Genomic DNA, 55,935 nt, shown 5'->3' with positions numbered 1-55,935 from the left:
CCGGACGGCACCGTTCAGGTCAGCGGATGGTTCGACCTGACCGCCGTCGACACCTCCGCGGTGAGACACGACCCCTTCCCGAGCCACACAGCACAGAACATGCTGCGCCGGGCCTGGACCTCGTACCTCGAAACGCACGGCGGTGATGACCGTTCGCGCTCGCAGCGGGCGCTGATGATCCAGGAGTACCTGCGCAACATCGCGGCGGACCGCATCGCCGCCCATCGCCATGGCACATTCGAGTCCATCCAACTGCGGGTGATCACCCTGCCCATCGCCGCGCCGGCCGCAGCGGGCGGCCGCCGTCCCGGCGTGGCCGCACCGAGGCCCGCCGACACCCGTTACCTGCCCTGGTGGAAGGTGGCCCGCCATGCAGCAGGCTGAGCAGACATCGGTCGCAGCGGTCACACCCCCGCACCCCGGCCACGGTACCGAGGGAGCGGTCCCGCCCGCGCCGCGGCAGGTGCCGTCCCGTGTCGCCACACTTCTGACCCTCCTGCTGGAGCAGCCGGTCTCCCTGTACGCCGCTGCGGTTCTGCGCATCGGGTACGGGTTCCTCTACTTCGCCTTCCTGCTGCGCGAGTTTCCCCACCGCGACGAGATCTGGGGTCCCGACTCTCCTTGGACACCGGCACAGGCCAGGCAACTCTTCGACCAGACCGGGTGGGCCAGCATCCTCACCCTGTCCGACAGCCGGGCCTACTTCGAGGCCTGCTACGCGACAGCCCTCGTCATCTCCGCACTGTTCATGCTGGGCTGGCGGACCAGAGCGGTGTCCGTACTGTTCGCGGTCGTGGTGGCGTCGTTCCACGCCAGGGCGATCTACATGACGGACGGAGGGGACAGCCTCATCCTCCTCATGGCCCTCTACCTCGTGTTCACCGCGTGCGGTCGACGCTGGTCCCTCGACGCGCGCAGGAGCAGGCTCCGAGCATCCACCCCCCAGGCTGCCCGGCTTGCCCCGCACCAGGCCTCGGGTGAACTCCGACGCCACGTCCGCGACGCACGTCAGACAGTGATCGCTGTGCTGCACAACTGCGGCATGCTCGTCATCGCCGCCCAGGTCTGCTTCCTGTACGGGTCAGCGGGCCTGTACAAGGTGCAGGGTGCCTCCTGGGGCAACGGCGCCGCCCTTCATTACGTGCTGAATCTAGACCTGTTCCGGCCCTGGCCCGCGCTCTCCCTCATGGTCGACGAACACGGCCTGATGCTCACCCTCGCCGGCTATCTGACGGTGCTGCTGCAGGTGGGCTTCCCGTTCGTCCTGTTCGGCAGGCTCAAGTACCCGGTCCTGACCATGCTGTTGGGTATGCACCTGGGTATCGCGCTCCTGCTGGGCCTGCCGCTCTTCTCCGGCGCCATGATCGTCGCGGACGCCGTGTTTCTTCCGGACCGCTTCTACCGGTACCCCGGCCGCCTGTGGCGGGGCACCATTCGGCGGGCGACCCCGCACGCGGGGAGTCGGTCTGCGCCGGAAGTGTCGGCTCGGCGGTGGTGACGCGTCGCCGCGGCTGTAGGTGCTCGGTCAGCGCGGTGATCAGGGAAGCGGGCTCCGATGTTCCGGGACCGCGGCCACCTTGCGCCGTCCGGGGCTCCCTCGCGGCGTCGCGCGGCACACCGGTCAGGGTGGATCAGGTCAGCGGCCGGCCAGCGGGTTCGGCAGGGGCAGGTATCGGGCGGCGGCGCCGTCCGCGCCGGTCCAGCGCAGCAGCAGGTTGGTCTTGCCCGGGAGGGTGGGCGAGGAGAGCAGCGCGCGGATCTCGGGCAGGTCGTGGCGGGCGAGTTCGCGGCGGGCGGCCGGCCAGGGGTCCAGTCCGGGGTGGTGCTCGGCGAGGGCCGCGGCGATCTCGCTGAGGTGGTTGACGACCAGGCAGTACACCAGCCGCTCCCAGCCGGCGGCCCGGGGGACGTCCGGGAGCAGCTTGACACCCTCAGCGTCCCGGAACAGCGCCTGTACGGGCAGGCCCGCCGGGTCCACGGCGACCAGCGTGTTCTGCAGATGCGCCTCCAGGACGACGCCGTGGTCGGCGAAGGCCGTCAGGGCGGGCGGCACGACCTGCCGCAGATACGCCTCCCACCAGGCCTCCGGGTCTGTGGTGGCGGCCAGCGGGCTGCCCTCGAAGCCCTCGGCCAGGGCCGCGGCGAGCAGCGGGGTGGCGGCGGGCAGGAGGTGGCCCCGCAGGCCGCCCCGTACCAGCACGGCCAGTTCCTCGAAGGCGAAGGCGGCGGTGCGGTAGCCGCGGTCGGGCAGCCAGGCGGCGGGCGGATCCATCGCGGCGAACGCGCGTTCCACGGCGGTGTCGGTGCGGCGCAGTTCCAGCAGGTCGTGGCGCCACAGCCGGCGGATGTCGTTGGTGATGCGCACGTCCAGGCTGAACTTCAGGAACAGGTCGCGCCGGGGCTCGTACACCGTGCGGATCGCCGCCGTGGGCCAGGTGTCGAAGGCGGTGGTGCCGAGCCTGATCAGCCTGCCGTCGGCGAGGGCGGGTTCCAGGTCGCGGGCGACGAGGTCGAGCTGCCAGGGGTGGGCCGGCAGCAGCCGGTAGCCGGGCGGGGCGGTTCCGAGGGCGTCCAGGTCGCTGGTGTCGCCCTCCTCGGCCACCTGGTCCGCGCGCACCCCGAGCAGGGCGAGCGGGAAGCGGGCGTGCGCCTCGGGGGCGTACGGGAGCCAGGCCGCGGCCGGGCCGCCGCCGCGGGCCTTCGGGGCGGGGTGGCAGGGGTGGCCGGTGATCAGGGACTGCTCGGAGCGCAGATACGGGTCCGCCGGCGCCGCCGCCCGGGCGCGGGCGGTGAGCAGGGCGGCGACGGCCTCCCGGCTGTCGATCATCTCGGCGGGCAGGTCGTCGCCCGGCTGCCCGGTGTACCGGCGCAGCTCCTCGGCGACCAGTTTGACCAGTTCGGTGTGGCCGAGGCGGTGCCAGGCCCCGGCCGTGCGCAGCTCCGGATCGGCGGGCCGGCGGCCGGCCCGCACGCGCAGCAGCCGGCCGGTGCCGGGCAGCCGGTGGACCCGGTGGTCCCCGGCGGCCGGCAGTGGCTCGGCGACCTCCCGCAGCAGGCAGTTCAGCAGGGGCGCGGACGCGTGCGCGTCGGCGCGCCGTCCTACGGCGTCACTGGGAGGCTTGAGGTCCACGCGATCCATTCGTCCGTCGTCGGGGGCCGGTCCCGCCGGCCCGCCGGTGCGGGTCCGGGGGCCGGTCGCGATCAGTATCTCTGCCGTACCGGACAATCGTGCCCCGAGCTGCCCTTTCCCGAGGAGCCGAACGTGTACGACTCAGCCACCGCCGAGGCTGGACTCGCCGAGGAACTGGCCGTCGTCCGGCCCGGCCTGCTTCCCCGGTACCGGGCCGCGCTGCCCGGCGCCCGCGCGGCGGTGCTGACCCGGCTGTGGCGGGCCCTGGCGTACGAGCCGCTGCCGTGGGTCTCCCGCCGCACCGGCGGGGCCCGGGGCCTGGTGCTGCGGCTCGCCGACGGCCGGATCCTGCAGGGGCCGCCCGCGGATCCGTACGCGACCGGTGGGTACGTCACGTCCGTGCGCCTCGGCCGGGAGCGCTACGACGACCCCGCGCGGCTGATGACCGACCTCGCGGTGCCGCACGCCGCCGGGTTCGCGGCCGAGCTCGCCCACAGCGCGGCCTCGCTGGCCCTCTCGCGGGCCGGCGCGGACCTCTCGCCCCACTGGCCGGAACGGGACTGGGAGTGGGAGCAGCGGGTGACCGACGGGCATCCCTTCCACCCCAACTGCCGTTCCCGGCCGGGTTTCTCGGTGGCCGACCAGCTCGCCTACGCACCGGAGCACCGCCCGGTGGTGGGGCTGGGGACGGTCCCGGTGCCGGCGGACCAGTGCCTGCTGTCGGGCGAGTGGCCCGAGGAACTGCGGGCCGGAAAGCGGCTGTTGCTGCCGGTGCACCCCTGGCAGGCGGACCATGTGCTCAAGCGGCCGTACGACCCCTGGCGGGCCGCGCATCCGCTGCTGTCGCTGCGGACGCTGGCCCTGCCCGGTGGTGGCCCGCATGTCAAGACCGCGCTGAGTGCCCGGCTGACCTCGTCGGTGCGTGACATCTCCGGGTACTCGGTCGAGGTGGCGGCGGCCCTTTCGGCGTTCGCGACGGACCTGGCCGGCCGTACCGGCGGCGTGCTGCACATCACCCGCACGCTCGGCGCGGTCACCGCTCACTCTCCCGATCTGGCCGCGCTGCTGCGGGAGTCGCCCGCCGGATGCGCGGGCCCCGGCGAGCGGGTGCTGCCGGTGGCGGCGCTGCCCGGGACCGGTCTGCCGGAGTCCCCGGCGTGGCTGGCGGACTTCGCCCGGCTGGCGCTCACGGTGGGGCTGCGGCTGCTGGACCTCGGTGTGGCCCTGGAGGCCCACGGCCAGAACCTCCTGGTGATCCTGTCCGCGGACAACACCCCGGTGCGGCTGGTCTACCGGGACCTCGCCGACATCCGGATCAGCCCCGCCAGGCTGGCCCGGCACGGCATCGCCCCGCCCCCGCTGACCGGGCGTCTGGTCACGGACGACGAAACGGCCCTGCGCCGCAAGCTGTTCGGCTCCCTGGTGGCCGGCGCGCTCGCCGGTACGGCGGGCTCGGGCCCGACGCTAGGGGCGGCGCTGGCGGCGGCGGTGCCCGCCCTGCCGGACACCCCCGACCTGGCCGCGCTGCGCGAAGACCCGCTGCCCGCCAAGGCGCTGACGCTGATGCGGCTGTCCCCGGACACCCCCGGTGACCAGTGGACCGCGCTGCCGAACCCGCTCGTTTTGGAGCCCGGCACCTGAGATCAATAAGATCCGCCGATGATCAGAAGACAACGGCTGGCGGCGGGAGTCTGCGCTCTCCTCGCCGCCCTGACGGCCGGGCTCGCGTTCCCCGCCGGGGCCGCCGCCGACGAGACGGAACAGGCCGCCCCGAAGGTCGAACTGGTGCTGGACGTCAGCGGTTCCATGCGGGCGCGGGACATCGACGGCGGCACCCGGATGGCCGCGGCGAAGCAGGCCTTCAACGAGGTGCTCGACGCGACGCCGGAGGAGGTCGAGCTCGGCATACGCACGCTCGGCGCCAACTACCACGGCGACGACCGCAGGACGGGCTGCAAGGACACCGCGCAGCTCTACCCGGTCGGACCGCTGGACCGGACCGACGCGAAGACGGCGGTGGCCACGCTGGCCCCGACCGGCTGGACGCCGATCGGCCCCGCGCTGCTGAAGGCCGCCGACGACCTGAACGGCGGTGACGGCACCCGCCGTATCGTCCTGATCAGCGACGGCGAGGACACCTGCCAGCCGCTGGACCCGTGCGAGGTGGCCCGCGAGATAGCCGCCAAGGGCATCGGGCTGACCATCGACACCCTCGGCCTGGTCCCGGACGCCAAGACCCGCGACCAGCTCAGCTGCATCGCGGACGCGACCGGCGGCACCTACACCTCCGTCCAGCACAAGGAGGAACTGAGCGACCGGGTCGGGCAGTTGGTCGACCGTGCGGCCGATCCGGTGGTGACGCCGGTGGCCACCGAGGGTGCCTCCGAGTGCGCCAAGGCGCCGGCTCTGAAGTCCGGTCTCTACACCGACCGTGAGGAGTTCGGGCAGCAGCGCTGGTACAAGGTCGACGTGAACCCCGGCCAGGAGCTGCGCGCCTCGGTCAGCGTGGCCGACGACCGGGCCGTCGACCCCGACTACGGCGTCCTGCTGCGGGCGGTGACGCTGCACGGCCGGGAGATCGTGCGCGGTGAGGCTGCGGGCAACGGCCGCACCGACGCGATCTCCACGGGCCTGCGGTACCCGAGGCCGGAGAGCGACGACGACGAGGCGACCGCGGAGACCGTGTGCCTCCAGGTCACCAACTCCTTCTCGGCCGCCGCGGGCGTCAAGACGTCCCCGGGTCTGCCGCTGGAGCTGACCGTGGACGTGGTGGACGGGCCGTCGCACGCGGCCGACGTGGCCGCCTTCGGCCTCGGCCGCGGCTGGTGGCTGCTCGGCGCCCTGGTGCTGGCCGGGTTCGTCGCCGGTCTGCTGTGGGGCTGGCTGTCGCGCTGGCGGGTCGCGGTCTGGAGGACGAACTGATGCGTATCACACGTGTGCTGGGCGCCGCACTCCTGGCGCTCGGGCTGGCCGCCGGCCCGGCGGCCGCCGACTCCACGCCGTCGCCGAGCGCCTCGGACGACGGCAAGGTGCCCACCCGGGCGGGCACCTCCTTCCGTACGGCGACGGAGATCGAACAGGGGCAGCGGGCCACCGCGTCCGGCTCCACCGGCGACTACCTGTACTGGTCGTTCCCGGCGGACGCCGAGCAGCGGCCGACCGTCGAGGCGACGGTGAAGCTGCCCGAGACGCACGGCACGCAGACCTGGCAGATCGACGTGTACGACGGCCTGCGCCGCCGCCAGTCCTGCCAGTACGGCGCGGCGTCCCGCACCGCCGGCCAGGGGACGTCCTCGGTCGAGCTGGCCTGTGTGCTGCGCACCGTGCGGGCCTGGTCGGAGCCGTGGGCCAACGACCCGCTGCCGGGCACGTACTACGTCCGGCTGACCGTGGTGGACCTGGCCTCGTCCGATCTCGGGCAGCCGGTGAGCACCGAGATCCGCGTCGACTCCAAGGACGTCGGCGGCGCGGCGGCCGTGGATGGCTCGCTGGCGAAGCCGCTGGTCCCCGGCATCGCCGTCAAGTCCGGGGCGGAGGACGACGGTTCGAAGTCGGCGGTGCTCTCGAGCATCGAGCCGGACGACGGCTGGTCCTCCGGCTGGTGGTCCGACCGCTGGGTGTGGACCGCGATCGGCGGCATCCTGGCCGCCCTCGCGGGCATCGGCGGCTACGCGCTCACGCGCGGCTCGGGACGGCCGTCCCGGGTGCCGCCGTCCGTCTAACCCTCAGCTGAAGGCCCGCCGGTCCGGCGGGCCTTCAGCGCTTTTCCGGGGCCGCCCGTGTCTCCGGGGCGGGCCCTCCGTGCCGACCGGGTGGGCCGCCCCCGCCCGTCAGCCCTCCCGCAGCGCCTTGGCGAGCGTGCCGTCGCCGGTCACGGTGATCCGCCCGGCCCGGACGGCGTCGGCCGGCGACAGCTCCCCGCGGCAGACGGCCGTACAGGTCGCGGAGTCCAGCACGAGCCGCGCGTCCACCGCGCCGGGCGCGGGCCCGTCCCCGTACGCCGGTCCGTCACCGGCACCCACGTTGAGGTGGAACTCACCCTCCTCCAGGCGGACTTCGACGACACCCTCACCCTGAAGGGCCCGCAGCAGGGGCAGCGCGAACCAGTGTGCGCGTACGGCGTCCGTCGGCCGCCGCTCCCCCAGTTCGCCCTCGCCCCACTTCCCCAGCGCCTGCAGCACGGGCAGCAACTCACTCCCACGTTCGCTGAGTTCGTAGACATAGGCGGCCCCGGGCGGGGGCAGCCGCCGCCGGGTGGTGAGTCCGTCGCGCTCCATGTCCTTCAGCCGGGAGGCGAGTACGTCCGTGCTCACACCGGGGAGGTCCGCGTGCAGGTCCGTGTAGCGACGCGGGCCGGCCAGCAGTTCCCGGACGATCAGCAGGGTCCAGCGGTCGCCCACGAGGTCGAGGGCACGGGCTGCGGAGCAGTACTGGTCGTAGCTTCGGCGAGGTGACATGCGGCGCAGTCTAGACGTGTTGTTGGACTTTCCAAGCTCACACTTGGTAAAACCAAGCAACACGAGTTTCCGGAGGGGCGCATGGAGTTCCGGCAGTCGAACAAGCTCAGCGAGGTCTGTTACGAGATCCGCGGCCCGGTGATCGAGCACGCGGACGCGCTGGAGGAGGCGGGCCACAGCGTGCTGCGCCTGAACACGGGCAACCCGGCGCTGTTCGGCTTCGAGGCGCCCGAGGAGATCCTCCAGGACATGATCCGGATGCTGCCCCGCGCACACGGCTACACGGACTCGCGCGGCGTCCTGTCCGCCCGCCGCGCGGTGGCCCAGCGCTACCAGACCCTGGGCCTCGCCGTGGACGTCGACGACGTGTTCCTCGGCAACGGCGTCTCCGAACTGGTCTCCATGGCCGTACAGGCGCTGATCGAGGACGGCGACGAAATCCTCATCCCCGCCCCGGACTTCCCGCTCTGGACGGCGGTGACGACGCTGGCGGGGGGCAAGGCGGTGCACTACCTCTGCGACGAGCAGGCCGACTGGAACCCGGACCTGGCCGACCTCGAGTCGAAGATCACCGATCGCACCAAGGCCGTGGTGATCATCAACCCGAACAACCCCACCGGCGCGGTCTACCCGAAGGAGGTGGTGGAGGGCATCCTCGACCTGGCCCGCCGCCACGGCCTGATGGTCCTCGCCGACGAGATCTACGACCAGATCCTGTACGACGACGCCGTCCACCACTGCGCCGCCGCCCTCGCCCCCGACCTGGTGGTCCTCACCTTCTGCGGCCTGTCGAAGACGTACCGGGTGGCCGGCTTCCGCTCCGGCTGGCTGGTCGTCACCGGACCCAAGCAGCACGCGAAGGACTACCTGGAGGGCCTGACCATGCTGGCCTCCATGCGGCTGTGCGCCAACGCCCCCGCGCAGTACGCCATCCAGGCCGCGCTCGGCGGCCGCCAGTCCATCCGTGAACTCACCTCCCCCGGCGGACGGTTGCACGAGCAGCGAAACGTGGCCTGGGAGAAGCTCAACGAGATCCCCGGGGTGTCCTGTGTGAAGCCCAAGGGCGCGCTGTACGCCTTCCCGCGCCTGGACCCGAAGGTGCACCGGATCCACGACGACGAGAAGTTCGTCCTCGACCTCCTGCTGCGCGAGAAGATCCAGGTGGTCCAGGGCACCGGCTTCAACTGGCCCTCGCCCGACCACTTCCGCATCCTCACCCTCCCGCACGCGGACGACCTGGAGGCGGCGATCGGCCGGATCGGACGATTCCTCGGCGGGTACCGGCAGAGGTAGCCCCTGCCGGTGGCCCGGCGCGCCGGCGTGGCGCCGGTCCGGCGAGCGCCCGTCCGGCCCAACCCGCCCTGCGGGCGGCCGGAGCGGTGTGACACCGTTCTGGGGCATGCGCGGAAGGTCAGCGGGAAGGGGCGTCGACGTGGGTGACCTGTTTCTTGTCCGGCACGGTGAGACCGAGTGGTCCCGCTCCGGACGGCACACCGGCCGGACCGACGTACCGCTGACCGAGCACGGCCGGGAGGAGGCGCGCCGGCTGATGCCGCTGATCCGCTCGCACCGCATCGGCGCCGCGTTCGTCAGCCCCCTGCAGCGGGCCCGGGAGACCGCCGGGCTCATCGGCGTCCACGACGCCCGGGTCGACGCCGATCTGTGCGAATGGGACTACGGCGGCTACGAGGGCGTGACCACCGTGGAGATCCAGCGGGAGCGACCCGGCTGGTTCCTGTTCACGGACGGGGTCGCGCCGGGCCCGCCGGAGCGTCCCGGGGAGACCCCGGAGCAGGTCGGGGAGCGGGCGGACCGGATGCTAGGCAAGGTGGACGCCGCCCTCGCCAACACCGAGGGAGTGGTGCTGCTGGTCGCCCACGGCCACTTCCTGCGGGTCCTCACCGCGCGCCGGCTCGGGCTTCCGCCGCAGCACGGTGCGCTGTTCCAGCTCGCGACGGGCGCGCTGGGCCGGCTCGGCACCGAGCACGGGCGGCCCGTCGTCGCGGGGTGGAACGTCCGGGCGCCCGGCTGACCGGTTCGGCCGGTCCGGGACTCCGCGGCCGGGCCCGTTGTCAGACCCCGGCCGTACGCTCGGAACGAGTCGCCGGCCGGGCGGCTCCCGGGCGTCGGCACATCGGAAGGGGGCCCGCCGTGACACGACCGCCGACCGTCGCGCAGCGGCGGCTGATCGAGGCCGCCGATCCGGTGACCGGACGGCTGCGCGGGACACAGGCGCAGCTTGCCGCGCTGGTGAAGCGGGGACTCGCCTTCCGGCACCCGCGGCCGCCGCACGACCACTTCCTCACGCCGGCCGGGCACCGGATACGCGAGCCGGAGCCGGAGCCGGAGGCACCTGCGGTCGCCGAGGCGTCCGCGTCCCCCGGCGAGGGGTTCGCCGCGCGGGTCGGCGGCGAGGAGGAGGCACCGGTGTCCGCCCGGCTCCGGGAGGTGCACAGCGCCTGGCAGGGGCTGCTGGAGCTGCGCCGGATGACCAACCCGGACGGCGCGACCGACCGCCCCTGCGGCTGGGAGCGGACGCACCTGGTGCGGGCCGCCGCGCTCGCCCTGGAGGCCGCGGGGCACCGCCCGGCGGACCCGGACGGCGACGGCTACCGGGTGCGGGCGACACCGCAGCCGGAGGCCGTCGCCGTGTACGCACCGGACGAGCCGGCCCTGCGGGCGTGCACGGCGACGCTGGAGCGGGCGGGCTGGCAGGCGGGCGCGTACACGGAGCCCCGGACCAGGGCGCGGTATCTGCTGGCATCGCCGCGGCGGGCCTGAGACGCGTGTAAGGATCAATGGATCGAAGATCCGACCGACAGAGGGGTGCCGGCCGTGGCCGAACCGTTTTCCGTGCGTGTGACCGTCCGCGGTTACGAGACCGATGTGCAGGGCCATCTCAACCAGGCGGTGTACCTCAACTACGCGGAGCACGCCCGCTGGTCGCTGCTCCGGGCCGCCGGGGTGAGCCAGGTCCGGCTGCGCGCCCGGGGTGTGGGGCCGGTGGCGCTGGAGACGACGATCCGCTTCCGGCGCGAGCTGCTCGCCGGGGACGAGGTCGACGTGAGCTGCGAGTTCGAGTGGGGCGGCGGCAAGACCTTCCGGATCGGGCAGGAGATACGCAGGCTCGACGGCACGGTGGCGGCCGAGGTCACCGCGGTGGGCGGCATGCTCGACCTAAAGGAGCGCAAGCTGCTCGCCGATCCCCGGGAGGTGTTCAAGGAGCTGGCGACGGACCTCGGACTCCTCGGCCTGTGACGACAGGTCCTACGCGTCGAGCAGTTCCGGCGGGTGCTCGGCGTCGTAGGCCGCCCGGGCCTCGGCGATGTACACCCGGTTGCGCTCGGCCCAGTGGGCGAGCCGTCGTAGCGTCGGGTGCAAGTCACGGGCGACGGGTGTCAGTTCGTACTCGACCTTGGGCGGGACCGTTGGATGCACGGTGCGCGTGACCAGTCCGTCGCGCTCCAGGTGGCGCAGGGTCAGGGACAGCATGCGGCGGCTGATGCCCTCGATGCCGCGTTCCAGTTCCGTGAACCGAATGGGCCCCGCGGCGGCGGCGACGAGGATCTGCACGCTCCACTTGCCGGCCACCCGGTCGAGAACCTCCCGCACCGGGCAGGCGTCCGTGTCCACCGCACGGACGGTGACACCGGTGTTCCTCCGCGCCATCGGACTCCCTCCTCGCGCCGGCCTCCATGCTCACCCACGACGCAACCCGTCGCACCCGCTGGGAGGCGGGGCGGGGACGTGCCCCGCCCCGCCTCCCGCTGCCCGCGTCCGCCTCAGTGGACGGGAGCCAGTTCCTCGCCCGGCTCCATCGGATGGGTGACGTCTGAGGCGTCACTGCTCCGGCCGAGGTGGTTGAAGACCAGGTTGAGGAGGACCGCGGTGACGCAGCCGGTGGAGATGCCGGAGTCGAGGACGATCTTCGCGGTCTCCGGGAAGGCGTGGTAGAAGTCCGGCGCCGTGATCGGGATGATGCCGACGGCGAGGGACACGGCCACGATCAGGACGTTGTTGTCCCGCTCCAGGCCGGCCCGGACCAGGGTCTGGATCCCGCTGGCGGCGACCGAGCCGAACAGCACCACACCGGCGCCGCCGAGGACCGGGCGGGGTACGACGGCGATGAGCGAGGCGGCCATCGGGCACAGGCCCAGCAGGACCAGGAAGCCGCCGCCGACGGCGACCACGAAGCGGCTGCGGATCCGCGTCATGGCGACCAGCCCGATGTTCTGCGCGAAGGCGCTGCACATGAAGCCGTTGAAGACCGGGCTGAGGGCCGAGCCGAGGGTGTCGGCGCGCAGGCCGGCCGCGATGGTCCGCTCGTCCGCGGGGCGTTCGACGATCTCGCCCAGGGCCAGCATGTCCGCCGTCGACTCGGTCATCGACACCACCATCACCACGCACATCGACAGGATCGCGGCGATGTGGAACTGCGGGGCGCCGAAGTGGAACGGCGTCGGGAAGCCCACCACGGCCGCCTTCGTCACCGGGGCGAAGTCCGTGACGCCGAACGGTATCGCGATCAGGGAGCCCGCGATCAGGCCGAGCAGGACGGCGATCTGCTTGACGAAGCCGCGCGTGAAGCGGCGCAGCAGCAGCACGAGCAGCAGGGTGACGCCGGCCAGGGTGAGGTTGGTGGCCGAACCGTAGTCGTGGGCCGCCGGGTTCGGCCCCTGCGCCCAGTTGAAGGCGACCGGCAGCAGGGAGACGCCGATCAGGGTGATGACCGTACCGGTGACGACCGGCGGGAAGTACCGGACCGCCTTGCAGAAGACGGGGGCCGCGAGGAAGCCGAGGAGTCCGGCGACGATGACCGCGCCGAAGATCATCGGCAGGGCGTCGGACTTGTCCCGGGCGGAGGCGACGATCGCCGTCATGGGGGCGACGCCGGCGAAGGTGACGCCGTTGACGAAGGGCAGCCGGGCGCCGATCTTCCAGATGCCGAGGGTCTGCAGGAAGGTCGCGAGGCCCGCGGTGAACAGGCACGCTCCGGTGAGGAAGGTGAGCTCGGTGCCGGACAGGCCCACGGCCGCGCCGACGATCAGGGGCGGGGCGACGACCCCCGCGTACATGGCGGCCACGTGCTGCAGGCCGCTGGTCGCCATCTTCAGGGCGGGGAGTTTCTCGTCCACGGGGTGGACGGACTGCTCGTCGGCGTCGACGGGGTGGGCGGACACGGCGGCTCCTCCGGTCGGTGGGACACGTCGGCTCTGACGCGGTTTCAGGGAGGTGGTGCACGGCGGGCATGGGGGCACCTCCCGCTCGAGCGAAGTCGAGAGTGGGGGAGGGACCGGTAGGCCCCAGGGGGCCGCGAACGGAGACCGTTCCGGGGCGCGCGCCTTCACACGCGCCCCGGATCCGGCCGCTGTGGACCGCTGGGGTCCACCGCTGCCGGCCGGGAGCCGTCCCTCCCGGCCGGAGTTCCGGTGCCGGCTCAGCCCTGGGCGGCGATGCGCGCCAGGCGCCGGGCCTCGTCCCGCGTGGAGCGGGCGATGGCGTCCTCGTCGACGGTCAGCAGGCTGCCGTTCTCGACGATCTGCCGGCCGTTCACGAAGGAGGCGGTGACCGGTGCCGCCGCGCCGAAGACCAGGGCGGTCACCGGGTCGGCGATGGAGGCGTGGGCGAGGGTGTCCAGCTTCCACAGCACCAGGTCGGCCAGCTTGCCCGGCTCCAGCGAGCCGGTCTCGGCGGCCCGTCCGAGCACCGTGGCACCGCCGTGGGTGCCGAGCCGCAGCGCCTGCCGGGCGTTCAGCGCGGCCTCCTTGCGGGCGCCGAGGCGGTTGATCAGCAGTGCGTTGCGCAGCTCGGTGTGGAGTTCGCCGGACTCGTTGGAGGCGGTGCCGTCCACGCCGAGGCCGACCGGGACGCCGGCGGCGAGCATGTCCGGGACCCGGGCGATGCCCGCGGCCAGCCGGGCGTTGGAGGAGGGACAGTGGGCGACGCCGGTCCTGGTGCGGGCGAAGGCGGCGATGTCGGAGTCGTTCATGTGGACGCAGTGCGCCATCCACACGTCCTCGCCCAGCCAGCCGGTGGACTCGAAATAGTCGGTCGGGCCCATGCCGAACAGCTCGTGGCAGAACTTCTCCTCCTCCACGGTCTCCGAGCCGTGGGTGTGCAGCCGCACCCCGAGGGTGCGCGCCAACTCGGCTCCCTGTCTGAGCAGTTCGGTGGAGACGGAGAAGGGGGAGCAGGGGGCGACGGCGACCTGGGTCATGGCGTCGAAGGAGGAGTCGTGGTGCTCCTTGACGGTCGCCTCGGTGGCCGCGAGGGCACCTTCGAGGGTCTCGACGGCGAAGTCCGGTGGCAGGCCGCCGTCCTTCTCGCTGCGGTCCATGGAGCCGCGGGCGAGGGTGAAACGGACGCCCGTCTCACGGGCGGCGCGGATGATGGCGCCGGACAGGTCGCCGGAGCCGCGCGGGTACACGTAGTGGTGGTCCATGGCCGTGGTGACGCCGCCGCGGGCCATCATCGCCAGCGACCCCCGGGCCGCCGCGTACACCATTGGCTCGTCGATGCGCGCCCAGGTCGGGTACAGCGCCACGAGCCAGTTGAAGAGGTTGTGGTCGGTGGCCAGGCCCCGGGTGATCCACTGGTAGAAGTGGTGGTGGGTGTTGATCAGGCCGGGGGTGACGAGGTGCCCGGTGGCATCGATACGGCGTACGACGTTCTCCAGGCCCTCTGGGGCCTTGCCCGCGCCGACCGCCTCGATCCGGTTGCCGGCGATGACCAGGTGCCCGGAGGCGTACTCGGTGTCTTCGGCGTCGACGGTCGCGATCGAACAGTTCTCGATGACGATGCGCTGGGCTGCTGCCATGGTTCGTCCTTTTCGCTCAGCGGACTGAGATGGGTGGGCACGGCAGGACCCTGGAGGATTTGAGTGCCGTGACCGGGGACATGTGTTCCCCGGTCACGGGTGCCGAGAGAGTGAACCGCTAGAGGTTGGTGAGGTCCACCGGGATGCGCGGCTCACAGCCGTCCCGCAGGACGGTCGCCTCGATCAGGCCGTAGGGCCGGTCGGCGGCGAAGTAGACCTCGTTGTCGTTCTTCAGCCCGAAGGGCTCGAGATCCACGAGGAAATGGTGGCTGTTGGGCAGCGAGAAGCGGACCTCGTCTATCTCGCCGCGGTTGTTGATGATGCGCGCGCCCATCTGGTACAGCGTCTGCTGCAGCGAGAGGGAGTACGTCTCGGCGAAGGCCTGGAGCATGTGCTTGCGCACCTGCTCGTAGGACTTCTCCCAGTTGGGCATCCGCTGCTCGTCGTCGGTCCAGTTGAAGCGCCAGCGGCCGGACACCGAGGTGGCCAGGATGCGGTCGTGCGCCTCCTTCAGGGTGGTGTACTTGTCCTTGACGTAGCCCCAGAACTCGGAGTTGGTCGAGTTCATCACCGTCAGGTCCTTCAGGCCCGAGACGACCTCCCACGACGAGCCGTCGTAGGTGATCTGGGTCAGCCGGGTCTCCTGGCCCTTGCGCACGAACGAGTGCTTGACCTCGTCCGCGCCGATGAACCTCGAGTTGGCGTCGGAGGTCTCGATCCGCTCCCAGGCGTACTCCTCGACACGGATGCGGGCGCGGTGGATGGCCGGCTGCGAGGTGACGAAGTGACGGGCGAGGTGGATGCCGAACTGCTCGGCCGACTCGATGCCGTGCTCCTTGGCGAACGCGTACACCGTGTTCTTGGTGGTGTCGGTCGGCAGGACGTTGGCGTTGGAGCCGGAGTAGTGGACCTCCTCCATGTCGCCGCTCAGTGCGACGGAGACGTTCAGGTCCTTGATGTGGTGGGTGGCGCCGTCCCGCGTGATCTTTACGACCCGGTTCTCGGCCTTGCCGTACTGGTTCTGTCCCAGGATGGTGGGCATTAGCTAGCTCCCTCGGTAAACGGAGTAGCCGAACGGGTTGAGCAGCAGCGGTACGTGGTAGTGCTCGCCCGGTACGACGGCGAACGTGATCGCCACCTCCGGGAAGAACACCGCGGGCCCGCTGTCCCGGTTCGCGGGGGCGTCCTGCTGCGCATCGGCTTGCTTCTTCTCGAAGTACGGCTCCACGGCGAAGTCGAGCCGTACGTGGGTGGTGCCCTCCGGCAGCGCCGGCAGGTCCTTGCACCGGCCGTCGGCGTCGGTCGCGGAGCCGCCGAGCGCCTGCCAGTCCGCGTCCCGGCCCCGGCGGGCGGCGAGCCGGACGGCGACGCCCTCGGCGGGGCGGCCGGCGGAGGTGTCCAGGATGTGCGTGGACACGGAGGCGGTGGTGCTGGTGCTCATGGTGTCAGGCGTCCTCTTCGACGAGTCGGGCCAGTCGGATGCGGTTGATCTTCCCCAGCTCGGTGCGGATGATCTCCCTCTCCCGTTCGGGCGAGTTGCCGATCCGCTCCCTGGCCGCGTCCCGCATCTGCTCCGCGCTGCGGCCGGTGGCGCAGATGAGGAAGACATGGCCGAACCTCTCCTGGTAGGCCAGGTTGAGTTCGAGCATCTCGGCCTTGAGCTCCGCGGCGGCGCCGGCCATGCCGCGCTGCTCCCGCGCGGAGGTCGGATCGCCCGGCGCGGGGCGGCCGATGGGCGGGTGCCCGGCCATCGCCTCCGCGAGGTCCGCGGCGCTCAGCGCGGCCGTCGCGGCGTCACTGGCCGCGTGGAGGTCCGCCACGGTGGCGTACGGCCGGCCGGCCAGCAGCCGCCGGGCCCACTCGGTGGAGGCGCACGCCTCGTGGAGGGCTGCGAGGGCCGCGTGCTCCTCCAGGACGTTGAACCGGGCCAGGCCCGGGGGCGTGGAAGTCGTAGTCACGGGAGCCTCCGTGGCCGGAAACGGCCTTCGAGCTGAACGGGCTGCCCAGTAGCTAACGCCCTCCGAAACGCGACGTCAACACTTTGTTGAAAATTCCGGGTTACATCCCGGGCCGTCCTCAGCCCTCCTTCTCGCGGTTGAGGTAGTTGTAGACGGTGAAGCGGCTCACGCCGAGCGCGCCCGCCACGGTCTCCACACCGTGCCGGACGGAGAAGGCGCCCCGCGCCTCCAGCACCCGCACGACCTCCTGCTTGGCCTTGCGGTCCAGGTCGGCCAGGGGCATGCCCTTCCGGCGCTCCATGGCGGCGAGGATGTGGTCCAGGGAGTCGGCGAGCTGAGGCAGGCGCACGGCGACCACGTCGGCTCCCTCCCAGGAGAGCACGACGTCGTCGGGGCCGGCCTCGTCGGGCGGGAGCAGATCCCCGCCCATGGCGTCGACCAGCGGCTTCACGGCCGCGATGAAGGTCTCCTCCCCGGCACCGGTCACTTCCCGTCCTCCCCGACCACGTTGACCTGCAGCGAGATCCGGGTGGCCCCGGCCTGGAGGGACTTGCGCAGCAGCGCGTCCACAGCCGTCAGCACGCTGTCCGCACCGCCCTCGGCCGTGTTGCCGAACGGGCCGACGTCCACCGCGTCCAGCTCGGCCGCCTCGATGACCTCGCGGGCCGCGAGGGCGTGCGCGGGCGCCTCCTCGAGGTCGAAGGGCTCGGTCGTGAACTCCACTCTCAATCGCACGCGCTCAACCTAACCCGCGGCAACGGCTCCTGGGCAGGTCCGGCCGGGGACCGGCACTCGACCCCCCCTTGACAAGCCACGAGACCCGCAGGCAGTCTTCCGTTAAGCAGAAACAAACTTCCACATTATGGAATTACAGGAAGGGAGCGCCGCCCCGTGGGATTCGCAGACCAGCGCTTCACCGTCAACCTGTCGATCCTCTTCACGGAACTCCCGCTCCTGGAGCGCCCCGCGGCCGCCGCCGCGGCGGGCTTCACGGCGGTCGAGCTGTGGTGGCCCTGGACCGACTCCCCCACCCCGGAACCGTCCGGGCCCGACGCCCTCAGGCGGGCGATCGAGGACGCGGGCGTCCGGCTCACGGGACTGAACTTCTACGCCGGGCGACTGCCGGGCCCGGACCGCGGGGCCCTGTCGGTGCCCGGGTCGGAGGCGGAGCGGTTCCGCGCCAACATCGACGTGGCCGCCGATCTCGCCGAGTCCCTGGGCTGCACGGCGCTCAACGCCCTGTACGGCAACCGGGTCGAGGGCGTGGACCCGGCCGAGCAGGACGCGCTCGCCCTGGAGAACCTCGCCCTCGCGGCCCGGGCGGCCGACCGGATCGGCGCGGTGCTGCTGGTCGAGGCGCTGAACAAGCCCGAGTCGCCGCTGTACCCGCTGGTCTCGGCGCCGTCCGCCGTGGAGGTGGTAGACCGGGTGAACGAGGCGACCGGGCTCGGCAACGCCAGGTTCCTGATGGACCTGTACCACCTGGCCATGAACGGCGAGGACCTGCCGGCGGTGATCGAGCGGTACGCCGCGAAGACCGGCCACGTGCAGATCGCCGACAGCCCGGGGCGCGGTGCGCCCGGCACCGGTTCGCTGCCCCTCGAAGACCTCCTCGACCGGCTGAGGAAGGCGGGCTACGACGGCCGGGTCGGCCTCGAGTACAAGCCGGGCGACCGCCCGAGCGCCGAGGCCTTCGACTGGCTGCCCCGCTGACCCCCCGTACTGAAAGGCATCCCTTCATGAGCAACCTTCCCAAGATCGCCTGGATCGGCCTCGGCATCATGGGCTCCCCCATGTCCGAGAACCTGGTCAAGGCGGGATACGACGTCACCGGCTTCACCCTGGAGCGGGAGAAGCTGGACCGCCTTGCCGCCGCCGGCGGTTCCGCGGCCGGTTCGATCGCGGAAGCGGTCCGGGACGCCGACGTGGTGATCACGATGGTGCCGGCCTCACCGCAGGTCGAGGCCATCGCCTACGGCCCCGACGGCATCCTGGAGAACGCCAGGCCCGGCGCGCTGCTCATCGACATGTCCTCGATCACCCCGCAGACCTCCGTCGACCTCGCGAAGGCCGCCGCGGACAAGGGCATCCGTGTCCTCGACGCCCCCGTCTCCGGCGGTGAGGCCGGCGCCGTCGAGGCGGTGCTGTCGATCATGGTCGGCGGCGAGCGGGCCGACTTCGATCAGGCCAGGCCCCTCTTCGAGGCGCTGGGCAGGACCATCGTGCTGTGCGGCCCGCACGGCTCGGGCCAGACCGTGAAGGCCGCCAACCAGCTGATCGTGGCGGTGAACATCCAGGCCTGCGCCGAGGCGGTGGTGTTCCTGGAGAAGTCCGGCGTGGACCTCAGGGCCGCGCTGGACGTCCTCAACGGCGGTCTCGCGGGCTCCACCGTGCTGACCCGCAAGAAGGACAACTTCCTCGACCGCGACTTCAGGCCGGGCTTCCGGATCGACCTGCATCACAAGGACATGGGCATCGTCACCGACGCCGCCCGCAACGTCGGTGCCGCCCTGCCGGTCGGCACCGTGGTCGCCCAGCTGGTCGCCTCACTGCGTGCCCAGGGCGACGGCGGCCTGGACCACTCGGCCCTGCTGCGGGCCGTGGAGCGTCTCTCCGGCGCCCAGGTCTGACCCGATCCCCTCGACTTCCGGGCCGCGGCGCCGCCGACACCTGTCCTGTCGCGCCCAGGCGGTGCCGCGGTCCGGAACCTACTTCAACAAACTGTTGACGCCTCGTTCTCCCACTTCTAGGCTCCACGAAGCGGAAACAGGTTTCCGCTGACTCCCGCACGGAAGGTCCACGATGTCGAAGCGCGTGCTCACGACACGAACACTCACTACGGAGTCCGGCGCCCCCGTCGCCGACAACCAGAACTCCGCCTCCGCCGGCGTCGGCGGCCCCCTGCTGCTCCAGGACCAGCACCTCCTGGAGAAGCTCGCGCGCTTCAACCGCGAGCGGATCCCGGAGCGGGTGGTGCACGCCCGTGGCTCCGGCGCGTACGGCCACTTCGAGGTGACGGACGACGTCACCGGTTTCACCCACGCCGACTTCCTGAGCGAGATCGGCCGGCGCACGGAGGTGTTCGCCCGCTTCTCCACGGTCGCCGACTCCCTCGGCGGCGCCGACGCCGTCCGCGACCCGCGTGGCTTCGCCGTGAAGTTCTACACCGCCGAGGGCAACTACGACCTCGTCGGCAACAACACCCCGGTGTTCTTCATCAAGGACCCGATCAAGTTCCCGGACTTCATCCACTCGCAGAAGCGCGACCCGTTCACCGGCCGCCAGGAGCCCGACAACGTCTGGGACTTCTGGGCCCACTCCCCCGAGGCCACGCACCAGGTGACCTGGCTGATGGGCGACCGCGGCATCCCGGCGTCGTACCGGCACATGAACGGCTACGGCTCGCACACCTACCAGTGGACGAACGCGGAGGGCGAGGCCTTCTTCGTCAAGTACCACTTCAAGACGAACCAGGGCGTCCGCTCGCTGAGCGGCGAGCAGGCCGCCGAGATCGCGGGCAAGGACCCCAGCTCCCACCAGACGGACCTGCTGCAGGCCATCGAGCGGGGCGTGCATCCGTCCTGGACCCTCTACGTCCAGATCATGCCGGCGGCCGAGGCGGCGGACTACCGCTTCAACCCGTTCGACCTGACGAAGGTGTGGCCGCACGCCGACCACCCGCTGCGGCGGGTGGGCCGCCTGGTGCTGGACCGCAACCCGGACAACGTGTTCGCCGAGGTGGAGCAGGCCGCGTTCTCCCCGAACAACTTCGTGCCGGGCATCGGCCCGTCGCCCGACAAGATGCTCCAGGGCCGGCTGTTCGCCTACGCCGACGCCCAGCGCTACCGCCTGGGCGTCAACCACACCCTGCTCGCGGTCAACGCGCCGAAGGCGACGACCGCGCGGAATCACGGCCGCGACGGCCTCATGGCGGTCAACGCCCAGGGCCGGCACGCGAAGAACTACGAGCCGAACTCCTACGACGGCCCCGTCGAGACCGGCCGCCCGCTGTCGGCCCCGCTCGCCGTGTCCGGTCACACCGGCACCCACGAGGCCCCGCCGCACACCAAGGACGACGACTTCTTCCAGGCGGGCGAGCTGTACCGGCTGCTGTCCGAGGAGGAGCGGCAGCGGCTGGTCGCGAACATCGCCGGCGGGCTCTCGCAGGTCTCCCGCGACGACGTGATCGAGAAGAACGTGGCCCACTTCCACGCCGCCGACCCCGACTACGGCCGGCGCGTGGAGGAGGCGGTCCGCGCCCTGCGCGAGGACTGAACTCCCGAGGACCGCGTCCGGGACCCGGCGGGGAGGCCGGGGACCCGGACGCACACGACCCGCGACCGAGCGGTCCGGATGAGGGGTGACCTCTCGGTACGGCGGGCAGAGCGAGGACCGCGGCGGGGTGCGAGCCAGTGCGGTGGTGAAGGACGCGGGTCCCCTTCTCGACCAGAGGGAAGGGCTCCCGGCTCCGTCGCGGCCGCCGCGGTCCTCCAGTCACGACCTCACTCAGAGGTCTCACGGTCAGCCGTCCGGCGGCGCGAACGTCCTGTCGCGCCCAGCCTCGCGCCGTCGGACGGCCACCACGCGGCGTGAAGAGCGCTCCCCGCTTCGGGGGCGCTCTTCACGCCGTCCCCGCGTTCCGGCTCCCGGCCCGGCGGGCGTGTTCGGCGTGCGTGTCCGACGCGTCCGCAGGACGCTGAACCCATGGGAAATCCGACGCAGTATCCGCACATCGTGGTCCACGCCCCGGCTCTGGACGGCTCCCGGCGGGTCACCGAGGGTGACGTGACCCTGGGGCTCGCCTCCCACCTGGACGACGTGGTGGAGATCCTGCGGCTGGCCGACCTGGACCGGATCGAGGTCGAGGAGAGCGACCTCATCGAATGGCAGGGCGGCGGGCCGGAGGACTGGCCCGGCCTGACGGAGCACGAGCTGTAGCGACGCCGGGTACGGCGGGGGCCGTACCCGGCCTACGCATACCTCAAATCAAGCTCTGAAAGCGGCCGTACAGGCTTCGGCGGCCGTCGCGGCCGGGCACATTATCGGCATGCGGGGCCCGCCGGCACGGGGGCGGCGGGCCCCGTACGGGGGTGCCTCATGGACCGTACGACGCCGCTTCCTCTGGACCGCACGACACCGCCGGACCCGTGCGCGATCGCCCTGCTGCGGGGCGGCGACCGGGCCGCCGTGACCGTCGCCGTACTCGCCCTGCATCTGCGCGGCACGGTCGACGCGGGCCGGCCGGGAACACTGCGCAGGACCGGCGCGAGAGACGCCGGAGCCTTCCGCCATCCCCTGGAGAAGGCGGTCCGTACCGGCCTCTACCGGCCCGCCGGGCCACGGGAGTTGCCCGGCCGGGCGGTGGTCCGGCGCGCGCTCGCCAGGATGCGGGCCGAACTCGTGGCGGCCGGACTGCTGCGGGCGTTGCCGCCGGGCCGTACCCGCGCCCCCCGCCGGCTCCTGGCCGAGCTGCGCGAGCGCCATCCGCTGCCGGAGGCGCCGGCCGGCCCGGAGCGCCTGGCGGAGGAGGAGGTACTGCTCGCCGTCGCGCTGCACGGCGAGCGCGCGCTGACCGCGCTGCTGCCGCGCTTCGCCCGCGACTCCGGGCTCACCGGCCGCGGCGCCCTCGCGGACGAGGGTCTGTTCCCGTGGGGCCGGGGCAGCGGTATCCGCGGCATCACCTTCCACGGGGACGACAACGCCCGGGACTCGGACGGCGGTTCCGGTGGCGGGGCCCACGGCGGCCACCACCACGGCGGCTTCCACGGCGGCCACGACTTCGGTGGTGGCTGCGGGGGCGGCGGGTTCGGCTGAGCGCGGCTGCCCGTATCGCGCGCCGAAGGGGCGGCCCGCCCCTCACGGACGGCCCGCCCCTCACGCGCTCGTGGCTCAGACCCTCCGCGGACCGATCGCCGTCGGCGCGTGACCGGGCTCGGTGGCGAGGTCCTCGAACTCGGTGACGTCGCTGATGTCCATGGTCCGGCTCATCGAGATGTTGGTGACCCGCTCCAGGATCGCCTCGACGACGACCGGCACCCGGTACTCGGCGGCCAGCTTCCTGGCCTGCTCGAAGGCGGGCCCAAGCTGGTCCGGCTCGGTGACCCGGATGGCCTTGCAGCCCAGGCCCTCGGCGACCTTGACGTGGTCGACGCCGTAGACGCCGATCTCGGGCGTGTTGATGTTCTCGAACTCCAGGTTGACCTGGAAGTCGATGTCCAGCCCGAGCTGCGCCTGCCGGATCAGGCCCAGGTAGGCGTTGTTCACCAGGACGTGCACGTAGGGGATGCGGTGCTGGGCGGCGACCGCCAGCTCCTCGATCAGGAACTGGAAGTCGTAGTCCCCGGAGAGGGCGACGACCGGTGAGTCCGGGTCGGCCTTGGCGACGCCGATCGCGGCCGGGATGGTCCAGCCGAGCGGGCCGGCCTGACCGCAGTTGATCCAGTGGCGCGGCTTGTAGACGTGCAGCATCTGTGCGCCGGCGATCTGGGAGAGGCCGATGGTGGTGACGTACCGGGTCTCCGGGCCGAACGCCCGGTTCATCTCCTCGTACACGCGCTGCGGCTTCATCGGCACGTCGTCGAAGTGCGTACGGCGCAGCAGGGTGGCCTTGCGTTCCCGGGTGGAGGCGACCCAGCCGGTGCGGTCGGGCAGCCGGCCCGCGGCCTTCAGCTCCCGGGCGGCCTCGACGAACAGCTCCAGCGCGGCCCTGGCGTCGGAGACGACCCCGTAGTCCGGCGGGAAGATCCGGCCGATCTGGGTGGGCTCGATGTCGACGTGGACGAACTTGCGGCCCCGGCGGTAGGTGTCCAGCTTGTAGCCGGTGTGGCGGTTGGCCCAGCGGTTGCCGATGCCGAGGACGAAGTCCGACTCCAGGAAGGTGGCGTTGCCGTAGCGGTGCGAGGTCTGCACCCCGACCATGCCGGCGTTCAGCTCGTGGTCGTCGGGCAGCGCGCCCCAGCCCATCAGGGTCGGGATCACCGGGGTCCGGGTCAGCTCGGCGAACTCGGTCAGCAGGTCGCAGGCGTCGGCGCCGATGACGCCGCCGCCTGCGACGATGACCGGTCGTTCGGCGGCGAGCAGGAAGGACAGCGCCTTGTCGATCTGGGCGCGGGTGGCGACGGGCCTGTGCACCGGCAGCGGCGCGTACGTCTCCGGGTCGAACTCGATCTCCGTCTGCTGCACGTCGATCGGCAGGTCGATCAGGACCGGGCCGGGGCGGCCGGAGCGCATCAGGTGGAAGGCCTGCTGGAAGACGCCGGGGACCTGCGCGGCCTCCATGACGGTGACCGCCATCTTCGTCACCGGCCGGGCCACGGAGGCGATGTCGACGGCCTGGAAGTCCTCCTTGTGCAGCACCGCGGTGGGCGCCTGGCCCGTGACGCACAGGATCGGGACGGAGTCGCCGATGGCCGAGTACAGGCCGGTGATCATGTCGGTGCCGGCGGGCCCGGAGGTGCCGACGCAGACACCGATGTTGCCGGGGCGGGCGCGGGTGTAGCCCTCGGCCATGTGCGAGGCGCCCTCGACGTGGCGGGCGAGCGTGTGGTGGATGCCGCCGCCCTCCTTCAGCGCCTTGTAGAACGGGTTGATCGCCGCGCCGGGCACACCGAAGGCGTCGCTGACGCCTTCGAGCTTGAGGATCTCAACTGCCGCGCGGGCAGCGGTCATTCGGGCCATGGAGCACTCCTGCTTCGGCTGTCGGATCGCATACTCCCGTCGCGCCCCGCGGTGAGCACCGTCTCCGGAGTCATTCGGATCACTTCCGCCATGTTTCCGTATTGCGGAAGTTAACTTCTACTATCTGGAAGTAATGTAGGTGGGGTGCCGGGCGTCGTCAAGAGAGCCGGGAACCGGGCCGGGCGGAGGTGCCAACGGCCGGACAGGCGGCCCGGGATGGAGGACGATGGGGACGCTGCCCCGACGTGACGCCTGAAGATGGATGGGCCATGCCCGAGAGCGTTCCGCTGCACTGTCCGGCCTGCCGGCGCGAGCACGTCTACACCGCGCCCCCGTATCCCTGCGCCTGCGGCGCCCCCAGCGCCCCGAGGCTGGACCCGGCGGCCGGACCGGCCGTGCTCGGCCACCGCGCCTGGGACGAGGACTGGGTCACCGTGCGCTGCACGGCCTGCGGCCGCCGCAACCAGTGGCCGCACCCGGAACTGGGCTGCCCGTGCGGCACGGTGCTGCGCATACCGGTGGCCGGAGCCCCGTCACCGGGCCCCGGCCACCGCCCTCCGGCGCGGTCCGCCGCCGTCGCCTCCGCGCTGGACGCCGTCACCGCCGCCGTGCTGTGTCTGCGCCGGCTCGGCCACCGGGACATCCGGCGCGCCGACCAGCGCCCGCCGTCCGGCATCGGCCTGGCCGCGCCGGGTCTTGTCGTGCGGGTCGACCCGGCGGCGCGCCCGGCCTCGTCGCGGGACGTGGAGTGCCTCTGGCTGACGGCCATGACGGAGTCCGCCGACTGCGTCTACTTCTCCACCGCGGGCTACACCGGGGCGGCCCGGATCCAGGCCGACGCCCTGGCCGTCCCCCTGTTCGCCCTCGATCACGCGGGGACGGCCACGCCGGTGAACGGCCCCGGCCGGCTCCTCGCCGAACAGGGCGCGCTCTGACCGCCGGACTTCTCGCTGTCAGGCCCCGTACGCCTGCCGCAGCTCCACCTTGCGCACCTTGCCCGAGACCGTCATCGGGAAGCTCTCCAGGATCTGCAGCCTGCTGGGGATCTTGTAGTGGGCGAGCCGGTCGCGGCAGAAGGCGCGCAGGTCCTCCAGGGTGAGCGGGTCGGCGGGATCCAGGGGGATGACGCAGGCCAGGACCTCCTCCCCGTACTTCTCGTGCGGTACGCCGACGACCTGGACGTCCCGGATCCCGGGGTGGGCGTAGAGGAACTCCTCGATCTCGCGCGGGTAGATGTTCTCGCCACCGCGGATGATCATGTCCTTGATGCGGCCGACGATCTCGACGTACCCGTCCTCACGCATCACCGCCAGATCGCCGGTGTGCATCCAGCGGCCCGCGTCGACGGCCTCGGCGGTCTTCTCGGGCTCGTCCCAGTAGCCGAGCATCACGCTGTAGCCGCGGGTGCACAACTCCCCCGCCGTGCCGCGCGGTTGGGTGACCCCGGAGGCCGGGTCGACGATCTTGACCTCCAGGTGCGGCAGGACCCGGCCGACGGTTCCGGTGCGGTGCTCCAGGTCGTCCTCGATGCGGGTCTGCAGGGAGACCGGGGAGGTCTCGGTCATGCCGTAGCAGATGGAGACCTCCGCCATGTGCATCTCGGCGACCACCCGCTTCATCACCTCCACCGGGCAGGGCGAGCCCGCCATGATGCCGGTGCGCAGGGAGGAGAGGTCGTACTCCGCGAAGCCGGGCAGGTTCAGCTCCGCGATGAACATGGTCGGGACGCCGTACAGCGAGGTGCAGCGCTCCCGATGGACGGCCTCCAGGGTCGCCTCCGGGTCGAAGGACGGCGCCGGGACGACCATGCAGGCGCCGTGGGAGGTGACGGCCAGGTTCCCCATGACCATGCCGAAGCAGTGGTAGAAGGGGACCGGGATGCAGACCCTGTCCTGCTCGGTGTAGGCGACCAGTTCGCCCACGAAATAGCCGTTGTTCAGGATGTTGTGGTGGGAGAGCGTGGCGCCCTTCGGGAAGCCCGTGGTGCCCGAGGTGTACTGGATGTTGATCGGGTCGTCGCAGGACAACCCGTCCTCGCGCGCCCGCAGTTCCTCCCGCCGGACGGCGGACCCGCGCTCGGTGAAAGCCTCCCAGCCCGGATCGCCGATGTAGACGGTCTCCTTCAGCCGTGGGCAGCGGACGCGGACCTCCTCCACCATCGCCCGGTAGTCGCTCGACCGGTGCCGGACGGTGGCGAACAGCAGGGAGATCCCCGCCTGGTTGAGGACGTACTCGACCTCGTGCGTGCGGTAGGCCGGGTTGATGTTGACCATGACGGCCCCGACGCGCGCGGTGGCGTACTGCACGAGCACCCACTCGGCGCAGTTGACCGCCCAGATGCCGACCCGGTCGCCCTTGGCGATTCCGCTCACGAGCAGCGCGCACGCCAACCGGTCGACGTCGGCGGCGAATTCGGCGTAGGTCCAGCGCCGCCCGGAGGGTACGTCGACCAGGGCCTCGCGTTCGGGCCAGGCGGCCACGGCGCGGTCGAGGTTGGCGCCGATGGTGTCGCCGAGCAGGGTGGTGGGGCCGGTTCCGTGGGTGTACGACAGTTCAGAGGTCACCGGAAGTCCTCCTCGCGGTACTCGTGGTCGGAGCCGGCGGCCGTGGCCTCGCGCAGCTCGATGCGGCGGATCTTGCCGGAGACGGTCTTGGGCAGTGTGCCGAACTCCAGCCTGCGCAGGCGCTTGTAGGGGGCCAGCACCTGGCGGGAGTGCTCGAAGAGCACCTTGGCCGTGTCGGGGCCGGGCTGCCAGCCCTCGGCGAGGACGACGTACGCCTTGGGCACGGCGAGCCGCAGTTCGTCGGGGGCGGGCACGACGGCCGCCTCGGCGACGGCCTCGTGCTCCAGCAGCGCGCTCTCCAGCTCGAACGGGCTGATCTTGTAGTCCGATGCCTTGAAGACGTCGTCGCTGCGGCCGATGTAGGTCAGGTACCCCTCCGCGTCACGGGACGCGACGTCGCCGGTGCGGTAGTAGCCGCCCGCCATCGCCTCCGCCGTGCGGTCGGGGTCGCCGTGGTAGCCGGTCATCAGGCCAACGGGACGCTCGGACAGGTCGAGGGCGATCTCGCCCTCGTCGGCGCCGGGGGCGCCGGAGACCGGGTCGAGCAGTTCCACGCGGTAGCCGGGGCTGGGGCGGCCCATGGAGCCGGTCTTCAGCGTCTGCCCGGGGCTGTTGGAGACCTGCACGGCCGTCTCGGTCTGCCCGAAGCCGTCCCTGATCGTGATGCCCCAGGCCCGCCGTACCTGCTCGATGACCTCCGGGTTGAGCGGCTCGCCCGCGGCGACCACCTCGCGCGGCGGGGTGGCGAGCTGGGACAGGTCGGCCTGGATGAGCATCCGCCACACGGTCGGCGGCGCGCAGAAGGTGGTGACGTCGTGCCGGTCCATCTCGGCCATGAGACGGGCGGGGTCGAAGCGCGTGTAGTTGTGGATGAAGACCGTCGCCTCCGCGTTCCACGGGGCGAACAGGTTCGACCAGGCGTGCTTGGCCCAGCCGGGCGAGGAGATGTTGAGGTGCACGTCGCCGGGCTTGAGGCCGATCCAGTACATGGTGGCCAGGTGCCCCACGGGATACGAGGTGTGGGTGTGCTCGACCAGCTTGGGGCGGGCGGTCGTCCCGGAGGTGAAGTACAGCATCAGCGGGTCGTCGGCCAGGGTGGGGCCGTCGGGGACGAAGTCGGCGGAGGCGGCGTACGCGTCCTCGTACGGCTCCCAGCCCTCCACCGGCAGTCCGCCGACCGCGATCCGGGTGTAGGTGCCGGGCACGTCGTCGAACTTGGCGGTGTCCTCGGCCCGCACCAGCACGTGCTTCACCCGGCCGCGCTCCACCCGGTCGCGCAGGTCGGCGGGGCCGAGCAGCGGGGTGGCCGGGATGACCACCGCGCGCAGCTTCATCGCCGCCAGCGCGGTCTCCCACAGCTCGGCCTGGTTGCCCAGCATGACGAGGATGCGGTCCTCGGGGGCGACGCCCCGCGCGCGGAGATGGGCGGCGACGCGGTTGGAGCGCTCGGCCATCTCGGCGAAGGACAGCCTGGTCTCGGTGCCGTCCTCCTCGATGATGTGCAGCGCCGTCCGGTCGTTGCCCTCGGCGATCACGTCGAACCAGTCCAGCGCCCAGTTGAAGTGCTCCGGCCGCGGCCAGACGAAGCCCTCGTAGGCGCGGGTGTAGTCCTCGCGGTGCTCCAGCAGGAAGTCGCGCGCGTTCCTGAAGACCTCTGTCGCCGTCGTCATCGGTGTCCTCCTAGAATCCGGACCATTGCCGGGCGGCTCTCTGGCATCGTCTAATCCGTGATGCAGGTCTCACTACCCCCGAACGGGGGTGTGGTCCACGGTGAGCCGCGCCGAAGGAGCGATGAGGTGACAGCAGAGGCCGTGGCGACGACGGAGATCCGCGGTGCGCTGGCCCGGCTGCGGCACACCACGGGGCTCCCGGTCGCGTTCGGCGGGCTGGTCGAGGCCGGCCGGCCGCAGATCCGGATCAGCGAACTGAGCGGCACCCACACCGCCGCCCTCAGGTCCCTCGCGGTGACCTCCGGAAACGGGCTGGGCGGCAGGGCGGTGGCGCTGGCCCGTCCGTGCGCGGTGACGGACTACGCCGGCTCCCGGCAGATCAGCCACGAGTACGACGTGCCGGTCGCCGCCGAGGGCATCCACTCGGTGCTCGCGGTGCCGGTCGTGGTGCGGCGCCGGGTGCGCGGGGTGCTGTACGGCGCGCTGCGCTCGGCCCAGCCGCTCGGCGACCGCACGCTGGGCGCGGCGGTGGCGGCGGCGCGGGACGTGGAGCAGTCGCTGGTGGTGCGGGAGGAGGCGCGGGGGCTGCTGGCGGCGGCCCGGACCGAGCCCGCCGGGGCGTACCGGGGGGCGGAAACCGGCCAGGAGCAGGTGCGCGAGGCGCACGCGGCGCTGCGCGCGCTGGCGCCGCGGATCGCCGACCCGGAACTGCGCGCCGAACTGCTGGCGGCGTGCGGGCTGCTGGCCGCGCCGCGCCCGAGGGGCGGCGCGAGCCTGGCGCCGCGGGAGCTGGACGTGCTGTCCTGGGTGGCGGCGGGCGCGACCAACGCGGCCGTGGCCGAGCGGCTGGGCCTGCGCCCGGAGACGGTGAAGGGCTATCTGCGCTCGGCGATGCGGAAACTGGGTGCGCACACCCGGGGAGAGGCGGTGACCGCGGCACGCCGGGCGGGACTCCTGCCGTAGGGACCGGCCGGTCGGTGACGCTCGTAAGGAAACCTGCCCATTGTTGTGACCATGCCGCGAATTTTTTCCTGCGCTTGACCGTTTGTTATTTCCCTCACCACGGCTTCCGTCCGAATTTCAAGGATCGTTGCCTAGAATTTGGCCCGGACACGACACAGGAGGGGAGCGGTGACCGTGCGACGGGACTTCCAGGAGTCGGTTCGATGCCGCCCCGACCTGGTCATCGGCCGCGAAGAGCTGTTCGGGAGCGCCCGGGACCAACTCGACTCCGGTGGCAGCGTGCTGCTCCACGGCCCCGCCGGAATAGGTAAATCGACGGTCCTGCGGGCATTGGCCGAGGAATACGGCGCCACCGCGCGCCGGGTCCTGCGCTGCTCGGCCACCGAGTCAGAATCCCACCTTCCGTTCCTGGCCCTCGCCGACCTCCTCGGCCTGGCCCTGGAGGAAGTCGCCCCCCGGCTGCCCGCCGCCCAGCTCACGGCCCTGGAGTCGGCGCTCACCGGCCGCGGCGAGTCCAGTCTCCAGCGCGACGGCCTCGCCCTGCGCCTCGCGGTGCTCTCCGCGCTCCGGGCGCTCGCCGACCGGGGTCCCGTACTGATCGTCGCCGACGATCTGCAGTGGCTGGATCCGGCCAGTGCCGAACTGCTCGGCTTCGCCGCCCGCCGGCTGGGCGACACCCCGGTGCAGATGCTGTGCGCGGTGCGCACCGAGGACGAGGCCTACGACCGCCATCTGCGCGCCTGCCCGCCGGGCACCCTCTCGGTACGGCTGGGCCCGCTCTCCCGCACCGAGCTGACCACTCTGCTGAACCACCGCGGCTACGACGGCCTGCCCCGCTCCACCGTCCGGGAGGTGCACCGCACCAGCGGCGGAAACCCGCTGTTCGCCCTGGAGCTGGGCCGCGTGCTGGCCGAGAACCCGGCCCCGCCCCGGCCCGGCGAGCCGCTGCCGGTGCCCACCTCGCTGCGCGCCCTGGTGCTCAGCCGTCTCGACCTGCTGTCGGTGGAGGCCCGCCGCACCCTGCTGCTGGCCAGTGCCGGAGCCCGCCCCACCCTGGCCCTGCTGCACGCGGCCGGCCGCGAGCACGCCGAGGCCGAGTGCGCCCAGGCCGCCGAACTCGGGCTGCTGGCCACCGAGTCCGACGACCCGGCCGTACGGTTCGCGCACCCGCTGATCTCCGCCGCGCTGTACGCGGAGGCGCCCGCGCAGGAGCGGCGCGCCGTGCACGCGGCGCTGTCGACCGCGGCCTCCGACCCGATCGAACGGGCCCGGCACCTGGCCCTGGCCACCACCGGCACCGACCCGGACGTGGCCGACCGGCTCGCCGAGGCCGCCGCGCTGGCACGGGACCGCGGGGCGCCCTCGGTGGCCGCCTCGCTCGGGCTGCTCGCCGCCCGGCACACCCCCGCGGCCGGCGAGCCCGGCCCGGACGAGCGGCGGCTGCGGGCCGCCGAGGACGCCATCACGGCCGGCGAGGCCGACCTGGCCCGGGACATCGCGCGCGAGGTGCTGTCCCGGGCCTCGCTCCCCGCCGAGCGGGTGCGGGCGTGGATGGTGGTCATCGAGTCGGCCGGGCAGGCGCTCGGCGACGTGGACGCCGTCTTCCCGCAGGCGCTGGCCGACGCCGGTGACGACCCCAGGCTGCTCGCCCTGGTCCGCTACCAGCTCGCCTGGCGCGCCCTGGTCGTCCAGGGCGACTTCACCGAGGCCCGCCAGGAAGCCGCGCACGCCGCCGAGCTGGCCGCGCGGGCCGGCGACCGGCGCACCGAGCTGATGGCGCGCGCCTTCCAGGCGTCCACCGAGACCCTGATGGGCCATCCGGACGCCGCCGCCACCACCGCGCGGGCTCTGGAGGAGCCACAGGACCCGTACGTCGCCTGCCACCACAACGGCGTCGGCTACGCCCGCTACCGCTGGCTGCTGATGAGCGACCAGCTCACCGAGGCCCGGGCCACCATCACCGCGCTGCTGCGCGAGGTGCGCAGGCGCGGCATGGTCGAGAGCGAGGTGCACTACCTGCGCATGTGCGCCGAGACCGAGCTGCGCGCCGGCCACTGCGGACGGGCCCTCGACCTGTCCCGGGAGAGTCTGCGGCTGGCCCGGGACGCCGGCATCGGCGAGAGCGCGTCCGCGATGCTGGCCTCGCTCGCCGAGGCGTCCGGCGGTGACACCGCGCGGGCGCTGGAGCTGGCCCGCGAGGCGGTCGGGCACGCCGAGGAGGACGGCGACCAGATGTACCTCTCCCGCGCCCTGGCCGCCCTCGGCTACGCCCAGTTCGTCGCCGGGGAGCCGCGGGCCGCCGTGGAGTCGCTGGGCCGGGTGCGGGAACTGGAGCTGGGGCTCGGCATCACCGACCCGGCGCGCGGCCGCTGGCACGGCGACCTGGCGGAGGCGCTGGTACTCGTCGGAGAGCACGGCCAGGCGCAGCAGATCATCGACTGGGCCCGGGAACACGCCGTCCGGCTGGGCCGGGAGAGTGTCGTCGCCGTTCTGGACCGGGCGGAGGCGCTGGCCCGGGCCGCCCGCGGCGACCACGAGACCGCCATCGCCCAGCTGACGTCCGCTCAGGACCGGCTCGGCAAGCTGGGCAACGGCCTGGACGAGGCCCGGGCGGCGTTCGCGCTGGCCCGGCTGCGCGCGCGGCAGGCGGAGAACCCGGCCGGACGGAGGGCGGCGTACGACGAGGCCGTGCGGCTGTTCCGGCGCTGCCGGGCGCTGCCGTGGCTGCGCCAGGTGGACGAGGCGCTGCGCGCCCCTCAGCCGGAGCCCGCGCCGCCCGCCCGGGACCCGCTGGACGCACTGGACGGTCTGGCCTCGATGGAGCGTCAGGTCGCCGCGCTCGTCATGGAAGGGGCCACCAACCGGGAGATCGCGTCCCGGCTGTTCGTCAGTGTGAAGACGGTCGAGGCCACGCTGACCCGGGTGTACCGGAAGCTGGGGATCCGCTCGCGCGTCGACATCGTCCGATTGGCGGCGGCTCGCCGAGCGCGGTGAGCGAGGCGCTAGTTAACTGAGCCGGACCGAGGGTTTTCCCTCACCCAACCCCCTAGGGGGTTCCCTCATTGGGAGCCGAGGGACCCGGGTCCTAGCGTAAAGGGCGTGCCGCTCGCCCGGGCACACGGGGTCGGTCCCTCCCCCAGCCGCTCGGTCTCGCCCGAGCAGGGGGTTCCCCCACCCAGGTGCACCACCCCCCACGCCCGTGCGAACCCCCCACCGGCAAACCCGAGGAGACGCATGTTCGGCCTCAGACGTGCCAGAAAGACCACCGCCACGCTCCTGGCGACGGCCGCCGCCGCGGCCACCGCGCTCATCGCCTCCCCCGCCGCGGCCGACGCTCCTCAGCCCATCGTCGGGGGTACGACCACCACCACGACGGCGTACCCGTTCGTCATGCAGATCACGGACGCGTCCGGCAGCCAGTTCTGCGGCGGCACGCTGGTGGCCGCCAAGAAGGTGGTGACGGCGGCGCACTGCATGGTGGGTGAGACGACCGGCAGCGTCCGTGTGGTCGGCGGCCGGACCTATCTGAACGGCACCAACGGCACGGTCAGCAAGGTCAGCAAGATCTGGATCGACCCGGGCTACACCGACGCCACCAACGGCGACGACGTGGCCGTGCTGACCCTGTCGACGTCGATGCCCTACACGAAGGCGTCGTACGTCTCCTCCTCCCAGACCAGCGTGTACGCGGCCGGCACCACGGCCCGCATCCTCGGCTGGGGCACCACCTCGGAGAGCGGAAGCTCCTCCAACCAGCTGCGGACCGCGACCGTTCCGGTCGTGTCGGACGCGGGCTGCAGGAGCTCCTACGGTTCGGACTACGTCCAGTCCGACATGGTTTGCGCCGGATACACATCCGGTGGCGTAGACACCTGCCAGGGCGACAGCGGCGGTCCCCTGTTGATCGGGGGCGTCCTGGCAGGGATCACTTCCTGGGGCGAGGGTTGCGCGGAGGCCGGTTACCCGGGTGTGTACACCCGGCTGACCACCTTCTCGGACCTCGTGACCGCGCAGGTCAACTCATAGCCCCGAGGACCACCCGAGCACCTCTCGGGTAGATGCCGGGGGGCGTTGCGAGCCACCACGAGCGGCCCGCAACGCCCCCCTCTCCATGTCCCCGCCCCCTTCGGCCACTTGTACGGACTCGCGAGGGCTCAGAGCCACCTGCACGGGCGCGCGAGGGGCTCAGCGCGGTACGACGGTGCCGAACCGGATGTCGTAGGGCTTTCCGGGGTGCAGTGCGGCCAGCATGTGGGCGCCCTCCTCGGCGACCTCCTCCCGCCGGCCCTTCGTCAGCTCTCCGAACGGCTCGACGACGAGCGTGGTGCCGTCGTGTTTCCACACGCCGGCCAGGAAGCCGTCGACCAGGAGGGTGCGGTAGGCCTGGTTGCCGCGCCGGGCACGGCCCCGGTACTCGGGGGGTACGACGCGCCCGCGGTCGGCGTGGGAGAGCAGGAGGTTGTCGTACTCGGGCAGGAAGCGGGGCGGGGCCGGGGTTTCCGGGTCGGGGCGGGGCGCGTCGGGCAGGTCGAACAGTTCGACTCCGGTGGCGTCGCGGAAGGTGACCAGCCGCGGGCGCAGCCGCTCGAAGGCGGCCCGCAGCCGGGTGAGTCCGGACCAGGTCTGCATGTCCTTGACGGAGGCGGGGCCGAAGGCGGCGAGGTAACGCGGGATGACGGTCTCCGGCGCCGGGGCCGGTTCGGCGGGGCGGCCCAGCCAGTGCTCGGCGGTGGTGAGGGCGACCCGGCCGGCCCGGCCCCACAGTCCACGCGGGGTCACCTGGACCAGGGGCAGGGTGCAGCGGGCGGCGACCGCGAGGGACCCCGGGTCGGCGTCCGGCCACTCGGCGCTCAGCGCCTCGCGGAGCTGGGCCATGGTCCGCGGCTCCGCCTCCACCAGGTCACGGGCGACGGCGGCCAGCCGGCCGAGGTCGACGCCGGCCAGCCCGGCGCGGAAGTTCGTCAGCTCCCGCTCCCGGGCGGCCTGGACCAGTGGCCTCAGGGTCAGGCAGTCGTCGGCGGTGTGGGTGTGGATGGTGGAGCGCAGGGTGACGATGCGGACGGCCGCGCGGTCCGCCATCAGCCGGGACAGCCGCTCCGGCGTGAACCCCTCGAGCCGGGCGGCGAGGGCGTAGTACGGCGGCTCGGTGTTCTGTGCCTGCAGGCCGAGGAGGTGCCCTACGGCGTCCTCGGCGGACAGCGGGGAACGGCGCAGCAGGAGCTGCCGGTCCAGGGTGGCGCGGTTGAGGGCGCGGGTGTCCAGGAGCGGAGCCGTGGCCGTGCTGCTCTTCGTCATGGAGGCACGCTAACCGGCCTTGCGGACACCCTCTGTCCGCGACCGGCGGGCCGCATCCGAGGGGCGCTTCCGTGCGGGCGGGCCGGGACCGAGCGAGGGTGCCCGATCCGGGGAGAGATCGCCAAGGACGGGAGCCGAAAGCCCCGGCGGCGCGCGGGGTGACGCCGGGTCAGCGGGGGTCGCGGCCGGCGGCGGCGCGGCCCATGGTCAGGGCCAGGCGGCGGACTTCGCGCCAGTTCATGGCCGGTGCCACGCGGGGCGCGCCGGGGCGGTGGCGCGGCACGCGGACGCGCAGGGCTCCCGGCTCGATGCGGCAGCGCACCGGGGTGGGCAGCATCAGGGCCTCGCCGTCGACACCGGCCGGGACGGCGGGGGTGTCGGCGTCGACCACGACCTCCTGGGCCACGAAGGCGGTCAGCCCACGGCCGCGTCCGCCGAGCAGGAGCAGTTCGGTCGCCTCCGCCGTGCTGTTCACCTCGACGGCCAGCACGCCCAGCCGGCCGGAGTCCAGCCGGTCCCGGTGGCCCAGTCCCGCCGCGTCGTCACTGCGGTAGGGGTTGTTGCTCACCAGGACGGCCTGGGGACCGGTCAGGCTCCGCTCACCGGCGCGGACGACGAGCCGTGGGCCGCTGTGCCGGGTCAGCAGGTCCGGCAGCATCTCCAGGGTGGTACGGGCCTTGTCCTCGCGGTAGGCGGGGCTCTGCACGACGGCCGCGTACACGCCGAACGAGGCGTTGTTGACGAAGACGCGCTCCGTGCCGCCGTCCGCGGGCACCCGTCCGCCGCTGATCCGGCCGAGGTCGACACGGAGTTCGACGCCGTCGGTCAGCGCCTCCAGGCAGGCCGCGGGGTCCTGCCGGTCCAGGCCCAGGTCCATGGCGAAGTGGTTGCGGGTGCCGGCGCTGATCACCACGAACGGAACGTCGTGTTCGGCGGCCACCCCGGCGACCAGGGCCTGGGTGCCGTCGCCCCCGGCGACGCCGAGCAGATCGGCTCCGCGCCGCACGGCCTGCCGCGCCAGCTCGGCGACGTCCTGCGGCGCGGCCGGGTCCAGTACCGCGACCTCCGCGCCGAGGGCCCTGGCGCGCTCGGCGAGGCGGAACTCACCGACCTTGCCACCGCCCGAGCGCGGGTTCATGATCAGGAAGGGGTGCCGGGCACGGCCGGCCGTGCGCTCCGGCATGGCGGGCACGTCGTCGCCGGCGAGTGCCGCGCGCCCCGCGGAGACGGCCAGCGCCCACAGGCCGAGCGAGACCAGCACGACCCACAGCAGCCCGGCGGCTGCGTACAGGGCGAGGACGGCGAGCGGCGCCGCGACCACCAGCGCCACGGCCAGCGACCTGACCCAGCCGGTACGGCTCAGCAGCCACCACACGCCGGCCGCCGTGAGCACCGTCCCGGCCAGCCCCACGGCCACCAGGACGATACTGGCGGGCCCGGCGAAGACCAGTAGCACCGCCACCGCCGCCGCGCCCGCCACCAGGGCCAGACGCGCGGTCCAGCGCCTGTTCATACGGCAACCTCCCGTTCCCGTCGTCCCAGGCTACGAGCGGGCGCCGTGGACGGCACGTCCGCGCCCGGCGCGGCCCGCCGGCCGACTGCGCGGGCCCGGTGGCCACATCCGGACGGTCGCCTTCACCGCGTGTGGTGTCATTCCGGTGGATCAAGAACCGACAACCGAGGAGCAGGGATGTCCGAGGCTTTGGTGCTGGGCGGTGGCGGTGTGGGCGGGATCGCCTGGATCACCGGGGTTCTGACGGGGCTGGCCGACGCGGGGCAGGACGTCTCCGGGGCGGATCTGCTGCTCGGGACGTCCGCCGGTTCCACCGTCTCGGCGCAGCTCGGCAGCGGGCTGGGGCTTGCGGAGCTGTACGCGCGTCAGGTGGATCCGGCGCTGCAGTCCGCCGAGATCATGGCCGTGATGGACCTGGAGGGGTTCGCCGCCGAGATCGGTGCGGCGGTGTCCGCCACCGCCTCCGTCCCGGAGCTGCGCCGGGCCGTGGGGCGGGCGGCGCTGGCGGCGCCGACCGTGCCGGAGCCTCGGCGGCGGGCGGTGATCGAGTCGCGGCTGCCCTCGCACGGCTGGCCGGACCGCGCGCTGCGGATCGTCGCCGTGGACGCCGAGAGCGGGGAGCCGCGGGTCTTCGACAAGGACTCAGGGGTGCCGCTGGTCGACGCGGTGGCGGCGAGCTGCGCCGTGCCGGGCGTGTGGCCGCCGGTCGGCATCGACGGGCGCCGGTACGTCGACGGCGGGGTGCGCTCGATGGCCAACCTCGACCTCGTGGAGGACGCGGACCGGGTGGTGGTGATCGTGCCGATGGGCATGACGGAGCCGTTCCCCAGCGAGCAGCCGGTGGAGCGGTCGGTGCGGGAGCTGCGCGCCCGGGGCGCCGAGGTCGTGGTCGTGGCGCCCGACGAGGCGGCGCGGGCGGCGATCGGCGACAACCCGCTGGACCCGGGGACCCGCGGTCCCGCCGCGGAGGCGGGCCGGGCACAGGGGCGGGCGCTGCGGCTGCCCTGGCGTCACGGCTGAGGCCTTCGCATTCCCTGATTGGCGCGTACATGCCTTACGATACGGCCCCCTGGCACTCTGTGCGGAAGAGAGAATCGTGAAGAAAGCGCGCATGTGTCTCGCGGTGGTGGCGTGCACTCTCCTGGCCTCGTGCGGCGGAAATGACACGTCCGTCGACACGTCCCGCCTGACGAGCCGGGAAAAGGAATGGGTCGAGTTCTCGTACGCACACGAGAAGAACGACGAGATCAAACACGCGTGGGAGGAACTGACCGCCGAAGGCGTCGAGTCCTATCTCCGTCAGCAGCGCCCCCGCCTGTGCGGCGACACGGCGTCCCTGATGCAGAGTCTGAAGGAAGCGGGCTACACGGCGGAGGAAATGCAGGAGTACAAGGAGAAGACGGAAACTCTGATCTGCTCGCACCTGTAGCGCGAAGGTCCCCGCCGGCGACGGCAGGGACCTTCACACCCGGAAGCCCGGCTAATCGCCGGACGCCACCGCGCCGCCGAGGATCCTCAGCGAGTACTTGTCGTACGCCCGGTGCAGAACCATCGTCACCGGACCCGAGGCGAACACCCCGCTGACGACGTACTCCTTCTTGTTCCCCGTCTCGGCGACCTTCTTCGCATACAGGGAATCCGTCTCCTTCTTCGCCTGCCCGAGCCAGGAGGACGCCTTGCCGTGGTCGACTCCGGCCACGTCGAGCCCTGTGCAGGCGACGAGGAAGCCGAAATCGTCGGACCGGTCCGTGCTGGTCCTGCACAGCAGGGACGACATGTTCTCGTGATCGGCGTACCCGGCCGAGACCGTCACGCCGTTCCCGCCGCGCCCGTTGACGTAGGTCCGCTTCTTCCCGTCGGGCATCTCCTGCGCGACGGGCTTGTCGAGCTTCAGCTTCCAGTCCTTGGAGAGCCCGGAGAGGAAGTCCTTCCCTGTGTATCCCTCGGCCATCGTGTCCGCCGTGCCGAAGCTGGGCCGCTTGTCGCCGGTCACCGCGTGCTTCGGCAGGTCGGCGGCGCGCGGCGCGGTCCGTGACTTGGACGGCTCAGGATGGGGCGCCGCGGCCTTGGGGCGGCCGGACGCCGCCGCCTCGGGGCTGTTCTGACCACAGGAGGCGGCTCCCGCCGTGCCGATGACGACCGTCATCAGCACGGCGGGAACGCGGATCGCGGCGCGCATCACACTCCACCGTCGACGAGGTTGCACGGGCCGGGCTCGGCGTAGTTGAACGGCACGAAGGCGATCGCGTCGAACACCACGTTGTCGTCCCCCGTGCCGGCGGCGTGGAGGTTGTCCGCCTCGATCCGGCCGCCCTTCCAGAAGGAGAAGGTGCCCATCTCGAACCAGGTGTCCTTGCCCGCGCTGCGGGTTCCCTGGTTCACGTTGCAGTAGTCGGGCTTGGCGCCGACCGTGTTGTCGCCCGGGATGAAGTTGTACCGGACGACCGCTTCCGCGCCGTGGCTGGGCAGGTGCAGGAAGACCTTGTAGCGCTGGCCGGGCTGGTTTCCGGAGGGGAGCTTGGCCTGGTTGACCTCCCACCGGCCGGTGATCTTGTGGAAGTAGTCCGTGTCTCCGTAGTTGTGGGTGAAGAAGACGTGGTGGTCGTAGCCGGCACCGAGCTGGTGCAGGTCGATGGGGGCGAGGTACGGGGTCGCGCGGAAGGTGCCGTCGTCCCGCAGCGTGGTGATGTTGTCACCGGCCTGGAGGGTGAACTTGCCGTCGTCGGCCCCCTCGAAGTCGCCGCAGCCGTAGGTGTCCTCGTGCTCGCCGAGGTCGTCGACGATGATGGCGTTGGGGTAGACGCTCGGGTGGTCGATGCACGGACCGTGCTCGTACTTGCTCTGCAGTTCGGGCTCTCCCGAGCCGAGCGAGTAACTGAGCTTCTCGGTGGTGGAGTTGCCGGTGTTCTGCCCGCCCATCCAGTCCACGGTGCCGTCCCAGTAGCACTGCGCGTCCCAGCTCGGGCACGGGTCTGCCGCGTTCGGGTCGCAGGCGTTGAGGGCCGGGTCGCAGAACAGGGTGCGCGGCGGGACCTTGATGACGCCGAACGGCATGTCCGGCTCGGAGTACGACTCCTCCGCGTCCCAGGTCTTCTGCGGGACTTCCGCCCAGCCGAAGATCTTCTCCGGGTAGTTCCAGTCGCCGGGGTGGGAGGCGTCGTCGTAGCTGTAGCGCAGGAACGGCTGCCGGTCGGCCGGGTAGCGCGGGTTGATCGGGTTGTTGAAGAAGCCCAGGCCGACGGAACCGGAGGTGTAGACGCCGGAGTTGTAGCCCCACAGCGCCGTGTACCAGTTCTCGATGTAGGCCGGGCTGCCGCCGTTGACGTTCATGCCCAGCGCCTTGAGCTGGTTCCACTTCTCGGCCAGGATGCCCAGACCGGCGGCGATGTTCGCCGCGTAGTCGGTGGTGACGGCGCCGGCGTGCAGGGTGTCGAGCTGCTCGGCGTGCTTCTCGGACATGCCCGTGGTCACCTGGGCGATGCCGTAGCCGCAGTCGGCCTTCTCCCGGTTGGGGTAGCCGTGGATGCCGTTCTCGTTGCCGTACCAGTCGGACTTGGTGACGTTGCCCGAGTCACCGTTCATGGAGTGCCAGGACGCCTGCTTGAAGTTGGACTCCTGGGCGAGGATGCCCAGCATGACCTGCGCGGGGATGTTGCCTCCGCCGGTCAGCTGCGGCTTGGGGAACAGGCCCTGCGGGGTGTAGGCGCCGAGGCCGGTGTCATGCCAGTTCGACGGGCGGGACACCGTCAGTTCGCCGTGGACGGCCTGGTCGACCGCCCACTCGACCATGTTCGCGCTGGGCTGGAGCGCCTGGCGCTTGGGGTCGTTGCGCTTGACGATGCAGGGGGTCTCCATCTCCGCGACCTTGCCGTACACGGCCGCACCGGATCCGGACAGGCACTGCGATTCCGGCCCGCCCTCACCGCAGGTGGCGGGGTCCTGGTCGTCGGGTCCGGCCATGGCGAACGCGGCCGGGTCAAGACGCACCGAGGAGTCCGGCTCCGGCCGCTCGCGGTCGGCGTCCACCAGCGTGGTGGCCTTCGCACCGGTCCTGAGCGCGGTCGCCTTGACGGTCAGCGTCCCGGCGCCCTTCTTCGAGGGCGATCCGATGCCGCTGGTGAGGCCCTTCATCTGCTCGGAGAACACCGAGTTGGTCACCAGGTGCCCCTGCCGGGAGATCCCGGCCACCCGGCCGTCCACCGCGTGCTTGGACAGCCCCGGGGCCTTGCTGGTGTCGATGCCCTTCACATCGCCGACGACCGCGTCGCCGCCGGCCACGGGGAGGAGCTTGACGTCGCCCTTCGGGGCGCGGCCCAGTTCGGTGAAGCGCTTGCCGTCGAAGCGGGAGATGACGCTGTTCTTCCCGTCGACCGTACCGACGTCCACGGTGCCGTTCTTCGAGGCGGTCAGCGCGAACATCGGGCCGGGCACAGCGGCGAGCTTGTGGGCGGACAGCTTCTTGCCCTCGCCCTGGAGGTCGACGAGGTTGCCGCCCAGCACACCGACCGTCCGCTTTTGCGTGGGCATGACATGCGTGAGATAGCCGTCGACCGTGCGGCGGGAGGAGACCGACCCGGTGGCGGCGTCGACCGAGATCACCGTCGTCGAGCCGGCCGACCTGTCGGTGGCCGAACTCGAGGTGAACGCCACCTCGTCGCCCGTTCCGCAGCCCGGCGTGAAGTACGCCAGCTGGACCCGGTCGGGCACCTCGGTGACCTTGCCGTCGGAGAGACGGATCACCGCGGCGAAGGCGCCGTTCTCGTACGCGCCGGGCTGGTTGGACCAGGCCGACGGGGCGTAGACCGCTGCCGCGTAGTCGCCCGATCCCGTGGTGCAGACGTAGCCCGTCCACGGGCCGGCGTCGGAGAGTTCCTTGCGGTCGAGGCGGGCGATCTCGTAGAAGGAGAACCCGTCGCTCTCGCGCGCCGCGAGGATGTGCAGCCCCTCGGCGTCGCCGGTGGCCTGCACGATCGCGTCCGCCGACGAGGCGTAACCCGATCCGAGGTCCTTGCCGGGCGTGGAGAACAGACGGGGCGTCGCGCTGTCCGCGGCGGCGGGGGCCGTCCGGACGGTGGCGTCCGAGGACGCCAGTGGGACCAGGGCGGTGGAGGCCGCCACCACGCTCATGGCCAGCAGGGGATTGGTGGAGAAGTATCTCCTGAGACCTCTTCGACGCATCATCTTCCTCATATCCAGTCCGTGCACAGGCCGTGCACGAGCGGAAGGCTCGCGTTGTTGTTGTTCTTGATGTACTTCAACGGCGCCGGGTCGTACTGGGAGTCGACGTCGTTCCAGCACGCCTTCGCGGTCGTGGTCTTCCAGTTCTGCATCTTGGTGTAGGCGCCCGCCACACCGTCCGCGAGAAGGCCCGTCGTGTCGTAGTCCTCGATACCGCCGTCGGAAGCACGTGTCGTCCACAACGTCCCGTACACGTAGTCGGGGGACGTATCGAGATCACGGGAGATCTTCGCCCATACCCCCTGGCACTTCGGCGACCACATCAGCCGCACCGCGACCGATTCATCCGGCTCCGTCACCTGCTGGAGAATTTCGGCGTCGTCGTCGCACCCCATCTGAATCGGGTCCTTGCCCGAACAGGTGGCTCGCCAGCAGTCGGCCGCGACCGCCGGAGATGCCTGAATTCCCTGAAAGGCTCCGGCCATCAGGGTCAGGGCAGCCGCCGCCGGCCCCCATTTACGTATGCCATGCACACATATCTCCTCAGAAGTTCCTCTTCCCTGCCGCATCAAACGCACAGGGATAACGCGCAGCTTACGCGAACACACGCACGGTGCAAGGCAGTTACACCGCCCCGGACCTGCACCGACGTCGGATCGGGGGGTGTTGTGCCCGCACATTCTCTTTTCCGGCGCTTTACATCGACAGGCCAGGCGATCCGGCGGATCCCGGTGCCGAACCACAGGAAAAGGGGGAATTCATCACCCCGTTGCTCTCCCGCCTTTTCAAGGCGATTCGGACGCCCTCGCCTGCCAGCCGGTCCACCGCCGTACGGCGACGTCGACCACCGGGCCGGCCGGTGGACGGGACCGGTACTGCGGGTACTTGGCGCACAGCAGCGCCACGACCGCCTCCCGCGCCTGCCGAACGACCGCGTCGGCGGCGCCGGGCGGCAGGATGCGGGCCTCGCCGTCGGCCCGGACCCACCACAGGTGGTCCCAGTCCTCGTCGTAGGCGTCCACGAGCAGACACACCGCCGGATGCACGGCCAGGTTGGCCAGTCGCTTCAAGTGTGTGGTGCTCTTGGGCTTGTGGTCGACCGCGGTGACGAGCCGGTCGGTGCCGTCGAGAGCGTGGTGGGCGAAGACCACCGGCACCTGGTGGGGCCGGCCCGATGCGTCCACGGTGGCCAGTCGCGCCACCCGGGCGGCGGTGAACCGGAACCGCGCCTCGTTCTCGTCCAGTTGGGGCACAGCCGCTCCTCACCCTCCAGCCGGCCGGCTCACGTTCAGCGCGTCGAGCACGTCGGCGTCGGTGAGTTGCCCGAAGTCGTCGTACCACTGACCGACCGCGCTGAAGACGGCCGGCCGGTGCGGGCAGACGATCGCGTCCGCCTCCGGGGCGAGCGAGTCGAGTGAGTCGGGGGCGCCGACCGGGACGGCCAGGACGAGCCGGCCGGGCCCCCGGCGCCGTGCGTGTCGCAGGGCGGCGCGGGCGGTGGCGCCGGTGGCCAGGCCGTCGTCGACGACGATCACCGTTCGGCCGCGCAGTTCCGGGGGCGGGCGGTCGCCCCGGTACCGGCGTTCACGCCGGGCCAGTTCGCGTCGTTCCCGCTCCACGACAGAGGCGAGCCGCTCCTCGGTCAGGCCCAGCCGGTCGAGGGTGCCGGTGTCGAAGAGCGGCGGGTCGCCGGCCGCGAGGGCGCCGACGGCGAACTCCGCGTGGCCCGGCAGGCCGATCTTGCGTACGACGAGGACGTCGAGGGGCGCGTCCAGGGCCCGGGCGACAGGCACGGCGACCGCGATCCCGCCGCGCGGCAGGGCCAGGACGACGGGGTCGGGCAGTTCACCCCGGTCGCGCAGGCCGCTCAGCGGGCCGGCGAGCGCCCGCCCGGCCTCGGCACGGTCGCGAAAGCGCATGAATGGTCCTCCCGCCGGAAGTCCTCCACTCCCCCGCTCCTCCATGGTGCTACGGCCCGGTCGTGGGGTGCTCGCACAAGTTCAATAAATCGAACACGCGAACTATAAACCAAGTGTATAGTCCGGGCATGCCTCTCACGACTTCGGCCGGCAAGAGCCCGGCCCCGCAGCCCGCGCCCATGAAGATGCGTCGAACGGGGCGCGGGTTGCGTCTGTCCGCGCTCGCCTCGGTGGCCGCCTGTCTGGCGCTGACCCTGTCGGGCTGCGCGGAGGTCGACACGACCGCCCCCAGCACGGTGCGCGCCGAGGGCGCCCACGGAGCGCCGGCCGGGCTCGGGACGGTGGACTGCCGCGAGGCGAAGTGCATCGCGCTGACCTTCGACGCGGGGCCGAGCGAGAACTCGGCGCGGCTGCTCGACATCCTCAAGGAGAAGAGGGTCCCGGCCACCTTCTTCCTCCTCGGCAAGCGGCACATCGACACGTATCCGGAGCTGGTCAAGCGGATGGCGGCCGAGGGGCACGAGGTCGCGAGCCACACCTGGGACCACAAGATCCTGACCCGGATCTCCGACGAGGCGATACGCGAGGAACTGCGGCGGCCGGACGAGGAGATAGAGCGGCTCACCGGGCACAAGCCCACGCTGATGCGCCCTCCCCAGGGCCGCACCGACGCCGACGTGCACCGCATCTGCAAGGAGCTGGGCCTGGCCGAGGTGCTGTGGAGCGTGACCGCGAAGGACTACACGACCACCGACTCGGCGCTGATCACCAAGCGCGTCCTGGACCAGGCGTCCCGGGACGGCATCATCCTGCTGCACGACATCTACCGGGGCACCGTGCCGGCCGTGCCCGGCATCATCGACGCGCTCAAGGGCCGAGGCTACGTCTTCGTGACGGTGCCTCAGCTGCTGGCACCGGGGAAGGCCGAGCCGGGCCGGGTGTACCGGCCCTGAGCGGGCCGGCCGTCAACTCCGTGCCTCAGGGCGCCGTTGAGCCGTGCAGGTGATCCGGGGCCGAGCGTGCGGGTGGGCGGGGGCGATTGCCTACGATCGTGTCGTGCCCTACTTCTCCGTCGAACGCACCGTGCCCCTTCCCAGCGAGGAGGCGTGGCGGCGGCTCACCGAGTGGCCCCGCCACGGTGACGCGGTGCCCTTCACCCGCATCACCGTACTCACGACCGGCCCGACGCGCGAGGGCACCCGATTCGTGGCCCGCTCGGGCGTCGGCCCGCTCGGCTTCGACGATCCCATGGAGGTCACGGTCTGGCGCCCGCCGGTGGACGGCGAACCGGGGCTGTGCCGCCTGGAGAAGCACGGGCGGGTGATCCTGGGCTGGGCCGAGATCGAGGTCGGGCCCGGGCCGGGCGGCCGGGCCCGGGTGGTGTGGCGGGAGGACGTACGGATCCGCTTCCTCCCCCGCGTCTTCGACGGCGTCGTGGCGCGCACGGCGAGGACGTTGTTCGGGAGCGCGGCGAACCGGCTTCTCCGGCGGGCGTGACCGGCCGGTGTCCGCTCAGGCCACCGACCCGATCCGCCCCGCGGGAGCCCCCGCCGTGTCGTGGTGGATCGGGGTGTGGGCGCCGGTGAGGGAGGCCCCGCTGCCGCCGCGGCGGTCCGCGACGATCTCCGCGGCGATCGACAGGGCCGTCTCCTCCGGGGTACGGGCCCCGAGGTCGAGGCCGATCGGGGAGCGCAGCCGGGCCAGTTCGAGTTCGCTGACGCCTACCGCGCGCAGCCGCTCGTTGCGGTCGAGGTGGGTGCGGCGGGAGCCCATCGCGCCGACGTAGGCGACCGGCAGCCGCAGGGCCAGCCGCAGCAGCGGCACATCGAACTTGGCGTCGTGGGTCAGGACGCACAGGACGGTCCGGCCGTCGACGTCCGTACGCTCCAGGTACTCGTGGGGCCACTCGACGACGATGTCGTCGGCGTCCGGGAAGCGGGCCCTGGTGGCGAACACCGGGCGGGCGTCGCACACCGTGACGTGGTAACCGAGGAACTTGCCCACCCTCACCAGCGCGGAGGCGAAGTCGATCGCGCCGAAGACGATCATCCGGGGCGCGGGTACCGAGGACTCCACCAGCACGGTGAGCGGGGCACCGCAGCGCGAGCCCTGTGCACCGATCTCCAGGGTGCCGGTGCGGCCCGCGTCCAGGAAGGCGCCGGCCTCGGCGGCCACCGTGCGGTCGAGTTCGGGATGGGCCCCGAATCCGCCGTCGTGGGAACCGTCGGGGCGGACCAGCAGGGCGCGGCCCCGCAGTCCGGCCGGTCCTTCGGCGATCCGGGCGACCGCCGCCGCCTCGCCGCGTGCGGCGGCGGCCAGCGCGGCCGCGAACACCGGCCGGGCGGCACCGTCCGCCCGGACCGGCGTGACGAGGATGTCGATGACTCCGCCGCAGGTCAGGCCGACGGCGAAGGCGTCCTCGTCGCTGTACCCGAAGCGCTCCAGGACGGTCTCCCGGTCCTCGAGCGCCTGCCGGCACAGCTCGTACACGGCGCCCTCCACGCACCCGCCGGAGACCGAGCCGACGGCCGTGCCGTCGGCGTCCACCGCGAGGGCGGCGCCCGGCTGCCGCGGGGCACTGCCGCCGACGGCCACCACGGTGGCGACGGCGAAGTCACGGCCCTGCTCGACCCACCGGTTCAGCTCCTCGGCGATGTCCAGCATGTCTCGGTCTCCTAACGGGGTAGCGGTGTAAGGGCGTTGCCCGGGCTCTTCGCGACAGGCCCTAGTGCACGCCCAGCCAGCCCTCGATCGGGTGAAGGGCGAAGTAGACCAGGAAGACGACCGTCAACCCCCACATGAAGGCCCCGATCTCGCGGGCCCTGCCCTGGGCGGTCTTGATGGCGGTGTAGGAGATGACGCCCGCGGCGACACCGGTGGTGATGGTGTACGTGAACGGCATCAGGACGACGGTCAGGAAGACCGGGATCGCGGTGGCGCGGTCGGCCCAGTCCACGTGCCGGGCGTTCATCAGCATCATGGCGCCGATGACCACCAGGGCGGCCGAGGCGACCTCCTGCGGCACGATCGCGGTCAGCGGGGTGAAGAACAGGCAGGCGGCGAAGAACACTCCGGTGACGACCGAGGCCAGACCCGTGCGGGCACCCTCGCCGACCCCGGTGGCCGACTCGATGAACACCGTCTGGCCGGAGCCGCCCGCCACGCCGCCGATCGCACCGCCGGCGCCGTCGATGAACAGCGCCTTGGACAGGCCCGGCATCCGGCCCTTGTCGTCGGCGAGCTTCGCCTCGGTGCCGACGCCGATGATGGTGGCCATCGCGTCGAAGAAGCCGGCCAGGACCAGGGTGAAGACGATCATGCCGACGGTCATCGCGCCGACCTCGCCCCAGCCGCCGAACTCCACGTGTCCGAAGAGCGAGAAGTCGGGCATCGAGATCGCACTGCCGTGCAAGGTGGGCGCGCCGCCCGCCCACTGCTTGGGGTCGATCACGCCGAGGCCGTTGAGTACGGCGGCGACGGCCGTGCCGGAGACGATGCCGACCAGGATGGCGCCGGGGATGTTCCGGGCCTGGAGCATGAAGATCAGCAGCAGGGTGCCGGCGAAGAGCAGGACCGGCCAGCCGGCGAGTTCACCGGCGGGGCCGAGGCTCACCGGGGTGGCCTTGCCCTGGTGCACGAAGCCGGCCTTGTAGAAGCCTATGAGGGCGATGAACAGGCCGATGCCCATCGTGATGCCGTGCTTGAGCGCGAGCGGGATCGCGTTCATGATCATCTCGCGCAGGCCGGTGACGACCAACAGCATGATGACGACGCCGTACAGCACGCACATGCCCATGGCCTGCGGCCAGGTCATGTTGGGGGCGACCTGCGAGGACAGGACGCCGGAGACCGACAGGCCGGCGGCGAGCGCGAGGGGTACCTTGCCGACGAAGCCCATCAGCAGCGTGGTGAGGGCGGCGGCGAACGCGGTCGCGGTGATCAGGGCCTTCTGGCCGAGGGTGTCCCCGGCCGCGTCCTTTCCGGACAGGATCAGGGGGTTGAGCAGGAGGATGTACGCCATCGCCATGAAGGTGGTGATGCCGCCGCGCACCTCACGCGCGACCGTGGATCCTCTGCCGCTTATGTGGAAGTACCGGTCGAGCCAGGATCTGCCGGCCGGGACACGGGTGCCTTCGCCCGCGTCTTCGGCTGTGGTCCTGGGCTCCACTGACTGCTGGGTCATGGGCCAACTCCCAAGGTTCACAGGGGCACCCGGCTGCCGTGGGGCGGCAGGCGGGATTTGGGATTGGACGGCCCGGGGGACGGCCCGAGACGAACGTGGTGCTTGCTGACCGGCGCCGGGACGGCCGTGGGTCGGGCGTTGCCCGGCGCCGGGGTGCCTGCGTCGCGACGTCGCCGCAACGCGACGGCGGCCGTCTCTACGCGGTGCCCGTGAGGTGTTCCGGGCGGACCGGTGTGCGGTTCAGCTCCAGTCCGGTCGCGTTCCGGATCGCCGCGAGGACGGCCGGGGTGGACGACAGGGTCGGGGCTTCGCCGATGCCACGGAGCCCGTACGGGGCGTGGTCGTCGGCGAGTTCGAGCACGTCGACGGGGATGGTCGGCGTGTCGAGGATCGTGGGGATCAGGTAGTCCGTGAAGGATGGGTTCCTGACCTTGGCGGTCTTGGGGTCGACGACGATCTCCTCCATCACCGCGACCCCCAGTCCCTGCGTCGTGCCGCCCTGGATCTGGCCGACGACGGAGAGCGGGTTGAGCGCCTTTCCGACGTCCTGGGCGCAGGCCAGTTCGACGACCTTGACCAGGCCGAGCTCGGTGTCGACCTCGACGACGGCGCGGTGCGCGGCGAAGGAGTACTGGACGTGTCCGTTGCCCTGGCCGGTGCGCAGGTCGAAGGCTTCGGTCGGCCGGTGCCGCCACTCCGCCTCGATCTCCACGGCCTCGTCCTCCAGGACGTCGACCAGGTCGCCGAGGACCTCGCCCGCGTCGGTGACCACCTTGCCGCCCTCCAGCAGGAGGTCGGCCGTGGCCCAGGCCGGGTGGTAGGAACCGAACTTGCGGCGCCCGGTCTCCAGGACCTTCTCGCGGAGCAGTTCGCAGGCGTTCTTCACGGCACCGCCGGTGACGTAGGTCTGCCGGGAGGCCGAGGTCGAACCGGCGCTGCCCACCTGGGTGTCGGCAGGGTGGATGGTCACCTGGCTGACGCCCAGCTCGGTACGGGCGATCTGCGCGTGGACGGTGACACCGCCCTGGCCGACCTCCGCCATCGCGGTGTGCACGGTGGCCACCGGCTCGCCGGCGATCACCTCCATCCGGACGCGCGCGGTGGAGTAGTCGTCGAAGCCCTCGGAGAAGCCGACGTTCTTGATGCCGACCGCGTAGCCGACCCCGCGGACGACGCCCTCACCGTGCGTGGTGTTGGACAGACCGCCGGGCAAGTGGCGTACGTCGGCGCCCTCGCTGGACTCCCACTGACGCTCGGGCGGCAGCGGCATCGCCTTGACCCGGCGCAGCAGTTCGGCGACCGGGGCCGGGGAGTCGACGGGCTGCCCGGTCGGCAGGAGGGTGCCCTGTTCCATCGCGTTGAGCTGCCGGAACTCCACCGGGTCCATGCCGAGTTCCTCGGCCACCTTGTCCATCTGCGCCTCGTAGGCGAAGCACGCCTGGACCGCGCCGAAGCCGCGCATGGCGCCGCAGGGCGGGTTGTTGGTGTAGAGGGCGATGGCCTCGATGTCGACGTCGTCGACGACGTACGGCCCGACGCTGAGCGAGGAGGCGTTGCCGACGACGGCCGGGGAGGCGGAGGCGTAGGCGCCGCCGTCCAGCACGATCCGGCACTTCAGGTGGGTGAGCTTGCCGTCGCGCGTGGCCCCGTGCTCGTAGTGGAGCTTGGCCGGGTGGCGGTGGACGTGCCCGAAGAAGGACTCGAACCGGTTGTAGACGATCTTCACCGGCTTGCCGGTGCGCAGCGCCAGCAGGCAGGCGTGGATCTGCATCGACAGGTCCTCGCGGCCGCCGAAAGCGCCGCCCACGCCGGCCAGCGTCATCCGCACCTTGTCCTCGGGCAGGCCGAGGACGGGCGCCATCTGACGCAGGTCGGAGTGGAGCCACTGGGTGGCGATGTAGAGGTGGACGCCGCCGTCCTCCTCGGGCACCGCGAGGCCGGACTCGGGGCCGAGGAAGGCCTGGTCCTGCATGCCGAAGGTGTACTCGCCCTTGACGATGACGTCGGCCCGCTCGCGTGCCGCCGCCACGTCGCCGCGGACGATCGGCTGGCGGTGGACGATGTTCGGGTGCGGGACGTGGCCGAAGTGGTGGTCGTCGCGGTTCTCGTGCACGAGGATCGCGTCCGGGGCGGTCGCGGAGGCCTCGTCGGTGACGACCGGCAGTTCCCGGTACTCGACCTTGATCTTGGCGGCGGCGCGGCGGGCGGTCTCCGGGTGGTCGGCGGCGACGATGGCGACCGGCTCGCCGTGGTGGCGCACCTTGCCGTGGGCGAGGACGGGGGTGTCCTGGATCTCCAGGCCGTAGTTCCGCACCTCGGTGGGCAGGTCGTCGTAGGTCATGACCGCGTACACGCCGGGCAGGGCGAGGGCCTCGGAGGTGTCGATGGACACGATCTCGGCGTGCGCGACGGTGGAGCGCAGGATCTGGCCCCACAGCATGTCCTCGTGCCACATGTCGGACGAGTACGCGAACTCGCCGGTGACCTTCAGGGTGCCGTCCGGGCGGAGCGTGGACTCACCGACGCCGCCCCGGGTCTGCGAGCCCTGCGTGATCTTCGTAGGAGCGCCGTTCGTCGGCATCTCAGACCCCCTCGGACTGGCGGGCGGCGGCCAGGCGGACCGCGTCCATGATCTTCTCGTAGCCGGTGCAGCGGCACAGGTTGCCGGACAGGGCCTCGCGGATGTCCGCGTCGGACGGGTTGGGGTTGTGCTCCAGCATCTCGTCGGCCGCGACCAGCAGGCCCGGGGTGCAGAAGCCGCACTGGACGGCGCCGGCGTCGATGAACGCCTGCTGGACGGGGCTGAGTTCGGTGCCCTCGCCGGTCTGCGAGTCGGTGCCCTTGGCCTGCCAGGCCTTGGCCTCGTCCAGCGAGGTGCCGCACGAGCCGGAGTCGCCGCAGGCGCGCTGCTTCGCGTAGTCGGCGAGGCCCTCGACGGTCACCACCTCGCGGCCCTCTGCCTGGCCGGCCGCGACCAGGCAGGAACACACGGGCACGCCGTCCAGGCGCACGGTGCAGGAGCCGCACTCGCCCTGCTCGCAGGCGTTCTTGGAGCCGGGCAGGCCGAGCCGCTCGCGCAGCACGTACAGCAGGGACTCGCCCTCCCAGACGTCGTCGGCCTCCTGCGGGCGTCCGTTGACGGTGAAGTTGACGCGCATCACGCAGCTCCCTCGGTGGCGCGGCGGGTGCCGCGGTACGACTCCCAGGTCCAGGTGAGCGTCCGGCGGGCCATGACGCCGACCGCGTGCCGGCGGTAGCTCGCGGTGCCCCGGACGTCGTCGATCGGGTTGCAGGCGCCGGAGCACAGCTCCGCGAACCGCTTGGCGACCGACGGGGTGACGATCTTTCCGTTGTCCCAGAAGCCGCCCTCCTCCAGGGCCGCGTTCAGGAACTCCTCGGCGGCCTTGGCGCGGACCGGCGTGGGCGCGGCGGAGCCGATGCCGGTGCGCACGGTGCGGGTCGCGGGGTGCAGGGCGAGGCCGAAGGCGCACACGGCGATCACCATGGCGTTGCGGGTGCCGACCTTGGAGTACTGCTGCGGGCCGTCCGCCTTCTTGATGTGCACCGCGCGGATCAGCTCGTCGGGCTGGAGGGCGTTGCGCTTGACGCCGGTGTAGAAGGCGTCGATCGGCACGAGGCGGGTGCCGCGGGCCGCCGACTCCACCTCGACGTCCGCGCCGGCCGCGAGCAGGGCGGGGTGGGCGTCACCGGCGGGCGAGGCCGTGCCGAGGTTGCCGCCGACTCCGCCGCGGTTGCGGATCTGCGGGGAGGCGACCGTGTGCGAGGCGAGCGCGAGGCCCGGCAGCTCGGCACGGAGATTGTCCATGATCTTCGTGTAGGGGACCGAGGCACCCAGCCGGACGGTGTCCTCGCCGACCTCCCACTCGTAGAGGTCGCCGACGCGGTTCAGGTCGAGCAGGTACTCGGGCCGGCGGTGGTCGAAGTTGATCTCGACCATCACATCGGTGCCACCCGCAATCGGCACAGCGGTGGGGTGCTCGGCCTTCGCGGCGAGCGCCTCCTCCCAGCTGGCGGGGCGAAGGAAGTCCATGACCGGCTCTCTTCATCGTCTCGTGAGTCGTACGGATCGAGCCAATCCGGGTGCGGCGGGTCCGGCTCGTTCATGTGCTCTTTACGCGGAGTGGGCTCAGTACACCGCCCCGTACTCCGGCGGGGTCAGTCACCGAAACCATGAAGGAGTTGGCTGGCCACGATGGGCATCTTGTAGATTCGTATGAACGGAGGTCATCGGTAACCTCTCCGTTTTCCCCGGGAAACGCAGGTGACGGCCCGGCGGCCCCGCCGTGGAGCCGTGACGCCCGTGCACCGGGCCCGTCAGGGGTCCCCATCAGGATTCATCGTAGATTTCGAGACACAGAACGGCGGCGACGAGATGCGGCTGCGCGCACTGCTGGACACCGATGCGCTGGGGCTGCGGCTGCTCGGCGGCGAGGACGAGCTGGACCGCTCCGTGCGCGGTGTGATGACCACCGACCTGCGCGATCCGAGCCGCTATCTGTCCGGTGGCGAGCTGGTGCTGACCGGCCTCGCCTGGCGCCGCGACGCCGGCGACTCCGAGCCCTTCGTACGGCTCCTGGTGCAGGCCGGGGTGGCCGCGCTGGCGGCCGGCGAGGCCGAGCTCGGCGCCGTGCCGGACGATCTGGTGCTGGCCTGCGCGCGGCACCGGCTGCCGCTGTTCGCGGTGCACGAGTCGGTGGCTTTCGCGACGGTCACCGAGCACGTGGTGCGGCAGGTCTCCGGGGAGCGGGCCGGTGACCTGGCGGCCGTGGTGGACCGGCACCGGCGGATGATGACCTCGGGCCCGGCGGGCGGTGGCCCCGATGTGGTCCTGGACCTGCTCGGCACCGACCTCGATCTGCGCGCCTGGGTGCTCTCCCCCACCGGCCGGCTGATCGCCGGCTCCAAGGTCGCGGGTCCGGCGCTGTCGGCCGAGACCTGCGCGCGGCTCGCCGCCGAGCACCTGGCCGCCGTCCGCTCCGGCCGGCGCGGCCCGCACCGGGTGCCGCTGGACGGCAGCACCTTCTCCCTCTTCCCCGTCCGCTCCTCCGGGCGCTCCCCGCAGGCCGACCGCGACATGCGCGAGACGGTCCTGTCGGACTGGCTGCTCGCGGTGGAGGCGGATGCCGGGGACTGGCCGGAGGAGCGCCTCGACCTGCTCCAGGGCGTCACCCAGCTGATCGCCGTCGAGCGGGACCGGCGGGACGCGGCGCGCACGGTGCGGCGCCGGCTCGCGCAGGAGGTGCTGGAGCTGGTGCAGACCGGTGCCGCGCCCGCCGAGATCGCCGCGCGGCTGCGGGTGGCCGCGCCGGTGCTGCTGCCGGGGCTCGGGGCGGCCCCGCACTGGCAGGTGGTCGTGGCCCGGGTCGAGTGGGACGGCGCGGAGGTGGAGGGCGGCCCGGTCGCCCAGTCGCTGCTGGAGGAGGTCCTGGTGGACCCGCTGGCCACCGGCCCCGAGCCCTCGGACCGGATCGCCGTCGCCCACACCGGGGACGAGGCGATCGCCCTGGTGCCGCTCCCGGCGGTCTCCGCCGACCAGGACGGCTCCGAGACCGGTCTGCTCGCCGACGCGCTGCTGCGGGCGGTACGGGAACCGCTGTCGGCGGGCCTGGCCGACGACGGGCGGCTCACCCTCGGTGTCAGTGCCGCCGTGCACTCGGCGGAGGGGCTGCGCGGCGCGCTGGAGGAGGCCCGGCACGCCCGCCGGGTCGCCGCGGCCCGCCCCGGCCGGGTCTGCGCGGCCGGCCACCAGGAGCTGGCCTCGCACGTGCTGCTGCTGCCGTTCGTCCCGGACGACGTCCGCCGCGCCTTCACGGCACGCCTGCTGGACCCGCTGACCGACTACGACCGCCGCCACCGCGCCGAGCTGATCCCGACCCTGGAGGCGTTCCTCGACTGCGACGGCTCCTGGACCCGCTGCGCCACCCGGCTCCACCTGCACGTCAACACACTGCGCTACCGGGTCGGGCGGATCGAGCAGTTGACGGGACGGGACCTGTCGCGCCTGGAGGACAAGCTGGACTTCTTCCTGGCGCTGCGGATGAGCTGAGGCGACAGGGGCGGGACCGGGCCCGGCCAAGTCACGCCAAGGTCCCCCGACTTTGTGAATTCTTTCACCCATCCCCTTGGCCCAGCCCCATGATTGGTGCTGGAATGCCGCCACCACTCAACAGCTCGACGGCGTGCTCGGGGAGGGCAACGTGGCGCATTCCGCCATGTCTGGTAATGGAACGACCGCAGGTGACGATCCTCTCCAGACCGCGGTATGGCGGTTGCGCTCGCGGGCCTGCTGGGCCGACGCCGCCGCCATGCTGCCGGCGGACACCCCGGCCGCGACCCTGCAGCGGGCCGCGCTGCTGGTCGAGCGGTGCCTGTACACCGAGCGGGGCTGGGCCGAGGCGGAGGACGCGCTGCGCACGGCGGAGGCGCAGGCGCACACCGACGAGGAGCGCGGCGCGGCCGCCTGCGAACGCGGCCAACTCGCCTACGCGGCCACGCTGCACGGCGTACGGGACCGGGCGGACGAGGCGCGGGCCGCGCTCGGGCGGGCGGCGGCGCTGATCCCGCCGGGGGCCGTGGGGCGGGCGCTGCTGGACTTCCGGCGGGGGCTGCTGGCGGAGAACCTGGCCCACTCCCCGCAGGCGGCGCGTGCGGCCTACCGCCGCGCCCACGCGGGCGCCACGGCGCACGCCGATCCGCTGCTGCTGTCCTTCACCTGGCGCCACCTCGCCGGACTCTCCCTGCGTGACGGGGAGTTGACGGAGGCCCGGCACGGCTTCGCCGAGTCGCTGCGGATCCGCGAGGAGCTGGGCTATCTGGTGGGCACGGCACCGGCGCTGGCCTCCCTGGCGGACGCGGAGTCGGAGCCGGAGGCCTCACGGCTGCGGGAGGAGGCCCGGCGGCTGTTCCGGCTGCTGGGCGGCGTACCGACCTGGCTGGCCCGGCAGTTGGCCCCGCCTGCGCCGGGTGCCGCGACCGCCTGAGGGCCGCCTCAGAGCCGGCTGAGAGGTTGCTGTGCCAGTGTGGCGCGCCCCGGCCCCCTCAGGAGTGCTCGATGAGGCTGGTCAACGGCATGCCGGCCCATGTCCTGCTGGTTCACATGGTCGTCGTACTGATACCGCTGACCGCGCTGGCCCTGGTGGCCGGCGCGGTGTGGCCGCGGGCCGCCCGGCGGCTCGGCGTGCTGCTGCCCTCGCTCGCCCTCGTCGCCCTGGTCAGCGTGCCGCTGACCACCGAGGGCGGCGAGTGGCTGGAGCGGCACGTCGACGACGACGCGCTGGTGCGGCGGCACACCGAGCTCGGTGACGGGCTGCTGCCGTGGGCGCTGGGCCTGTTCGTCCTGGCGGCGGTCGTGTGGTGGTCGGCACGGGGTTCGAGGCCGGGGGGCCAGGACGGCGGCGCGGGGCGGGCCACACGGCTCACCTCGCTGCCGCTGCGGCTCGTGGTGTCGGTGCTGTCCCTGGCGGTGGCGGCCGGAGCCGTGGTGGACGTGTACCGCATCGGCGACTCCGGGGCGAAGGCCGCCTGGCACGACGCCTATTCAAAGAGCGCGCACGCCGAGCGCGACGGTTCCTGACCCCTGCCCCCGGGGGGAGCGGGGAGGCCCGCTCCGCCGCGGCCCCGAGGTGTCCGGCCGGCCTCAGGCGGCGCCCGCGAAGTGGTCGCCGACCAGCTCCCGCACCACGTCGAGGTCGCGGGCGATCAGCGCGTCCAGCAGTGCCGTGTGCTCGGCGGCGTCGGCCACGAGGTCGGCGCGGCCGTGCCGGACGGGGCCGCCGACCAGCGGCCACTGGGAGCGCCGGTGGAGGTCCTCCGCCATCCGCACGAGCTGCGCGTTGCCCGCGAGGGACAGCACCGCCCGGTGGAAGGCGCGGTCGGACTCCGCGTACGTCGCCGCGCAGCCGGAGGACGCGGCGCGCACCGTGTCCTCGGCCAGCGGCCGCAACTCGGCCCAGCGCTCGGCGGGCACCGTACGGGCCAGCCGCAGCATCACCGGCACCTCCAGCAGCGCCCGCACCTCGGCCAGCTCGGCCAGCTCCCGGGCGCCCCGCTCCATGACCCGGAAGCCCCGGTTGGGCACCACCTCGACGGCGCCCTCGAGGGTGAGCTGCTGCATGGCCTCGCGCACCGGTGTCGCCGACACCCCGAAGCGCTCGCCGAGGGCCGGCGCCGAGTAGACCTCGCCCGGTTTCAGCTCGCCCGCCACCAGGGCCGTCCGCAGCGCGTCCAGGATCTGCCCGCGCACCGAGGAGCGCTGCACGGCCGCCCTGGGCCGCGGGATCGGGCGCTCGTTGTGGGTGTGCTCGCCCCGCGCCCCGGGCAGGCCGGTGTCCCGCCGTTCGGCCGGCTCCGCCGCGCGCTCCCGCGCCGGGGCCCGGACCTCGCCGAACGGGTCGGCGGAGCCCTGCACACCCTGCTTCACGGGGCCTCCTCCGGCTTGTCGGCACTTGGGGTCATTAACGGCGGGTTGTCACTTGTCCGTCAAGCACCATAGGCGCACAGGGCGGCTCTTCAAATTTCCCGAAGAATGGATAAGGTTAGGCTTACCTTTGCACTCACCCCGCGATCGAGGTCCGGTGATCCCGCCATGCCC

General features: G+C 72.3%; 52 protein-coding genes (2 of these 52 running past the window's edge). 26 read left to right on the top strand and 26 right to left on the bottom strand.

The window, feature by feature from the left end; translation table 11 throughout:
* Positions 1–384, top strand: the 3' portion of a protein-coding gene (locus ACZ6B1_RS25710; RefSeq protein WP_468782087.1) for a DUF5819 family protein. The gene continues 231 nt to the left of window position 1, outside the view; 384 of the gene's 615 nt are visible here — the last part of the coding sequence; its start codon lies beyond the left edge, outside the window; the stop codon is at positions 382–384.
* Complete coding sequence (locus tag ACZ6B1_RS25705) at positions 371–1,498, top strand: HTTM domain-containing protein (protein ID WP_468782085.1); 1,128 nt, start codon at positions 371–373, stop codon at positions 1,496–1,498. Before ACZ6B1_RS25710 ends, ACZ6B1_RS25705 begins: the two co-directional genes overlap by 14 nt.
* A gap of 138 nt (positions 1,499–1,636) precedes the next feature.
* Here the strand turns inward: ACZ6B1_RS25705 and ACZ6B1_RS25700 are convergent, their stop codons facing one another.
* The gene (locus ACZ6B1_RS25700; RefSeq protein WP_468782083.1) at positions 1,637–3,139 is read right to left on the bottom strand and encodes an IucA/IucC family protein; all 1,503 of its coding nucleotides are present in this window, start codon (positions 3,137–3,139) and stop codon (positions 1,637–1,639) included.
* Between the two features lie 123 nt (positions 3,140–3,262).
* Here ACZ6B1_RS25700 and ACZ6B1_RS25695 point away from each other — a divergent pair, with 123 nt between their 5' ends.
* The 3 genes from ACZ6B1_RS25695 to ACZ6B1_RS25685 are packed head-to-tail and all read left to right on the top strand — an operon-like array spanning position 3,263 to position 6,852.
* Positions 3,263–4,771 (top strand): IucA/IucC family protein, encoded by a 1,509-nt coding sequence (locus ACZ6B1_RS25695; protein WP_468782081.1) that lies wholly within the window; start codon positions 3,263–3,265, stop codon positions 4,769–4,771.
* Positions 4,772–4,789: 18 nt separating this feature from the next.
* Positions 4,790–6,052 (top strand): VWA domain-containing protein, encoded by a 1,263-nt coding sequence (locus ACZ6B1_RS25690; protein ID WP_468782079.1) that lies wholly within the window; start codon positions 4,790–4,792, stop codon positions 6,050–6,052.
* A complete protein-coding gene (locus ACZ6B1_RS25685; RefSeq protein ID WP_468782077.1) occupies positions 6,052–6,852 on the top strand; it encodes a hypothetical protein in 801 nt (266 codons plus the stop codon). The genes ACZ6B1_RS25690 and ACZ6B1_RS25685 overlap by 1 nt, the downstream gene beginning before the upstream one ends.
* A gap of 108 nt (positions 6,853–6,960) precedes the next feature.
* Here the strand turns inward: ACZ6B1_RS25685 and ACZ6B1_RS25680 are convergent, their stop codons facing one another.
* Entirely contained in the window at positions 6,961–7,587 is a 627-nt protein-coding gene (locus tag ACZ6B1_RS25680) for a winged helix-turn-helix transcriptional regulator (RefSeq protein WP_468782075.1), read from the bottom strand.
* A gap of 81 nt (positions 7,588–7,668) precedes the next feature.
* Between ACZ6B1_RS25680 and ACZ6B1_RS25675 the strand changes: the two genes are divergently transcribed.
* From ACZ6B1_RS25675 to ACZ6B1_RS25660, 4 genes are all read left to right on the top strand, one after another.
* Positions 7,669–8,880, top strand: a complete 1,212-nt coding sequence (locus ACZ6B1_RS25675) for a pyridoxal phosphate-dependent aminotransferase (protein ID WP_468782073.1) — start codon at positions 7,669–7,671, stop codon at positions 8,878–8,880.
* A gap of 139 nt (positions 8,881–9,019) precedes the next feature.
* Entirely contained in the window at positions 9,020–9,619 is a 600-nt protein-coding gene (locus tag ACZ6B1_RS25670) for a histidine phosphatase family protein (protein ID WP_468782071.1), read from the top strand.
* Between the two features lie 119 nt (positions 9,620–9,738).
* Complete coding sequence (locus ACZ6B1_RS25665) at positions 9,739–10,368, top strand: hypothetical protein (RefSeq protein WP_468782069.1); 630 nt, start codon at positions 9,739–9,741, stop codon at positions 10,366–10,368.
* A gap of 54 nt (positions 10,369–10,422) precedes the next feature.
* Complete coding sequence (locus ACZ6B1_RS25660; protein WP_468782067.1) at positions 10,423–10,845, top strand: acyl-CoA thioesterase; 423 nt, start codon at positions 10,423–10,425, stop codon at positions 10,843–10,845.
* A 9-nt stretch (positions 10,846–10,854) separates the two neighbouring features.
* Here ACZ6B1_RS25660 and ACZ6B1_RS25655 read toward each other — a convergent pair whose 3' ends face one another.
* From ACZ6B1_RS25655 to ACZ6B1_RS25620, 8 genes are all read right to left on the bottom strand, one after another.
* Entirely contained in the window at positions 10,855–11,256 is a 402-nt protein-coding gene (locus ACZ6B1_RS25655; RefSeq protein ID WP_468782065.1) for a winged helix-turn-helix transcriptional regulator, read from the bottom strand.
* 113 nt (positions 11,257–11,369) lie between these two features.
* Positions 11,370–12,695: a nucleobase:cation symporter-2 family protein gene (locus tag ACZ6B1_RS25650; RefSeq protein WP_468782111.1), complete on the bottom strand. Its 1,326-nt coding sequence runs from the start codon at positions 12,693–12,695 to the stop codon at positions 11,370–11,372.
* Between the two features lie 329 nt (positions 12,696–13,024).
* The gene (locus tag ACZ6B1_RS25645; RefSeq protein ID WP_468782063.1) at positions 13,025–14,404 is read right to left on the bottom strand and encodes an 8-oxoguanine deaminase; all 1,380 of its coding nucleotides are present in this window, start codon (positions 14,402–14,404) and stop codon (positions 13,025–13,027) included.
* Between the two features lie 118 nt (positions 14,405–14,522).
* Complete coding sequence (gene pucL / locus ACZ6B1_RS25640) at positions 14,523–15,446, bottom strand: factor-independent urate hydroxylase (protein WP_468782061.1); 924 nt, start codon at positions 15,444–15,446, stop codon at positions 14,523–14,525.
* Positions 15,447–15,449: 3 nt separating this feature from the next.
* Positions 15,450–15,845: a hydroxyisourate hydrolase gene (gene uraH / locus ACZ6B1_RS25635; RefSeq protein WP_360663002.1), complete on the bottom strand. Its 396-nt coding sequence runs from the start codon at positions 15,843–15,845 to the stop codon at positions 15,450–15,452.
* A gap of 4 nt (positions 15,846–15,849) precedes the next feature.
* A complete protein-coding gene (gene uraD, locus ACZ6B1_RS25630; RefSeq protein WP_468782059.1) occupies positions 15,850–16,362 on the bottom strand; it encodes a 2-oxo-4-hydroxy-4-carboxy-5-ureidoimidazoline decarboxylase in 513 nt (170 codons plus the stop codon).
* A 118-nt stretch (positions 16,363–16,480) separates the two neighbouring features.
* The gene (locus ACZ6B1_RS25625) at positions 16,481–16,849 is read right to left on the bottom strand and encodes a helix-turn-helix domain-containing protein (RefSeq protein ID WP_468782057.1); all 369 of its coding nucleotides are present in this window, start codon (positions 16,847–16,849) and stop codon (positions 16,481–16,483) included.
* Positions 16,846–17,097, bottom strand: coding sequence for a YkoF family thiamine-binding protein (locus tag ACZ6B1_RS25620; protein ID WP_199212578.1), 252 nt, complete (start codon positions 17,095–17,097; stop codon positions 16,846–16,848). Before ACZ6B1_RS25620 ends, ACZ6B1_RS25625 begins: the two co-directional genes overlap by 4 nt.
* Before the next feature lie 156 nt (positions 17,098–17,253).
* On the opposite strand from ACZ6B1_RS25620, the gene ACZ6B1_RS25615 reads away from it, so the two are divergent.
* The 5 genes from ACZ6B1_RS25615 (at position 17,254) to ACZ6B1_RS25595 (ending at position 22,176) form a co-directional block, all read left to right on the top strand.
* Positions 17,254–18,075 (top strand): TIM barrel protein, encoded by an 822-nt coding sequence (locus tag ACZ6B1_RS25615; RefSeq protein ID WP_468782055.1) that lies wholly within the window; start codon positions 17,254–17,256, stop codon positions 18,073–18,075.
* A 26-nt stretch (positions 18,076–18,101) separates the two neighbouring features.
* Positions 18,102–18,992, top strand: coding sequence for a 2-hydroxy-3-oxopropionate reductase (locus ACZ6B1_RS25610; RefSeq protein WP_468782053.1), 891 nt, complete (start codon positions 18,102–18,104; stop codon positions 18,990–18,992).
* A gap of 172 nt (positions 18,993–19,164) precedes the next feature.
* Positions 19,165–20,637: a catalase gene (locus ACZ6B1_RS25605; RefSeq protein ID WP_468782051.1), complete on the top strand. Its 1,473-nt coding sequence runs from the start codon at positions 19,165–19,167 to the stop codon at positions 20,635–20,637.
* A 429-nt stretch (positions 20,638–21,066) separates the two neighbouring features.
* The gene (locus ACZ6B1_RS25600; protein WP_468782049.1) at positions 21,067–21,300 is read left to right on the top strand and encodes a hypothetical protein; all 234 of its coding nucleotides are present in this window, start codon (positions 21,067–21,069) and stop codon (positions 21,298–21,300) included.
* Between the two features lie 159 nt (positions 21,301–21,459).
* On the top strand, positions 21,460–22,176 hold the full coding sequence (locus tag ACZ6B1_RS25595; protein ID WP_468782047.1) for a TIGR04222 domain-containing membrane protein: 717 nt from the start codon (positions 21,460–21,462) through the stop codon (positions 22,174–22,176).
* 75 nt (positions 22,177–22,251) lie between these two features.
* Here ACZ6B1_RS25595 and gcl read toward each other — a convergent pair whose 3' ends face one another.
* Positions 22,252–24,039: a glyoxylate carboligase gene (gene gcl, locus ACZ6B1_RS25590; protein ID WP_468782045.1), complete on the bottom strand. Its 1,788-nt coding sequence runs from the start codon at positions 24,037–24,039 to the stop codon at positions 22,252–22,254.
* A 269-nt stretch (positions 24,040–24,308) separates the two neighbouring features.
* On the opposite strand from gcl, the gene ACZ6B1_RS25585 reads away from it, so the two are divergent.
* Complete coding sequence (locus ACZ6B1_RS25585) at positions 24,309–24,974, top strand: hypothetical protein (protein WP_468782043.1); 666 nt, start codon at positions 24,309–24,311, stop codon at positions 24,972–24,974.
* Positions 24,975–24,992: 18 nt separating this feature from the next.
* Here ACZ6B1_RS25585 and ACZ6B1_RS25580 read toward each other — a convergent pair whose 3' ends face one another.
* Together ACZ6B1_RS25580 and ACZ6B1_RS25575 are read right to left on the bottom strand one after the other, a co-directional pair.
* Complete coding sequence (locus tag ACZ6B1_RS25580; protein WP_468782041.1) at positions 24,993–26,603, bottom strand: AMP-binding protein; 1,611 nt, start codon at positions 26,601–26,603, stop codon at positions 24,993–24,995.
* Positions 26,600–28,273 carry an AMP-binding protein gene (locus ACZ6B1_RS25575; RefSeq protein ID WP_468782039.1) on the bottom strand — a complete coding sequence of 558 codons (1,674 nt, stop codon included), beginning with the start codon at positions 28,271–28,273 and terminating at the stop codon, positions 26,600–26,602. The genes ACZ6B1_RS25580 and ACZ6B1_RS25575 overlap by 4 nt, the downstream gene beginning before the upstream one ends.
* Positions 28,274–28,399: 126 nt before the next feature.
* Between ACZ6B1_RS25575 and ACZ6B1_RS25570 the strand changes: the two genes are divergently transcribed.
* The 3 genes from ACZ6B1_RS25570 (at position 28,400) to ACZ6B1_RS25560 (ending at position 33,262) form a co-directional block, all read left to right on the top strand.
* Positions 28,400–29,236: a helix-turn-helix transcriptional regulator gene (locus ACZ6B1_RS25570; protein WP_468782037.1), complete on the top strand. Its 837-nt coding sequence runs from the start codon at positions 28,400–28,402 to the stop codon at positions 29,234–29,236.
* Between the two features lie 168 nt (positions 29,237–29,404).
* Positions 29,405–32,230: a helix-turn-helix transcriptional regulator gene (locus ACZ6B1_RS25565; protein ID WP_468782035.1), complete on the top strand. Its 2,826-nt coding sequence runs from the start codon at positions 29,405–29,407 to the stop codon at positions 32,228–32,230.
* A gap of 240 nt (positions 32,231–32,470) precedes the next feature.
* Positions 32,471–33,262: a S1 family peptidase gene (locus ACZ6B1_RS25560; RefSeq protein ID WP_468782033.1), complete on the top strand. Its 792-nt coding sequence runs from the start codon at positions 32,471–32,473 to the stop codon at positions 33,260–33,262.
* Positions 33,263–33,421: 159 nt separating this feature from the next.
* On the opposite strand, the gene ACZ6B1_RS25555 is transcribed toward ACZ6B1_RS25560, so the two are convergent.
* Positions 33,422–34,531: a winged helix DNA-binding domain-containing protein gene (locus ACZ6B1_RS25555; RefSeq protein ID WP_468782031.1), complete on the bottom strand. Its 1,110-nt coding sequence runs from the start codon at positions 34,529–34,531 to the stop codon at positions 33,422–33,424.
* A gap of 169 nt (positions 34,532–34,700) precedes the next feature.
* Positions 34,701–36,044, bottom strand: coding sequence for a diacylglycerol/lipid kinase family protein (locus ACZ6B1_RS25550; RefSeq protein WP_468782029.1), 1,344 nt, complete (start codon positions 36,042–36,044; stop codon positions 34,701–34,703).
* Between the two features lie 177 nt (positions 36,045–36,221).
* On the opposite strand from ACZ6B1_RS25550, the gene ACZ6B1_RS25545 reads away from it, so the two are divergent.
* Complete coding sequence (locus ACZ6B1_RS25545; protein WP_468782027.1) at positions 36,222–37,064, top strand: patatin-like phospholipase family protein; 843 nt, start codon at positions 36,222–36,224, stop codon at positions 37,062–37,064.
* Between the two features lie 76 nt (positions 37,065–37,140).
* Complete coding sequence (locus tag ACZ6B1_RS25540) at positions 37,141–37,473, top strand: hypothetical protein (RefSeq protein WP_468782025.1); 333 nt, start codon at positions 37,141–37,143, stop codon at positions 37,471–37,473.
* A 51-nt stretch (positions 37,474–37,524) separates the two neighbouring features.
* Here ACZ6B1_RS25540 and ACZ6B1_RS25535 read toward each other — a convergent pair whose 3' ends face one another.
* The 5 genes from ACZ6B1_RS25535 to ACZ6B1_RS25515 all read right to left on the bottom strand — a co-directional run bounded on the left by ACZ6B1_RS25535 (position 37,525) and on the right by ACZ6B1_RS25515 (position 43,141).
* Positions 37,525–38,223, bottom strand: a complete 699-nt coding sequence (locus ACZ6B1_RS25535) for a hypothetical protein (RefSeq protein WP_468782023.1) — start codon at positions 38,221–38,223, stop codon at positions 37,525–37,527.
* Positions 38,223–41,222: a hypothetical protein gene (locus ACZ6B1_RS25530; protein WP_468782021.1), complete on the bottom strand. Its 3,000-nt coding sequence runs from the start codon at positions 41,220–41,222 to the stop codon at positions 38,223–38,225. Before ACZ6B1_RS25530 ends, ACZ6B1_RS25535 begins: the two co-directional genes overlap by 1 nt.
* A gap of 8 nt (positions 41,223–41,230) precedes the next feature.
* Entirely contained in the window at positions 41,231–41,755 is a 525-nt protein-coding gene (locus ACZ6B1_RS25525; RefSeq protein WP_468782019.1) for a DUF2690 domain-containing protein, read from the bottom strand.
* A 252-nt stretch (positions 41,756–42,007) separates the two neighbouring features.
* Positions 42,008–42,475: a TIGR03668 family PPOX class F420-dependent oxidoreductase gene (locus tag ACZ6B1_RS25520; RefSeq protein ID WP_468782017.1), complete on the bottom strand. Its 468-nt coding sequence runs from the start codon at positions 42,473–42,475 to the stop codon at positions 42,008–42,010.
* 9 nt (positions 42,476–42,484) lie between these two features.
* Positions 42,485–43,141, bottom strand: coding sequence for a phosphoribosyltransferase (locus ACZ6B1_RS25515; RefSeq protein ID WP_468782015.1), 657 nt, complete (start codon positions 43,139–43,141; stop codon positions 42,485–42,487).
* A gap of 185 nt (positions 43,142–43,326) precedes the next feature.
* Here ACZ6B1_RS25515 and ACZ6B1_RS25510 point away from each other — a divergent pair, with 185 nt between their 5' ends.
* Both ACZ6B1_RS25510 and ACZ6B1_RS25505 read left to right on the top strand, forming a co-directional pair.
* Complete coding sequence (locus ACZ6B1_RS25510; RefSeq protein ID WP_468782109.1) at positions 43,327–44,094, top strand: polysaccharide deacetylase family protein; 768 nt, start codon at positions 43,327–43,329, stop codon at positions 44,092–44,094.
* Between the two features lie 103 nt (positions 44,095–44,197).
* Positions 44,198–44,638 (top strand): SRPBCC family protein, encoded by a 441-nt coding sequence (locus tag ACZ6B1_RS25505; RefSeq protein WP_468782013.1) that lies wholly within the window; start codon positions 44,198–44,200, stop codon positions 44,636–44,638.
* 15 nt (positions 44,639–44,653) lie between these two features.
* Here the strand turns inward: ACZ6B1_RS25505 and ACZ6B1_RS25500 are convergent, their stop codons facing one another.
* The 5 genes from ACZ6B1_RS25500 to ACZ6B1_RS25480 all read right to left on the bottom strand — a co-directional run bounded on the left by ACZ6B1_RS25500 (position 44,654) and on the right by ACZ6B1_RS25480 (position 51,375).
* Complete coding sequence (locus tag ACZ6B1_RS25500) at positions 44,654–45,805, bottom strand: XdhC family protein (RefSeq protein ID WP_468782011.1); 1,152 nt, start codon at positions 45,803–45,805, stop codon at positions 44,654–44,656.
* A gap of 61 nt (positions 45,806–45,866) precedes the next feature.
* Entirely contained in the window at positions 45,867–47,324 is a 1,458-nt protein-coding gene (locus ACZ6B1_RS25495; protein WP_468782009.1) for an NCS2 family permease, read from the bottom strand.
* Positions 47,325–47,520: 196 nt separating this feature from the next.
* Positions 47,521–49,905 carry a xanthine dehydrogenase family protein molybdopterin-binding subunit gene (locus ACZ6B1_RS25490; RefSeq protein WP_468782007.1) on the bottom strand — a complete coding sequence of 795 codons (2,385 nt, stop codon included), beginning with the start codon at positions 49,903–49,905 and terminating at the stop codon, positions 47,521–47,523.
* 1 nt (position 49,906) lies between these two features.
* On the bottom strand, positions 49,907–50,482 hold the full coding sequence (locus ACZ6B1_RS25485; RefSeq protein WP_468782005.1) for a (2Fe-2S)-binding protein: 576 nt from the start codon (positions 50,480–50,482) through the stop codon (positions 49,907–49,909).
* Positions 50,482–51,375 carry an FAD binding domain-containing protein gene (locus tag ACZ6B1_RS25480; RefSeq protein WP_468782003.1) on the bottom strand — a complete coding sequence of 298 codons (894 nt, stop codon included), beginning with the start codon at positions 51,373–51,375 and terminating at the stop codon, positions 50,482–50,484. Before ACZ6B1_RS25480 ends, ACZ6B1_RS25485 begins: the two co-directional genes overlap by 1 nt.
* A gap of 342 nt (positions 51,376–51,717) precedes the next feature.
* On the opposite strand from ACZ6B1_RS25480, the gene ACZ6B1_RS25475 reads away from it, so the two are divergent.
* The 3 genes from ACZ6B1_RS25475 to ACZ6B1_RS25465 all read left to right on the top strand — a co-directional run bounded on the left by ACZ6B1_RS25475 (position 51,718) and on the right by ACZ6B1_RS25465 (position 54,918).
* Positions 51,718–53,391 carry a PucR family transcriptional regulator gene (locus ACZ6B1_RS25475; protein WP_468782001.1) on the top strand — a complete coding sequence of 558 codons (1,674 nt, stop codon included), beginning with the start codon at positions 51,718–51,720 and terminating at the stop codon, positions 53,389–53,391.
* A gap of 166 nt (positions 53,392–53,557) precedes the next feature.
* Positions 53,558–54,325 carry a hypothetical protein gene (locus tag ACZ6B1_RS25470; protein ID WP_468781999.1) on the top strand — a complete coding sequence of 256 codons (768 nt, stop codon included), beginning with the start codon at positions 53,558–53,560 and terminating at the stop codon, positions 54,323–54,325.
* A 71-nt stretch (positions 54,326–54,396) separates the two neighbouring features.
* Positions 54,397–54,918 (top strand): DUF2231 domain-containing protein, encoded by a 522-nt coding sequence (locus ACZ6B1_RS25465; protein ID WP_468781997.1) that lies wholly within the window; start codon positions 54,397–54,399, stop codon positions 54,916–54,918.
* Between the two features lie 63 nt (positions 54,919–54,981).
* On the opposite strand, the gene ACZ6B1_RS25460 is transcribed toward ACZ6B1_RS25465, so the two are convergent.
* Positions 54,982–55,764, bottom strand: a complete 783-nt coding sequence (locus ACZ6B1_RS25460; protein ID WP_468781996.1) for a GntR family transcriptional regulator — start codon at positions 55,762–55,764, stop codon at positions 54,982–54,984.
* 165 nt (positions 55,765–55,929) lie between these two features.
* On the opposite strand from ACZ6B1_RS25460, the gene ACZ6B1_RS25455 reads away from it, so the two are divergent.
* Positions 55,930–55,935, top strand: partial view of a (2Fe-2S)-binding protein gene (locus tag ACZ6B1_RS25455; protein WP_468781994.1) — the start only. It continues 834 nt past the right edge of the window; the window shows 6 of its 840 coding nt (coding positions 1–6); it begins with the start codon at positions 55,930–55,932; its stop codon lies off the right edge, out of view.

The organism is Streptomyces sp. NPDC041129 (assembly GCF_055592265.1).
This window is presented reverse-complemented; position numbering and strand designations above follow the sequence as displayed.

What these genes read in the sequence shown, in the direction of transcription:
- ACZ6B1_RS25595 (WP_468782047.1), top strand. Translation starts at nt 21,460, where the DNA reads ATGGACCGTACGACGCCGCTTCCTCTGGACCGCACGACACCGCCGGAC.
- ACZ6B1_RS25645 (WP_468782063.1), bottom strand. Translation starts at nt 14,404, where the DNA reads ATGGCAGCAGCCCAGCGCATCGTCATCGAGAACTGTTCGATCGCGACC.
- ACZ6B1_RS25480 (WP_468782003.1), bottom strand. Translation starts at nt 51,375, where the DNA reads ATGGACTTCCTTCGCCCCGCCAGCTGGGAGGAGGCGCTCGCCGCGAAG.
- ACZ6B1_RS25685 (WP_468782077.1), top strand. Translation starts at nt 6,052, where the DNA reads ATGCGTATCACACGTGTGCTGGGCGCCGCACTCCTGGCGCTCGGGCTG.
- ACZ6B1_RS25485 (WP_468782005.1), bottom strand. Translation starts at nt 50,482, where the DNA reads ATGCGCGTCAACTTCACCGTCAACGGACGCCCGCAGGAGGCCGACGAC.
- ACZ6B1_RS25600 (WP_468782049.1), top strand. Translation starts at nt 21,067, where the DNA reads ATGGGAAATCCGACGCAGTATCCGCACATCGTGGTCCACGCCCCGGCT.
- ACZ6B1_RS25500 (WP_468782011.1), bottom strand. Translation starts at nt 45,805, where the DNA reads ATGCTGGACATCGCCGAGGAGCTGAACCGGTGGGTCGAGCAGGGCCGT.
- ACZ6B1_RS25515 (WP_468782015.1), bottom strand. Translation starts at nt 43,141, where the DNA reads ATGCGCTTTCGCGACCGTGCCGAGGCCGGGCGGGCGCTCGCCGGCCCG.
- ACZ6B1_RS25495 (WP_468782009.1), bottom strand. Translation starts at nt 47,324, where the DNA reads ATGACCCAGCAGTCAGTGGAGCCCAGGACCACAGCCGAAGACGCGGGC.
- ACZ6B1_RS25490 (WP_468782007.1), bottom strand. Translation starts at nt 49,905, where the DNA reads ATGCCGACGAACGGCGCTCCTACGAAGATCACGCAGGGCTCGCAGACC.
- ACZ6B1_RS25650 (WP_468782111.1), bottom strand. Translation starts at nt 12,695, where the DNA reads ATGGCGACCAGCGGCCTGCAGCACGTGGCCGCCATGTACGCGGGGGTC.
- ACZ6B1_RS25575 (WP_468782039.1), bottom strand. Translation starts at nt 28,273, where the DNA reads ATGACGACGGCGACAGAGGTCTTCAGGAACGCGCGCGACTTCCTGCTG.
- ACZ6B1_RS25535 (WP_468782023.1), bottom strand. Translation starts at nt 38,223, where the DNA reads ATGCGCGCCGCGATCCGCGTTCCCGCCGTGCTGATGACGGTCGTCATC.
- ACZ6B1_RS25680 (WP_468782075.1), bottom strand. Translation starts at nt 7,587, where the DNA reads ATGTCACCTCGCCGAAGCTACGACCAGTACTGCTCCGCAGCCCGTGCC.
- pucL (WP_468782061.1), bottom strand. Translation starts at nt 15,446, where the DNA reads ATGCCCACCATCCTGGGACAGAACCAGTACGGCAAGGCCGAGAACCGG.
- ACZ6B1_RS25605 (WP_468782051.1), top strand. Translation starts at nt 19,165, where the DNA reads ATGTCGAAGCGCGTGCTCACGACACGAACACTCACTACGGAGTCCGGC.
- ACZ6B1_RS25550 (WP_468782029.1), bottom strand. Translation starts at nt 36,044, where the DNA reads ATGAACAGGCGCTGGACCGCGCGTCTGGCCCTGGTGGCGGGCGCGGCG.
- ACZ6B1_RS25675 (WP_468782073.1), top strand. Translation starts at nt 7,669, where the DNA reads ATGGAGTTCCGGCAGTCGAACAAGCTCAGCGAGGTCTGTTACGAGATC.
- ACZ6B1_RS25705 (WP_468782085.1), top strand. Translation starts at nt 371, where the DNA reads ATGCAGCAGGCTGAGCAGACATCGGTCGCAGCGGTCACACCCCCGCAC.
- ACZ6B1_RS25510 (WP_468782109.1), top strand. Translation starts at nt 43,327, where the DNA reads ATGCGTCGAACGGGGCGCGGGTTGCGTCTGTCCGCGCTCGCCTCGGTG.
- uraH (WP_360663002.1), bottom strand. Translation starts at nt 15,845, where the DNA reads ATGAGCACCAGCACCACCGCCTCCGTGTCCACGCACATCCTGGACACC.
- ACZ6B1_RS25585 (WP_468782043.1), top strand. Translation starts at nt 24,309, where the DNA reads ATGCCCGAGAGCGTTCCGCTGCACTGTCCGGCCTGCCGGCGCGAGCAC.
- gcl (WP_468782045.1), bottom strand. Translation starts at nt 24,039, where the DNA reads ATGGCCCGAATGACCGCTGCCCGCGCGGCAGTTGAGATCCTCAAGCTC.
- ACZ6B1_RS25560 (WP_468782033.1), top strand. Translation starts at nt 32,471, where the DNA reads ATGTTCGGCCTCAGACGTGCCAGAAAGACCACCGCCACGCTCCTGGCG.
- ACZ6B1_RS25690 (WP_468782079.1), top strand. Translation starts at nt 4,790, where the DNA reads ATGATCAGAAGACAACGGCTGGCGGCGGGAGTCTGCGCTCTCCTCGCC.
- ACZ6B1_RS25655 (WP_468782065.1), bottom strand. Translation starts at nt 11,256, where the DNA reads ATGGCGCGGAGGAACACCGGTGTCACCGTCCGTGCGGTGGACACGGAC.
- ACZ6B1_RS25465 (WP_468781997.1), top strand. Translation starts at nt 54,397, where the DNA reads ATGAGGCTGGTCAACGGCATGCCGGCCCATGTCCTGCTGGTTCACATG.
- ACZ6B1_RS25475 (WP_468782001.1), top strand. Translation starts at nt 51,718, where the DNA reads ATGCGGCTGCGCGCACTGCTGGACACCGATGCGCTGGGGCTGCGGCTG.
- ACZ6B1_RS25530 (WP_468782021.1), bottom strand. Translation starts at nt 41,222, where the DNA reads ATGCGTCGAAGAGGTCTCAGGAGATACTTCTCCACCAATCCCCTGCTG.
- ACZ6B1_RS25470 (WP_468781999.1), top strand. Translation starts at nt 53,558, where the DNA reads ATGTCTGGTAATGGAACGACCGCAGGTGACGATCCTCTCCAGACCGCG.
- ACZ6B1_RS25555 (WP_468782031.1), bottom strand. Translation starts at nt 34,531, where the DNA reads ATGACGAAGAGCAGCACGGCCACGGCTCCGCTCCTGGACACCCGCGCC.
- ACZ6B1_RS25545 (WP_468782027.1), top strand. Translation starts at nt 36,222, where the DNA reads ATGTCCGAGGCTTTGGTGCTGGGCGGTGGCGGTGTGGGCGGGATCGCC.
- ACZ6B1_RS25700 (WP_468782083.1), bottom strand. Translation starts at nt 3,139, where the DNA reads ATGGATCGCGTGGACCTCAAGCCTCCCAGTGACGCCGTAGGACGGCGC.
- ACZ6B1_RS25610 (WP_468782053.1), top strand. Translation starts at nt 18,102, where the DNA reads ATGAGCAACCTTCCCAAGATCGCCTGGATCGGCCTCGGCATCATGGGC.